The sequence below is a fragment of the Streptomyces sp. NPDC003011 genome (genome assembly GCF_053591515.1).
Window position 1 is genome coordinate 1 of the sequence record NZ_JBSFTY010000056.1, and the last position, 55,479, is coordinate 55,479.

At 69.2% G+C, this 55,479-nt stretch carries 53 protein-coding genes and 1 tRNA gene (1 of these 54 only partly in view); 22 read left to right on the forward strand and 32 right to left on the reverse strand.

All coding sequences use genetic code 11. The features are described 5' to 3' along the window. Window positions 1–229: 229 nt before the first annotated feature. Window positions 230–1,354 (reverse strand): ROK family transcriptional regulator, encoded by a 1,125-nt coding sequence (locus ACWD0J_RS26640; protein ID WP_451498422.1) that lies wholly within the window; start codon window positions 1,352–1,354, stop codon window positions 230–232. A 158-nt stretch (window positions 1,355–1,512) separates the two neighbouring features. Between ACWD0J_RS26640 and ACWD0J_RS26645 the strand changes: the two genes are divergently transcribed. From ACWD0J_RS26645 to ACWD0J_RS26655, 3 genes are all read left to right on the forward strand, one after another. Beyond that, entirely contained in the window at window positions 1,513–2,604 is a 1,092-nt protein-coding gene (locus tag ACWD0J_RS26645) for a Gfo/Idh/MocA family oxidoreductase (RefSeq protein WP_451498368.1), read from the forward strand. Continuing rightward, entirely contained in the window at window positions 2,601–3,104 is a 504-nt protein-coding gene (locus ACWD0J_RS26650; RefSeq protein ID WP_451498369.1) for a heme-degrading domain-containing protein, read from the forward strand. The genes ACWD0J_RS26645 and ACWD0J_RS26650 overlap by 4 nt, the downstream gene beginning before the upstream one ends. 67 nt (window positions 3,105–3,171) lie before the next feature. Beyond that, window positions 3,172–4,038, forward strand: a complete 867-nt coding sequence (locus ACWD0J_RS26655) for a TIGR03620 family F420-dependent LLM class oxidoreductase (protein ID WP_451498370.1) — start codon at window positions 3,172–3,174, stop codon at window positions 4,036–4,038. Window positions 4,039–4,117: 79 nt separating this feature from the next. Here ACWD0J_RS26655 and ACWD0J_RS26660 read toward each other — a convergent pair whose 3' ends face one another. From ACWD0J_RS26660 to ACWD0J_RS26670, 3 genes are all read right to left on the reverse strand, one after another. Continuing rightward, on the reverse strand, window positions 4,118–4,975 hold the full coding sequence (locus ACWD0J_RS26660; protein ID WP_451498371.1) for a fumarylacetoacetate hydrolase family protein: 858 nt from the start codon (window positions 4,973–4,975) through the stop codon (window positions 4,118–4,120). A gap of 197 nt (window positions 4,976–5,172) precedes the next feature. Continuing rightward, window positions 5,173–5,886 (reverse strand): YidC/Oxa1 family membrane protein insertase, encoded by a 714-nt coding sequence (locus tag ACWD0J_RS26665; protein ID WP_451498372.1) that lies wholly within the window; start codon window positions 5,884–5,886, stop codon window positions 5,173–5,175. A gap of 104 nt (window positions 5,887–5,990) precedes the next feature. Next, entirely contained in the window at window positions 5,991–6,302 is a 312-nt protein-coding gene (locus ACWD0J_RS26670; protein ID WP_451498373.1) for a DUF6412 domain-containing protein, read from the reverse strand. Between the two features lie 538 nt (window positions 6,303–6,840). Here ACWD0J_RS26670 and ACWD0J_RS26675 point away from each other — a divergent pair. From ACWD0J_RS26675 to ACWD0J_RS26695, 5 genes are all read left to right on the forward strand, one after another. Beyond that, window positions 6,841–8,313, forward strand: coding sequence for a glycoside hydrolase (locus ACWD0J_RS26675; RefSeq protein ID WP_451498374.1), 1,473 nt, complete (start codon window positions 6,841–6,843; stop codon window positions 8,311–8,313). A gap of 326 nt (window positions 8,314–8,639) precedes the next feature. After that, the gene (locus tag ACWD0J_RS26680; protein ID WP_451498375.1) at window positions 8,640–9,650 is read left to right on the forward strand and encodes an SEC-C domain-containing protein; all 1,011 of its coding nucleotides are present in this window, start codon (window positions 8,640–8,642) and stop codon (window positions 9,648–9,650) included. Between the two features lie 538 nt (window positions 9,651–10,188). Beyond that, a complete protein-coding gene (locus tag ACWD0J_RS26685) occupies window positions 10,189–11,742 on the forward strand; it encodes an ATP-binding protein (protein ID WP_451498376.1) in 1,554 nt (517 codons plus the stop codon). A 48-nt stretch (window positions 11,743–11,790) separates the two neighbouring features. Beyond that, window positions 11,791–14,784 carry a Z1 domain-containing protein gene (locus ACWD0J_RS26690; RefSeq protein WP_451498377.1) on the forward strand — a complete coding sequence of 998 codons (2,994 nt, stop codon included), beginning with the start codon at window positions 11,791–11,793 and terminating at the stop codon, window positions 14,782–14,784. A 143-nt stretch (window positions 14,785–14,927) separates the two neighbouring features. Beyond that, window positions 14,928–15,377 carry a very short patch repair endonuclease gene (locus ACWD0J_RS26695; protein ID WP_451498423.1) on the forward strand — a complete coding sequence of 150 codons (450 nt, stop codon included), beginning with the start codon at window positions 14,928–14,930 and terminating at the stop codon, window positions 15,375–15,377. On the opposite strand, the gene ACWD0J_RS26700 is transcribed toward ACWD0J_RS26695, so the two are convergent. The 4 genes from ACWD0J_RS26700 to ACWD0J_RS26715 all read right to left on the reverse strand — a co-directional run bounded on the left by ACWD0J_RS26700 (window position 15,309) and on the right by ACWD0J_RS26715 (window position 20,770). Beyond that, on the reverse strand, window positions 15,309–16,658 hold the full coding sequence (locus ACWD0J_RS26700) for a DNA cytosine methyltransferase (RefSeq protein ID WP_451498378.1): 1,350 nt from the start codon (window positions 16,656–16,658) through the stop codon (window positions 15,309–15,311). The two genes, ACWD0J_RS26695 and ACWD0J_RS26700, sit on opposite strands and share 69 nt — an antisense overlap. Window positions 16,659–16,804: 146 nt before the next feature. Next, window positions 16,805–18,610, reverse strand: coding sequence for a DEAD/DEAH box helicase (locus ACWD0J_RS26705; protein WP_451498424.1), 1,806 nt, complete (start codon window positions 18,608–18,610; stop codon window positions 16,805–16,807). A gap of 8 nt (window positions 18,611–18,618) precedes the next feature. Beyond that, window positions 18,619–20,055, reverse strand: coding sequence for a hypothetical protein (locus ACWD0J_RS26710; RefSeq protein WP_451498379.1), 1,437 nt, complete (start codon window positions 20,053–20,055; stop codon window positions 18,619–18,621). Window positions 20,056–20,080: 25 nt separating this feature from the next. Further along, the gene (locus ACWD0J_RS26715) at window positions 20,081–20,770 is read right to left on the reverse strand and encodes a hypothetical protein (protein ID WP_451498380.1); all 690 of its coding nucleotides are present in this window, start codon (window positions 20,768–20,770) and stop codon (window positions 20,081–20,083) included. Between the two features lie 247 nt (window positions 20,771–21,017). Here ACWD0J_RS26715 and ACWD0J_RS26720 point away from each other — a divergent pair, with 247 nt between their 5' ends. Further along, on the forward strand, window positions 21,018–21,920 hold the full coding sequence (locus ACWD0J_RS26720; protein ID WP_451498381.1) for a hypothetical protein: 903 nt from the start codon (window positions 21,018–21,020) through the stop codon (window positions 21,918–21,920). Window positions 21,921–21,986: 66 nt separating this feature from the next. On the opposite strand, the gene ACWD0J_RS26725 is transcribed toward ACWD0J_RS26720, so the two are convergent. After that, entirely contained in the window at window positions 21,987–22,607 is a 621-nt protein-coding gene (locus ACWD0J_RS26725; protein WP_451498382.1) for an ATP-binding protein, read from the reverse strand. Between the two features lie 218 nt (window positions 22,608–22,825). On the opposite strand from ACWD0J_RS26725, the gene ACWD0J_RS26730 reads away from it, so the two are divergent. Both ACWD0J_RS26730 and ACWD0J_RS26735 read left to right on the forward strand, forming a co-directional pair. After that, complete coding sequence (locus ACWD0J_RS26730) at window positions 22,826–23,671, forward strand: helix-turn-helix domain-containing protein (protein ID WP_451498383.1); 846 nt, start codon at window positions 22,826–22,828, stop codon at window positions 23,669–23,671. Continuing rightward, the gene (locus tag ACWD0J_RS26735) at window positions 23,672–23,887 is read left to right on the forward strand and encodes a DUF397 domain-containing protein (protein WP_451498384.1); all 216 of its coding nucleotides are present in this window, start codon (window positions 23,672–23,674) and stop codon (window positions 23,885–23,887) included. A 198-nt stretch (window positions 23,888–24,085) separates the two neighbouring features. Here the strand turns inward: ACWD0J_RS26735 and ACWD0J_RS26740 are convergent, their stop codons facing one another. The 4 genes from ACWD0J_RS26740 to ACWD0J_RS26755 form a co-directional block, all read right to left on the reverse strand. Further along, a complete protein-coding gene (locus ACWD0J_RS26740; protein ID WP_451498385.1) occupies window positions 24,086–24,433 on the reverse strand; it encodes an ankyrin repeat domain-containing protein in 348 nt (115 codons plus the stop codon). Window positions 24,434–24,750: 317 nt separating this feature from the next. Further along, complete coding sequence (locus tag ACWD0J_RS26745; protein ID WP_451498386.1) at window positions 24,751–26,421, reverse strand: glycosyltransferase; 1,671 nt, start codon at window positions 26,419–26,421, stop codon at window positions 24,751–24,753. 391 nt (window positions 26,422–26,812) lie between these two features. Further along, window positions 26,813–27,259 (reverse strand): DUF2267 domain-containing protein, encoded by a 447-nt coding sequence (locus ACWD0J_RS26750; RefSeq protein ID WP_451498425.1) that lies wholly within the window; start codon window positions 27,257–27,259, stop codon window positions 26,813–26,815. 235 nt (window positions 27,260–27,494) lie between these two features. Then, a complete protein-coding gene (locus tag ACWD0J_RS26755; protein ID WP_451498387.1) occupies window positions 27,495–27,920 on the reverse strand; it encodes an Hsp20/alpha crystallin family protein in 426 nt (141 codons plus the stop codon). Window positions 27,921–28,110: 190 nt separating this feature from the next. On the opposite strand from ACWD0J_RS26755, the gene ACWD0J_RS26760 reads away from it, so the two are divergent. Together ACWD0J_RS26760 and ACWD0J_RS26765 are read left to right on the forward strand one after the other, a co-directional pair. Continuing rightward, on the forward strand, window positions 28,111–28,419 hold the full coding sequence (locus ACWD0J_RS26760; protein ID WP_451498388.1) for a hypothetical protein: 309 nt from the start codon (window positions 28,111–28,113) through the stop codon (window positions 28,417–28,419). A gap of 257 nt (window positions 28,420–28,676) precedes the next feature. After that, complete coding sequence (locus tag ACWD0J_RS26765) at window positions 28,677–30,227, forward strand: alginate lyase family protein (protein WP_451498389.1); 1,551 nt, start codon at window positions 28,677–28,679, stop codon at window positions 30,225–30,227. 515 nt (window positions 30,228–30,742) lie between these two features. Here ACWD0J_RS26765 and ACWD0J_RS26770 read toward each other — a convergent pair. Both ACWD0J_RS26770 and ACWD0J_RS26775 read right to left on the reverse strand, forming a co-directional pair. Continuing rightward, the gene (locus ACWD0J_RS26770; RefSeq protein ID WP_451498390.1) at window positions 30,743–32,260 is read right to left on the reverse strand and encodes an MFS transporter; all 1,518 of its coding nucleotides are present in this window, start codon (window positions 32,258–32,260) and stop codon (window positions 30,743–30,745) included. Between the two features lie 239 nt (window positions 32,261–32,499). After that, the gene (locus ACWD0J_RS26775; protein WP_451498391.1) at window positions 32,500–33,837 is read right to left on the reverse strand and encodes a DUF445 domain-containing protein; all 1,338 of its coding nucleotides are present in this window, start codon (window positions 33,835–33,837) and stop codon (window positions 32,500–32,502) included. A 195-nt stretch (window positions 33,838–34,032) separates the two neighbouring features. Between ACWD0J_RS26775 and ACWD0J_RS26780 the strand changes: the two genes are divergently transcribed. Continuing rightward, on the forward strand, window positions 34,033–35,367 hold the full coding sequence (locus ACWD0J_RS26780) for an SGNH/GDSL hydrolase family protein (RefSeq protein ID WP_451498392.1): 1,335 nt from the start codon (window positions 34,033–34,035) through the stop codon (window positions 35,365–35,367). Between the two features lie 112 nt (window positions 35,368–35,479). On the opposite strand, the gene ACWD0J_RS26785 is transcribed toward ACWD0J_RS26780, so the two are convergent. The 4 genes from ACWD0J_RS26785 to ACWD0J_RS26800 form a co-directional block, all read right to left on the reverse strand. After that, window positions 35,480–36,298, reverse strand: coding sequence for a DUF1707 SHOCT-like domain-containing protein (locus ACWD0J_RS26785; protein ID WP_451498393.1), 819 nt, complete (start codon window positions 36,296–36,298; stop codon window positions 35,480–35,482). A gap of 155 nt (window positions 36,299–36,453) precedes the next feature. Continuing rightward, window positions 36,454–37,422 (reverse strand): ABC transporter ATP-binding protein, encoded by a 969-nt coding sequence (locus ACWD0J_RS26790; protein WP_451498394.1) that lies wholly within the window; start codon window positions 37,420–37,422, stop codon window positions 36,454–36,456. Window positions 37,423–37,428: 6 nt separating this feature from the next. Continuing rightward, on the reverse strand, window positions 37,429–38,286 hold the full coding sequence (locus ACWD0J_RS26795) for an ABC transporter permease (protein ID WP_451498426.1): 858 nt from the start codon (window positions 38,284–38,286) through the stop codon (window positions 37,429–37,431). Between the two features lie 46 nt (window positions 38,287–38,332). Then, on the reverse strand, window positions 38,333–39,133 hold the full coding sequence (locus tag ACWD0J_RS26800) for an ABC transporter permease (RefSeq protein WP_451498395.1): 801 nt from the start codon (window positions 39,131–39,133) through the stop codon (window positions 38,333–38,335). A gap of 201 nt (window positions 39,134–39,334) precedes the next feature. Between ACWD0J_RS26800 and ACWD0J_RS26805 the strand changes: the two genes are divergently transcribed. Next, window positions 39,335–41,824 carry a transglycosylase domain-containing protein gene (locus tag ACWD0J_RS26805; protein ID WP_451498396.1) on the forward strand — a complete coding sequence of 830 codons (2,490 nt, stop codon included), beginning with the start codon at window positions 39,335–39,337 and terminating at the stop codon, window positions 41,822–41,824. Window positions 41,825–41,893: 69 nt separating this feature from the next. Here the strand turns inward: ACWD0J_RS26805 and ACWD0J_RS26810 are convergent, their stop codons facing one another. Next, window positions 41,894–42,250, reverse strand: coding sequence for a GroES family chaperonin (locus ACWD0J_RS26810; RefSeq protein WP_451498397.1), 357 nt, complete (start codon window positions 42,248–42,250; stop codon window positions 41,894–41,896). 44 nt (window positions 42,251–42,294) lie between these two features. Continuing rightward, window positions 42,295–42,624, reverse strand: a complete 330-nt coding sequence (locus tag ACWD0J_RS26815; protein WP_451498398.1) for a DUF3618 domain-containing protein — start codon at window positions 42,622–42,624, stop codon at window positions 42,295–42,297. A 133-nt stretch (window positions 42,625–42,757) separates the two neighbouring features. Between ACWD0J_RS26815 and bcp the strand changes: the two genes are divergently transcribed. From bcp to ACWD0J_RS26835, 4 genes are all read left to right on the forward strand, one after another. Continuing rightward, the gene (gene bcp, locus ACWD0J_RS26820) at window positions 42,758–43,225 is read left to right on the forward strand and encodes a thioredoxin-dependent thiol peroxidase (RefSeq protein ID WP_451498399.1); all 468 of its coding nucleotides are present in this window, start codon (window positions 42,758–42,760) and stop codon (window positions 43,223–43,225) included. Window positions 43,226–43,364: 139 nt separating this feature from the next. After that, window positions 43,365–44,006, forward strand: coding sequence for an HNH endonuclease signature motif containing protein (locus tag ACWD0J_RS26825; protein WP_451498400.1), 642 nt, complete (start codon window positions 43,365–43,367; stop codon window positions 44,004–44,006). Next, window positions 44,003–44,554 carry an HNH endonuclease signature motif containing protein gene (locus tag ACWD0J_RS26830; protein WP_451498401.1) on the forward strand — a complete coding sequence of 184 codons (552 nt, stop codon included), beginning with the start codon at window positions 44,003–44,005 and terminating at the stop codon, window positions 44,552–44,554. The genes ACWD0J_RS26825 and ACWD0J_RS26830 overlap by 4 nt, the downstream gene beginning before the upstream one ends. Window positions 44,555–44,569: 15 nt before the next feature. Then, window positions 44,570–44,645: transfer RNA gene (locus ACWD0J_RS26835), tRNA-Leu, on the forward strand. 56 nt (window positions 44,646–44,701) lie between these two features. On the opposite strand, the gene rdgB is transcribed toward ACWD0J_RS26835, so the two are convergent. From rdgB to ACWD0J_RS26855, 4 genes are all read right to left on the reverse strand, one after another. Beyond that, the gene (gene rdgB, locus ACWD0J_RS26840; RefSeq protein ID WP_451498402.1) at window positions 44,702–45,304 is read right to left on the reverse strand and encodes an RdgB/HAM1 family non-canonical purine NTP pyrophosphatase; all 603 of its coding nucleotides are present in this window, start codon (window positions 45,302–45,304) and stop codon (window positions 44,702–44,704) included. A 34-nt stretch (window positions 45,305–45,338) separates the two neighbouring features. After that, the gene (locus ACWD0J_RS26845) at window positions 45,339–45,743 is read right to left on the reverse strand and encodes a hypothetical protein (protein WP_451498403.1); all 405 of its coding nucleotides are present in this window, start codon (window positions 45,741–45,743) and stop codon (window positions 45,339–45,341) included. Window positions 45,744–45,891: 148 nt separating this feature from the next. Continuing rightward, window positions 45,892–46,629, reverse strand: a complete 738-nt coding sequence (gene rph, locus ACWD0J_RS26850) for a ribonuclease PH (RefSeq protein ID WP_451498404.1) — start codon at window positions 46,627–46,629, stop codon at window positions 45,892–45,894. Between the two features lie 100 nt (window positions 46,630–46,729). Then, window positions 46,730–46,963 carry a PTS glucose/sucrose transporter subunit IIB gene (locus ACWD0J_RS26855; RefSeq protein WP_286062649.1) on the reverse strand — a complete coding sequence of 78 codons (234 nt, stop codon included), beginning with the start codon at window positions 46,961–46,963 and terminating at the stop codon, window positions 46,730–46,732. A 152-nt stretch (window positions 46,964–47,115) separates the two neighbouring features. Here ACWD0J_RS26855 and ACWD0J_RS26860 point away from each other — a divergent pair, with 152 nt between their 5' ends. Next, window positions 47,116–48,417, forward strand: coding sequence for a PTS transporter subunit EIIC (locus tag ACWD0J_RS26860; RefSeq protein ID WP_451498427.1), 1,302 nt, complete (start codon window positions 47,116–47,118; stop codon window positions 48,415–48,417). Between the two features lie 112 nt (window positions 48,418–48,529). Next, window positions 48,530–49,780, forward strand: a complete 1,251-nt coding sequence (locus ACWD0J_RS26865) for a PTS transporter subunit EIIC (RefSeq protein ID WP_451498405.1) — start codon at window positions 48,530–48,532, stop codon at window positions 49,778–49,780. 71 nt (window positions 49,781–49,851) lie between these two features. Here the strand turns inward: ACWD0J_RS26865 and ACWD0J_RS26870 are convergent, their stop codons facing one another. Next, a complete protein-coding gene (locus ACWD0J_RS26870; protein ID WP_451498406.1) occupies window positions 49,852–50,604 on the reverse strand; it encodes an MBL fold metallo-hydrolase in 753 nt (250 codons plus the stop codon). A gap of 222 nt (window positions 50,605–50,826) precedes the next feature. On the opposite strand from ACWD0J_RS26870, the gene ACWD0J_RS26875 reads away from it, so the two are divergent. Next, window positions 50,827–51,276, forward strand: a complete 450-nt coding sequence (locus ACWD0J_RS26875) for a type II toxin-antitoxin system PemK/MazF family toxin (protein ID WP_451498407.1) — start codon at window positions 50,827–50,829, stop codon at window positions 51,274–51,276. Window positions 51,277–51,284: 8 nt separating this feature from the next. Here ACWD0J_RS26875 and ACWD0J_RS26880 read toward each other — a convergent pair whose 3' ends face one another. The 6 genes from ACWD0J_RS26880 to ACWD0J_RS26905 form a co-directional block, all read right to left on the reverse strand. Beyond that, on the reverse strand, window positions 51,285–52,235 hold the full coding sequence (locus ACWD0J_RS26880; RefSeq protein WP_451498408.1) for a PLP-dependent cysteine synthase family protein: 951 nt from the start codon (window positions 52,233–52,235) through the stop codon (window positions 51,285–51,287). A 15-nt stretch (window positions 52,236–52,250) separates the two neighbouring features. Further along, window positions 52,251–52,529: a MoaD/ThiS family protein gene (locus ACWD0J_RS26885; RefSeq protein ID WP_451498409.1), complete on the reverse strand. Its 279-nt coding sequence runs from the start codon at window positions 52,527–52,529 to the stop codon at window positions 52,251–52,253. A 154-nt stretch (window positions 52,530–52,683) separates the two neighbouring features. Then, window positions 52,684–52,779, reverse strand: coding sequence for a putative leader peptide (locus ACWD0J_RS26890; RefSeq protein WP_353479674.1), 96 nt, complete (start codon window positions 52,777–52,779; stop codon window positions 52,684–52,686). Between the two features lie 88 nt (window positions 52,780–52,867). Next, window positions 52,868–53,911, reverse strand: a complete 1,044-nt coding sequence (locus tag ACWD0J_RS26895; protein WP_451498410.1) for a LacI family DNA-binding transcriptional regulator — start codon at window positions 53,909–53,911, stop codon at window positions 52,868–52,870. A gap of 36 nt (window positions 53,912–53,947) precedes the next feature. After that, complete coding sequence (locus tag ACWD0J_RS26900; protein WP_451498411.1) at window positions 53,948–54,370, reverse strand: Mov34/MPN/PAD-1 family protein; 423 nt, start codon at window positions 54,368–54,370, stop codon at window positions 53,948–53,950. Window positions 54,371–54,443: 73 nt separating this feature from the next. Then, a protein-coding gene (locus ACWD0J_RS26905; RefSeq protein ID WP_451498412.1) for an amino acid permease crosses the window boundary here: on the reverse strand, window positions 54,444–55,479 show its 3' portion. It continues 401 nt past the right edge of the window; 1,036 of the gene's 1,437 nt are visible here — the last part of the coding sequence; the start codon falls outside the window, past its right edge; its stop codon occupies window positions 54,444–54,446.

Here is a 55,479-nt window from a genome sequence, read left to right on the forward strand (position 1 = left end):
CCGTGACGGCCGCCGTGCCGGTCCCCCGCGTGCTGACCCGGGCCGCGTGGCCCGAACGGGACCCGGTGGTCGCGCTGTGCCTCGGCCGTCCGCGAGAGCTCCGGCCACGGCGGGTACTACGGCGACGCGGTGACAGCGGGCCGGACCTGCCGGTCCACGGGGGTCCGGCGGTACGGCTTGTGCGGGGACGCGGCGGCGGGGCGACGTGGCGGCGTGGCGTCAGCCATCGTCAGCCGTCCCCCCGCCCGAACAGCGGCGCCAGCAGCAACTGGGCCGCCCCCTCCGCGACCCCCCGCACCCCGCCGGAGGCGACCCGTACCGGTACCGCCCCGCTGGGGCCGCCGGCCCGTGCCTTCAGGACCGCGGCCACCCCGCGGACGAAGACCTCCGGGTCGCGGGCCACCGTCCGGCCGCCCAGCAGCACGAGGTCGATGTCGAGCAGCCCCACCAGGTTGGCTGCCCCCTCCCCCAGCACCCGGGCCGCCTCCGCCGGCTCCCCCCGGGCCACCGCCCCGAGGCACAACGCCTCCACGCACCCGCGGTTCCCGCACCCGCACACCGGCCCGTCCAGCTGGATGACCTGGTGGCCGAACTCGCCCGCCCCGGTCCGCGCGCCCCTGTGGACGTTCCCGCCGATCACCAGGCCCGCGCCGAGCCCCGTACCGAGATGGAGGTAGGCGAAGGACCCGTCCTCACCGCCGACCGCCAGCCTCAGCGCGGCGGCGTTCGTGTCCTTGTCGACGACCACCGGTACGCCCAGCCGCCGCGCCAGCGCGTCCCGCAGCGGGAACCCGTCCCACTCGGGGAAGCCGGTGACCCGGTGCAGCACTCCCCGGGTGTGGTCGAGCGGGCCGGGCAGTGCGACACCGAGTCCGAGGAGGGAGCCGGCCGCGGCGAGGGACGCGTCGGCGGCCGGTCCGAGCGCGTCGGTGACCAGCCGCTCCGTCTCCCGCGCGACGGCGGTGACCACAGCGTCCGCGCCCGCCCCCAGGTCCAGCGCGGCCCGCCGCTCCCCCACCACGTCCCCGGTGAGGTCGACGAGCACCGTCCGCAGCTCGTCCCGGTCCAGGTGCGCCCCCGCCGCGTGCCCGGCCTCCGGCACCAGCCGCAGGACCGTGCGCGGCTTGCCGCCGGTGGACGCGCGGTGTCCCGCCTCCGCGGCCAGACCGTCGTCCCGCAGCCGCGCCGTGATCTTGCTGACCGCCTGCGGGGTGAGCCCGGTGCGTTCGGCGAGTTCGAGGCGGCTGATGCCCCGCGTGCCCGCCGCGCGCAGCAGGTCGAGGACGAGGGCCGTGTTGTGGCTGCGCAGGGCGAACAGGTTCACGCCGGCCGTCGGCCCGCGCCTCCCGCCCACCGCACCCGCACCCGCACCCGCACCCGCGGCGCCACCCCTCGTGCCCCGGCTCGCACCGCCGCTCGCACCGCCGCTCGCACCGCCGTTCTTCGCCCTGTCCACGCCACCATTGTCCCCGGCGCTTGCACTTTGGCAACAGCGTTGCGAAAGTGGGACGCATGACAGGTACGACTGGTACGGCTGGTACCCCCCTCCGCGTGGGCCTCGTCGGCTACGGCCTCGCGGGCTCCGTCTTCCACGCCCCGCTGATCGCCGCCACCGAGGGCCTCGCCCTCGACACGGTGGTCACCTCGAACCCCGAGCGGCAGGAACAGGCCCGCGCCGCGTTCCCGGACGTGCGCGCGGTCGCCACCGCGGACGAGCTGTTCGAGCGCGCCGGCGACCTGGACCTGGTCGTCATCGCGTCCCCGAACAAGACGCACGTCCCGCTCGCCACCGCCGCCCTGGAGGCCGGCCTGCCGGTGGTCGTGGACAAGCCCGTCGCCGGCACGGCCGCCGGGGCACGCGAGCTCGCCGCCCTGGCCGAGGAGCGCGGACTGCTCCTCTCCGTCTTCCAGAACCGCCGCTGGGACAACGACTTCCTGACGCTCCGCAAACTGCTGGCGGACGGCGAGCTGGGGGACGTATGGCGCTTCGAGTCCCGCTTCGAACGCTGGCGCCCGCAGCCGAAGGGCGGCTGGCGGGAGTCCGGCGACCCCGCAGAGATCGGAGGTCTGCTGTACGACCTCGGCAGCCACGTCGTCGACCAGGCGCTGGTCCTCTTCGGCCCGGCCGCCTCCGTGTACGCCGAGTCGGACATCCGCCGTCCCGGTGCGGAGACCGACGACGACACGTTCATCGCGATCACGCACACCAACGGCGTCCGTTCCCACCTGTACGTCTCCGCGACGACCGCTCAACTCGGCCCCCGTTTCCGGGTGCTGGGCTCGAAGGCCGGCTATGTGAAGTACGGCCTCGACCCGCAGGAGGCGGCGCTGCGGGAGGGCCGGCGTCCCGGCACCACGGCCGACTGGGGCCGTGAGCCCGAGTCCCTGTGGGGCCGCGTCGGCGCCGGGGAGTCCCCACTGACCGGCGGCGGACGCCCCGAGCCGACCCTGCCCGGCGACTACCCCGCCTACTATGCGGCCGTGGCCAGGGCCCTCACCGACGGCGGTCCCCACCCGGTGACCGCCCTGGAGGCGGCGGCCGCCCTCGACGTACTGGAGGCGGCACGCCGTTCGGCCCGCGACGGAATGACGGTGACGCTGTGACGCACAACCAGGAGATCGGCCCGAAGTTCCACCCGGAGCTCACCCCGCCCCTGGAGGAACTGGAGGCACAGGAACGCCGTCTGGTCTTCCGGCAGTTCACGTACGACGACGCATGGGCGCTGGGCTCCCTCCTCGTCGAACTGGCCCGGGAACGGCAGGCACCCGTGGCCATCGACATCCACCGCGCCGGCCAGCAGCTCTTCCACGCGGCCCTGCCCGGCTCGGCCCCCGACAACGACGCCTGGATCGCCCGCAAGCGCCGGGTGGTGGAGCGCTACGGCTCCGCCTCCTACCTGGTCGGCGCCCGGTTTCGCGCCAAGGGCACGACGTTCGAGGAGTCCTCGCGCTTGGACCCGGACGTGTACGCGGCCCACGGCGGCTCGTTCCCGATCACGGTCGAGGGCGTGGGCGTGGTCGGCGCGGTGACCGTCTCCGGGCTGCCGCAGTTGCAGGACCACCGGTTCGTCGTGGAGGCGTTGGAGCAGTTCCTGGGCCACTGAGGGAAGATCCCGGCGCACCCTCCGGTTGGTACCGCTGTACAGCCCACCGACCGGAGGAACCGCATCCATGAGTGACGCCTTGAAGGAATCCATCGGCCGGTACGGCGTCTGGAGCGTCGGCCTGCGTTCCGACGACCCGGCCCGGCGTACCGAACTGGCCGAGGCAGCCGCCGAGTTGGAGCAGCTCGGGTACGGCGCGATCTGGCTGGGCGGCAACAGCGCCGTCGGCAACGCCGTACCGCTCGTCGAGGCGACCTCGCGGATCACCGTCGGCACCAGCATCCAGAGCATCTGGCAGCACGAGGCCGCCGACACCGCGGCCGGCATCGCCAAGCTGGAGGCCGCGCACCCCGGCCGCTTCGTCCTCGGCCTCGGGGTCAGCCACGCCAAGGTCGCGGAGCAGTACCGCCGTCCCTACTCCGCCCTGGTCGCCCACCTCGACGCCCTGGACGCGGCGGGGCTCGCGGCGGACCGTCGGCTGCTCGCGGCCCTCGGCCCGAAGAGCCTGGAGCTGGCCCGCGACCGCGCCGCCGGCTCGATCCCGTACCTGGTCACCCCCGAACACACCGCACAGGCCCGCGAGATCCTCGGCGAGGCCCCGCTGCTGGCCCCCGAGCTGGCGGTGGTCCTGGAGACGGACCCGGCCCGCGCCCGCGCCCTGGCCCGCGAGTTCCTCGCCCTCTATCTCACGCTGCCCAACTACACCAACAACTTCCTGCGCCACGGCTTCACGGAGGCCGACCTGGCGGACGGCGGCAGCGACCGCCTGGTGGACGCCCTGTTCGCGTGGGGCGAGGAGAGCCGCGTCCGGGAGCGGATCGACGCGTTCATCGCGGCGGGCGCGGACCACGTGGCCCTTCAGGTGGTGGACGGCGGCGCCCGGGAGGCGCTGCCGCGGGAGGCGTGGCAGCGGCTGGCCTCGCTGCTGGCGTGAGGTGATGCCCTGAGACGGGGAGCCGCGTGACACGCCGCGAACGGCCTGTGGCCGCCGGACCACCGCGGCTCCCCGCCCCTCAGGCGTCCTTGAGTTCCTGCCGCTGCCTGCCGAGGCCCTCGATCTCCAGCTCCACCACGTCCCCCGCACGCAGGAACGGCTTGGGGTCGGGTGCTCCGAGCGCCACCCCGGCCGGCGTCCCGGTGTTGATCACGTCACCGGGGTACAGGGTCATGAACTGGCTGACGTACCGCACCACTTCGGCCACCGGGAAGATCTGCTCCGCGGTCGTCCCGTCCTGCTTCAGCTCGCCGTTGACCCACAGCCGCAGCGACAGGTTCTGCGGGTCGGGCACCTCGTCCGCCGTCACCAGCCACGGTCCCAGGGGGTTGAAGGTCTCGCAGTTCTTCCCCTTGTCCCAGGTTCCGCCCCGCTCGATCTGGAACTCCCGCTCCGACACGTCGTGCGCCACCGCGTATCCGGCGACGCAGGCCAGCGCCTCCTCGGCGGACCCCAGATACCGGGCCGTACGTCCGATGACGACCGCCAGCTCGACCTCCCAGTCGGTCTTCACGGACCCGCGAGGGACCAGCACCGTGTCGTAGGGGCCGACCACCGTGTCCGCGGCCTTGAAGAAGATCACCGGCTCGGCGGGCGGCTCGGATCCCGTCTCCCGGGCGTGGTCGTGGTAGTTCAGCCCGATGCACACGATCTTGCCGATCCGGGCGAGCGGCGGCCCGGTCCGCAGCCCGTCCGCGTCCAGCGCGGGCAGTGAACCCGCGTCGACGGCGGCGCGGACCCGGCCGAGCGCGGCGTCGTCGGCGAGCAGCGGTCCGTCGATGTCCGGGACGACGCCGGACAGGTCCCGCAGGGTTCCCCCGGCGTCGAGCAGCGCGGGCCGCTCCGCCCCCGCCGTACCGACTCGCAGCAACTTCATGAGCACAATCTCCCTCGATCGCGGGCACGTCGACCGACGGGTGCAGCCATCGGATGACTGGTCGATCGTCCAAGGTCGGCGTCCCGTCCGCAATACCCGGTTCACGGACTGGACCTCCGGTCCACTGACTGGACCTCCGATTTACGGACTCCGATCCACGGACTCCGATCCACGGACCGGACCTCACCGACGGAGGCTCACCGGTAGAGAGCGGCCCGCTCCAGCGCGCTCCACGTCGTGCTGGTCACCACGTACAGCGCGGCGGCCAGCGGCACGACCGCCACGGTGAAGAGCGTGAAGAAGGACATGAACGGCATGACCTTGGTCATCGCACCCATCCCGGGCACCTGCCCGCCGTCCCCCACCGACGCCGCCGGATTCGCGGCCGTCATCCGCTTCGTACGGCGGTAGTTGAAGGCGGCGACCGCGGTGACGAACGCGAACAGGCCGACGTAGACGAGCCCCGCGGCCCCGAACAGCCCGCCGTCGCCGAGCGCGTCCGTGAAGCGGTCACCGAGGGGCGCGGCGAACAGCCGGTGCGAGAGGAGCTCGTTGGCCTGTCCGCCGATCTCCCCGCTGGAGAAGAGGTGGTAGAGGAGGAAGAACGCGGGCGCCTGGCACAGGCTGGGCAGGCAGCCCGCCAGCGGCGACACCTTCTCCTCGGTGTGCAGGGCCAGGACGGCCTTCTGGAGCTTCTCGGGGTTCTTCGCGTGCTGGGCGCGCAGCTCGGCGATCTTCGGCTGGAGCCGGGTCCGCGCCTGCTGTCCGCGGGCCGCCGCCCGGGACAGGGGGTGCACGAGGAGTCGTACGAGTGCGGTGAACAGGACGATCGCGGCGGCGGCCGCGGTCGCGCCGAACAGCGGCTGGAGCAGGTCGGCCAGGTGCTGGACCAGGTCGGCGAAAACGGACATGGGTGAGCCCTCCGGGGGTCTCGTCGTGCCGGGAGTGGTGAGGGACGGCATGACGACCCGCGCAAAGGCACGGTCCCGTGAGAGGGAAGAGGAGGCTGCGTGCCCTACGCGACGGTCGTCGGGAGGGCGTGTCCGGGTGCTCGGGGGCGGGTGCGCCCCTTGGCGTCGGGATCTCGCTGGGGCAGGAACGCCGTTCGGCGGGCGCGGTCGCGGATGGCCGTGCGCACCCGGGTGGGCGCGACGGCGGGCGCGGCGCGCGCCGCGAGGAGGGAGCAGACGGCGAGGGCGGAACCGGCCGCGGCGGTCGCGGCGAGCGCGACGGTGGCGGAGAGGCTGCCGACATCGAGCAGTACGACGTCGAGGAAGAGGATCAGCAGGGCGGCGGCGGGGCGCGAGTGGGTCCAGTTGCGGATCACGAGCGGCCTCCTTCCTCCCTGACGTCTCGAACGCCTACGCCTCGTACGGCTCGTACGCTTCGTACGAAGTTCGCACGACCTTCGCACGGCGTTCGTACGTCTGCTTGTCCTGCCTCAGTCATGCCTCGGTCATGCCTCGGCTATGCCTCGATCATGGCTCTGTTGTGGCTTGTTATACCTGATCGTTCGCGATCGGCTGTAGCAGCCGCCGTTTCGGACTCGACCGCACCGCGGTCCGTCCGCGGCGCGTTCACCATCGACCGGGCTGTTCACCCTGGCCCGCGCCGCCAAGGTCGCGGCCGGCGCGACGCTCCTCGCCGGTGGCGGACCCCCACAGAGATTGCGGTGACCGGAGCCGCCGAAATCCCCGGATGTTCGGGATACCGGACTTCCTCCACCGGTTTGAGAAAGGGCTGCAGAAAGCGCTGTCAGACCTCTCGACAACCTCACGCGCCGCACCCGATGCTTCGTCCTGGCATCAGCGGGACAGGCCACGGCACCGGTTCAGGAACCGGTCGTCGATCGAATCGGAGAAGCCATGATCCGACGCAGAACACTGCTGGCGGCCGCCGGCGGTACCGTCCTCGGCAGCGCCCTGGCGACGGGCACCGCGCACGCGGACGCCACCGTCGCCGTCAACCCCGGTACGTCGTACGGCACCTGGGAGGGCTGGGGCACGTCCCTGGCCTGGTGGGCCAACGTCTTCGGCGCCCGGGACGACTTCGCCGACCTCTTCTTCACCACCAAGTCGGTGTCGTACGGCGGTGCGACGCTCCCCGGTCTCGGCCTGAACATCGCCCGCTACAACCTGGGCGCGTGCAGCTGGAACAGCGTGGGCGGCACGACGATGGCCGAGTCGCCCAACATCCCCGCCTTCAAGCAGATCGAGGGCTTCTGGCAGGACTGGAACAACGAGGACCCGGCGTCCTCGGCGTGGAACTGGTCGGCGGACGCGAACCAGCGGGCGATGCTGACGAAGGCGACCCAACGCGGCGCCGTGTCCGAGCTCTTCGCGAACTCCCCGATGTGGTGGATGTGCGCCAACCACAACCCGTCGGGCGCGGCGGGCGGCGGCAACAACCTCCAGACCTGGAACTACCGCCAGCACGCCTCCCACCTGGCGGCCGTGGCCCTGCGCGCGAAGTCGAACTGGGGCGTGAACTTCGCGACGGTCGACCCCTTCAACGAGCCGGCCTCCACCTGGTGGACCGCCACCGGCACCCAGGAGGGCTGCCACATGGACCCCGCCGTCCAGGCGGCCGTCCTCCCCTACATGCGCAGTGAACTGGACAAGCGCGGCCTCACCGGCCTGCGCATCGCCGCGTCCGACGAGACGAACTACGACACGGCCCGCTCGACCTGGGCTTCCTTCGGCTCCTCGACCAAGGCCCTGGTCAGCCAGGTCAACGTGCACGGCTACCAGGGCTCGGGCGGGCGCAGGGACCTGCTGTACACGGACGTGGTGACCACCTCCGGCAAGAAGCTGTGGAACTCGGAGACGGGTGACAGCGACGGCACCGGCCTGACCATGGCGTCGAACCTCTGCCTCGACTTCCGCTGGCTGCACCCCACAGCGTGGGTCTACTGGCAGGTCATGGACCCGTCGGCGGGCTGGGCGATGATCGCGTACGACGCGGGCACTTTGCAGCCGACGACCGTGCAGCCGAAGTACTACGTCATGGCCCAGTTCAGCCGTCACATCCGCCCGGGCATGCGGATCCTCGACACGGGCGTGGGCTACGCGGCGGCGGCCTACGACGCGACGGCGAGGCGCCTGGTGATCGTGGCCGTGAACACGGCGGCCTCGGCCCAGACCCTGACCTTCGACCTGTCCCGCTTCACGACGGTCACGGGCGGTTCGGGCGGCCTGGTCCCGCGCTGGAACACGGTCACGACGGGCGGCGACAAGTACGCGGCCTACTCGGACACACGGCTGAGCGGCAAGAGCGTGAGCGTCCCGTTCGCGGCGAAGGCGGTGCAGACGCTGCAGATCGACGGCGTGACGATCTAGGGAACGACCGGACCGGACGGCCTCGGACCGCGACCGGCCGGGAGGGCTGGGACGAGGGCCGGTGCCGGTGCGGGGAGGGCCGGGACCAGGGCCGGTGCCGGTGCCGGTGCCGCGAGGGCCGGGACCAGGGCCGGTGCCGGTGCCGGTGCCGGTGCCGGTGCCGCGAGGGCCGGGACCAGGGTCGGTGCCGGGAGGGCTCCGGCCCGGGACCGCCCACCGGCCCTGGCCTGCACCTCCCTCTCCTTGGCCTGCACCTCCCTCTCCCTGACCTGCACCTCCCTCCCCTTTTCTCTCCTTTGTCACCGCTCGGCGATACCGTGTCCCCCATGCGCCCCGACACTCCTGCCGAGAACGTCGACCACACCGCCGAAGCGGCACGCCTGGAGCGGACCGCCGGCCTGTATCCGGAGGACGCCGAGGCCCTGCTCCTGCAGGCCGCGGCCCACCTGGAACTGTCCGGCGACCGCCCCGCCGCGACCGCGCTCTACGACCGCCTGCTGTCGTCCGGGGACGCCCTGGACAACCCCTTCCTGGTACGGGCCCTCAAGGCCTCGAACCTCTGGGAGTACGGCCATGAGGCGGAGGCCAGAGCCATCATCGACGGCATCCGGTCGGCGTCCCCGCGCGACGCGGCACCGTGGGTGATCGTGGCGGAGTCCCTGGAGGCCCACGACGAGCTGGAAGCGGCCCAGGAGACGTTCACGGAGGGCGTACGTCTCCTCCTCGCGGACGTCCAGGAGCCCCCGTACGCCACACATCCGCTGCTCTTCGGCCGCCACAGGGTCCGCCGCATGCTGGGCCTCACCCACGACGACTGGGACGTCCTGGCCGACACCCTGCACACCTCCCCCGTCTCCCTGGACGAGCTCCACGACCCCAAGCGCGTCTGGTCCCTGGGCTCGGACAACCCGGCGGAGCTGGCGGCGGAGATCTCCCGGCTGCGCGCGGAACTCGGCACCTTCCGGGAGGCGTTGTCCCGCCCGTTCCCGGTGGCGGTACTGCACTGGCCGGCGGGCGAACTGGCGGAACTGGTGGGCGCGTACCCGTCCCTGTCCTCGGAGTACCCCTCCCACGAGGCCCACCTGGCGACGATAGAGGCGTCCCTGCGCGAACTGGCCTCCTCCGGAACCCCCAACCTGGGCATCGTCACAGGCACGGTCCCGTCCTACGAGGCGTTCGCGGCGTCGGAGGGAGCGTCCCCGGAGGACACGTCCCTGCTGCCGCAGTACGCGACGACGCTGGCGGCACGGGGGCGGGCGGTGCGGTGGCCTCCGCAGCGGGGGGCGGTTTGCTGGTGTGGGTCGGGGCGGGCTTACCAGGGTTGCCACGGCGCGTAGCACCCTGCCCCTCCCCCACACACCGCACGCCGCTTGACCCGGCGTGCTGGCGAGGCGCGTCCGCACCCCCACCTCCGGCCCACCCCTCAACGACCGGTGGGTGGCCCCCGCCTGGCCCCTCGCCCTCTCCGAGCCGCCCGCTCGCTACTCCCCCGTGCCGGAGCGGCCCGAGTCAAGGGTGGCCCGAAGGGCCATCACCGAAGGCGACGCGCAGCGCCCTTGAGTCGGGGGCGCGGAGGCGCGACGCTGGCCAGGAAGCGGGCAGTCCGACCCGCCCTTACATTCAAGGGCGCAACCCGGACCTCCTGGAACCATGCCCACAGTCCATACAGGGCATTCAGATAATTGATGCACATAAAGCGGTACATGTAATGAATATTCCTGGCCAAAGCCGTGGATGAATAAGGGACTTATCGCCCTTGTTCGGCATCTGCCTCCCCCTGTGTCCAACGTTTGCAGTACGGTCACATCCTCCATCTGCTGTGTGTAGGGGGCTGCTAACTCGTGGAGCAGGCCCTGACCTGTGCCTTGAGGAAACATGCCCTACGAGCCCGGTACCGAATGGCAGTACGACGTCCCCACAACCGGCAGCACACACTTGCCGCCAGATGCGGGCTACGGGAGGGCCCTGACCAACCAGGGTTACGGCTTCGAGGTCGCCGTCGCTGACCTCATCGACAACTCCATCGACGCCGAAGCCGACAAGATCGTCGTGCACTTCCTGCGTGATGCCGACCGGATCCTCACCCTGTTGATCATCGACAACGGCAAGGGCATGGACGAAGGGGATCTGGATGCCGCGATGACGGTGGGCCACCGCCGCGACTACGGCGAAGGCGCTCTCGGCATGTACGGCACGGGGCTGAAGGCGGCTTCCCTGTCCCACGCTTCCTCACTCACCGTAGTCAGCCGCACTCGGCGGAGCCGCGCCGCGGGTCGTCTTCTTACCGCGGAGGGCATCGAAGACAGCTTCCGCTGCGACACTGTCGACCCGCGGTACGCGCAGGAACTCGTAGACCGGTACGACGGAGTCATCGAGTGGCAGGGAACCATCGTGCGCTGGGATGGGGTGCGAGCCTTCGAGACAGTCGCGCGGGGCCAGAGCGATCAGTTCCTGTCCAAGGCGATCTCCCGCCTCGAGACCCACCTCGGCCTGTATCTCCACAGGTATCTGCAGCGCGGCCTCAACCTCGACATCGCGGTGTGGGATGTCGGCATCGGAGGGCAGGGTCTCGGCGAGGAAGTGGACCATATCGCCGTAGAGGCACTGGACCCCTTCGGGTACAAAGTGCCGGGCAAGGCGGGTTACCCCCGGGAGTTCACCGCTCCGGTGGAAGGCCTGGGAGACATGCGGCTGAAGGCCCACATCTGGCAGGCCAAGTCCAAGCAGGCAGGCTTCCGCCAGATCGGTTCGCTGACAGACAGACAAGGCTTCTACTTCTACCGGAACGACCGCCTCGTACAAGCTGGTGGGTGGAACGGCTGGCGGAACCCCGAAGGTCACCTGGTTCTCGCCCGCGTCGCGATCGACCTTCCATCTCATGAGAACAACGTCCTGAGTCTCGACGTGAAGAAGGAGAACGTCACCGTCACGCCGGCCTTCACTGACGGCCTGGACAAGGCGGTGGATTCTAAGGGACTTACCTTCCGGAGTTACATGCTTGACGCCGAGACCGCCTACAGGGACGGTTCGAGGCGCAACGAGATCGTCCGTAAGGCGGTAACTCCTCCAGGCAAGGGCCTGGATCCAAAGGTCAAGCGGGTCATCAAGGAAGAACTGCCAGAGAAGCCAGGCGAGGAACCGATCACCTTCACCTGGGGCTCGCTCCCCCTCGACCAGTTCTTCGACCTGGACCGTGAGCGCAACGTCGTCATCCTCAACAAGGCATACCGGGAGGACTTCAACGACGGCAGGCGCGGTGGAGCAAACGATGTCCCCGTGGCGAAGACCCTGCTGTACCTGCTTCTTGAGGACTGCTTCGGACTGGGGCGCTGGGAGCGTAGTCGTCAGGACCGTCTGGACTACTGGAACACCATCCTCATGGCTTCGGTGGACGCACAGCGCGCGAGGCGTGCGCAGTCACCTTCCTGACGCCAGCGACGCAACAACTTCGCCTTTGATCCGCACCGAGGACTTCACATGAGTGATACCCCAGCCACCCTGCTCCTTGAGATTCACACCGACGCACTGGCAGGCATGCGAAGCGCGCCCAAGCATTTCGCGAAATGGGCCGCTCTCGCCGCCGATGAGGACTACCCGGACGCCGACCTGAGCGAGGAGCTGTTTCACACCTACCTGGTCAGCGGCGATGAGGCACTCAGAGCTCTGTGGAGCCGCCACCTCACCACCTGGGACTTCGCCGAAGCTCCTCACTGGGCGCTGGCCACCCCCGCTCGCACAGATGAGCGCCGCGTGGCCGTGTACGACCGGCTCCGGTTCGGAGAGGACGTGCGGAAGGCGCTGGATGACGCCATACCCGTGGCCAAGATCCCAAGACCCACAGTGATCACGCGCAAGTTCACTCCTTGGTACACCGCTGAGCGAGCGGCAGCCCGGTCCTTCTACTGGACGTCGTACGAGGGGAAACTCCGCGCCAAGGGCTGGTCCGACGCCGCGATCGCGAGCCTCGATGAAGCGAGCCGGGCAGTCGTGGAACGCCTCACTGATCCAGAACAGCCGACGGCTCGACAGGCGAAGGGCCTGGTCGTCGGATACGTGCAGTCAGGCAAGACCGCCAACTTCACGGGCGTCGCCGCCAAGGCGATCGACGCTGGCTACCGCCTCGTCATCGTGCTCGGCGGCACACTCAACCTGCTGCGTGCTCAGACCCAGCGCCGCCTCGACATGGAGCTGATCGGGCAGGAGAACATCCTGCGGGGTGCGGACATCACGGACCTCGACTCCCTCGTAGGCGTGGACTACGTAGGGGACGACGACGCGGACTGGCACGAGTTCGTTCGGCATGGCGCACGGCCGTCCGTCCTTGGTGCGTTCGACATCGAGCGCCTGACGACCCGTGACAAGGACTACAAGAGCCTGGCGCAGGGCATCCGGGCCCTTGAGTTCGAAAAGCGTGAACCAACCCGTCCGCTGCACGACCCTGCGAACCTCCACCACGCCGCCGCCCGCATCCTGGTGGTGAAGAAGAACAAGTCCGTTCTGACCAAGCTCGTCAAGGACCTCAAGCAAATCCATGGGCTGCTCGGCGAGCTGCCCGCCCTGATCATCGATGACGAGTCCGACCAGGCCTCCGTCAACACCCTGGATCCCAAGAAGTGGGAGCAGGGCAGACCTGAGCGCACGGCCATCAATGGGCTGCTCTCCCAGCTCCTGGAGCTGCTTCCGCGTGCGCAGTACATCGGCTACACGGCGACCCCCTTCGCCAATGTCTTCATCGATCCAGGTGACGATGAGGACATCTTCCCCAGCGACTTCCTGATTTCGCTTCCTCGCCCCTCCGGGTACATGGGTGCCCAGGACTTCCACGACCTGGATTCGGCGATCCCCATGGAGGAGCGCACGCATGCCAACTCCCAGGAGAAAGCGCATATACGGGACGTTAACGAGTCCACCGGCGACCGTCTCCAGGAAGCCATGGACGCCTTCGTTCTGTCGGGCGCGCTAAAGCTGTACCGGGCCGATCATGGTGTGGATGACGGCCCGTTCCGGCACCACACGATGCTCGCGCACCAGTCGGTGCGGAAGGACGACCACGCGGATCTCGCACTGCGGATCAATTCCATGTGGCACCAGGCCGGTTACAGCTCGACCGCCGGACATGAGCGCCTGGCCGCGCTGTGGGCTTCGGACTTCGCTTTGGTCAGCGAGGCACGCGCCTCCGGTCTCCCTGCTCCCGCCACCTATGAGGCGCTGCGTCCTTACGTGAATGGCGCACGTCAGCGCATCGGCTCAGGTGGTCAGCCGGTCATCGTCGTGAACGGCGACTCGGACCGCTACTTCGACCAGCTCAACCTGGACTTCGACCGGACGCCGCACGTCTGGAAGATTCTCGTCGGTGGAACGAAGCTCTCTCGCGGCTTCACCGTGGAAGGCCTGACGATCACCTACTACCGGCGCACCACCCAGCAGGCGGACACCCTGATGCAGATGGGCCGCTGGTTCGGCTTCCGGCCTGGGTACCGGGATCTGGTCCGGCTCTACATCGGCCGGGAGGAGCCTTTCGGCCGCAACGGGTACGCCGATCTGTACGAGGCCTACGAAGCGATCTGCCGCGACGAGGAGATGTTCCGGGAGCAGCTGGCCCAGTACGCCACGGTGGTCGACGGCCAGCCGCAGATTACCCCTATGCAGGTACCTCCCCTCGTGGCGCAGCATCTGCCCTGGATCAAGCCTTCCGCCCGCAACAAGATGTTCAATGCGGAGCTGGTGGAGATCCAGTCACCCGGCCGCCCCATTGAGCCGGCCGCTTATCCGCTGAGCAATATGGTGCTCAAGCGCAACACCGAGAGGTGGCGCCCCTTGTTGGACGAGCTCAGCTCCGCCCCGGTCGCCTTCACCAATCCGCCAGACGGCTCCAGCTCGCTCGCGCGCACCTTCGAGGCACTGACCGGCACCGTCTCTCACAGGAACCTCGTCAGCGCACTGTCGCAGCTTGAATGGGAACGTCCAGGCCACTTCGATCCCCATCTGACTTATCTCAGCCAGCTCGACGGCACGCTCGCCAAGGTGGACGACTGGTTGCTCATATCCCCGCGTCTGGCCACAGGCACGCGCATTGAGGCCCGTGTGCTCGGTTCTCTGCCGCTTTCCCTGGTCCGCCGTAGTCGGCAGGCCGGCAAGACGTCCTTCGGCCGCATCGCCAGCGTCGAGCACCGCACCGCGGCACAGCGCCTGATAGGTGAGGCTGGCTCCCCCGACGCGCATTCTGGCCAGGGGTCCGGAATCGGATCCACGACAGGAGTAGTGCTCCTGTACCCCGTGGTGGAGGGGGACAGCCACAGCGACGTGCAGGCCGTCGTGCGGAACGGCTCGGCCGACCCGTCGAAGATCGTTATGGCCTTTACCTTGATCCCGCCCACCTCAGCGGTAAGCGCTGACCGTCGACTGGTGCGTTTCCGTGCCAAGAGTTCTCGCTACGCCTCTGAGGCGACAGTTCCAGCCGACGCGCCTTGATCCCTTCCGCGAGGGTCGGGGCCGTCCCGCACCGGGTCGGCCCCGTCTCGGGCACCAGGTGCCCCTCTGTCCCCATCGGCAGACAGCCCCACGCGCCCCGCTGCGACCCGCCGCGGTCTACGCTCTGAGGCGTGTCTGATGATCTGCAATGGGAAGCGCCGCCAGGCTCCTGGGCATCGTCCGCTGCCCGCCGCCGCAACATGCAGGCGATCCGGAGCCGCGACACAAAGCCCGAGCAGCTAATCCGCCGCCTCGTGCATGCCCAAGGTCTGCGATACCGCGTAGCCGCCCGTCCGCTGCCGGATCTTCGCCGGACAGCTGACTTGGTCTTCCGCCCCGCAAAAGTGGCTGTATTCATTGACGGATGCTATTGGCACGGCTGCCCGCAGCATTACGTGGCGCCAAAGACAAACCAAGGGTATTGGTCGGAAAAGATTCTGCGTAACATGGAACGGGACCGTGATACTGACCAAAAACTCACAGAAGCGGGGTGGCTTGTACTCCGCTTCTGGGAGCATGAAGCTTCAGACGCCTGCGCGGACATAATTGCCGCGACGGTCCTCACGCGCAGAGCGAACTCGCAAGAGTCCTGACACCGGAAGAGACATCTGCTCAGGGCCCTCTTCGCCGGATTCGTCGCCCTGGCCATCCATTTGGTAATCCCGAAGCAGTTCGCCTCGCCGGTCGGGCCGCAGTACGGCGGCAATAGCGCGTCCAACGGCCTCCGCAACCGGGGGAGGGAAAGCGTTTCCAACCTGGCGATACTGCGCTGTCTTTCGCCCTGCAAACTTCCACCCGGTGGGGAAGCCTTGGATAATCGCCGCCTGCTCGACGGTCAGCATGGGCCCAGCTGCCCGGAAAAGATCACGCTCGGGGTCGCATTCCTTCGGGTCGTTGGCGACACCCATGGCATTGATTCCAAGGTCAGCCCAAGCCCGCTTGGCCCTGGTCGGCCCCAGGTCAGCGCCACCGTGCTTCCTTGAGCCTCCCACCAGCGTCGGCGCAACACCCTTTCCGGCACTCGCCGCTTCTCCTGCTTTTCTGAGCCAATTATGGAAAACCTTCTCGCCGGTAAGATCACCGGGCTGAGGCTCCTCGCCTCGCCAGTTCTTGTCCCAATACTGCTCACAACGCAATTTCATGCTGTCGTGCAGTTCCCCGAGAACCGTTGCCTGCTCACCTTTAAGGCGTCGAGGCCACACAAACTCGACGCCATTTTTTTCGAGAATATCCTGCCGGATGGCAACGAGGATTGCGCGCGGACGCAGTTGCGGTACACCGAAGTGTCTTGCGTCTACCCTCCGCCAGACACTCCGCATCGCCAGATCCTGCTTCTCGGGAAGCCAGTGATCCTCAATGACCGGAACCGCATAACCGTAGTCTCGCAGTTCACTCAAGATGTGGTTTCGGTAATCAATAAAAACCTCAGGCGGCTCAAGAATACCCCTCACGTTCTCGATCATCACCGCCTTGGGCCGGAGAGCGTTGACAATGCGCAGAGCATCCGGAAAGAGGTCTCGCTCATCGTCTTTGCCGAGCCTCTTGCCAGCCAGAGAGAAGGGAGGGCACGGAACTCCGCCCGCGAGGAGATCAAGATCGCCTACATCAAGCCCAAGGCCACTATGAACCTTTGACCCAAGAAACTCCTTGACATCCATCGGTTCAAGGGAAGCTGCCCGCTCCGGAGTCCATCCTGGCCATCCTCCGACGTTCGCCGCGAGGGTGCGCACGGCGTGCCGGTCCCACTCCACGAGCGCCCTGTGATCGAAGCCAGCGTTATGCAAACCAACGGCTTGCCCGCCTGCCCCGGCACAGATCTCTACCGAGGTCAGTGGCGGGGTGAACTGCGGATGAGGTCGGCCGCTGGGGCGCATGGCGCTCCTTCCGGGATGGCTGAAAAACGGTGCCAGGTCTTGCAGAGGCGGCGATTGCTCGCCGCCTCTGACACAAGAGTCTCCCACCACCACAGCTCCACAGCCCCGCCAGGGGCTCCTGCACGGCGTCCGAACTCGCCGTCAGGCTAGCTGTTACCCATGTGCCGCAGCAGGGCCTCAATGTCACCTGGTGCCAGACCTGCCGCAACCGACGGCTCTTCCTGCAAGTCCGCCAGCTGCTGCACTGTGGGGTCATCGAGGATCTTCCCCATGAACTCCAGCTTTCTCTCGAGACGCATCGCGACCACCTCGTCAATGGTCTTCCGGACTCCCAGCACGGTGACCCGGGTGTCCGTCCCCGGGGCGAGGCCGAGGCGATGGATCCGGTCAAGGCTCTGAAGGAACCGGCCGGCCATGAAGTCCCTGTCCACGTAGACGGCGTCGTGGCACACGTGGTGCAGGCTGATGCCCTCTCCCAGGGTCGCCGGGTTCGAAATCAGCACCATGCAGCTCGGGTCTTCGCGGAAGCGCCTGAGCTGTTCGTCCCGGTCGGGTGTACCCCCGTAAACGACAGCCGGGCTGTACTTCCCGAGCATCTGTTCCAGGGTCGTCAGACTCCTGACGAAGGTCGTCCACACGAGCGTTTTACGGCCCTGCGCCGCGTTCTCCGCGACTATCGTCACCGTCTCCTTGTACTTGGGGGACAGTTCGTAGTCCGGCAGATTCTGCATCAGCGAGTAGAGGGAGCTGCCCTGCGGGATGTCCAACGGCGGCAGCTGATACGCCAGCGGCTCGTACCGGCTCCCCCCTTCGAGAAGCAGTGCGGGGCTCGTCGCTGCCATGAGCAGCCGCAGTGCTGTCTTGCCCAGAGAACTGAGATCGTCCCGGGTGGTCCCCTTGTTCATGCCTCCCACCAGCGAGCTGTAGATCTCGTCGTGCAGTGGCGGCATGTCGACGTAGCGCATCCTGAGGTGCACAGGCGGCAGACCCAGCTCCTGCTTCGTCGTCCGGGTGAACAGCGGTCGCAGGACAGAACTGGCATAGGCCAGGTCCCCACCCGCCACGGCCTGCACCACGCTCCGCTGTCCGTGTCCTGGCCAGACGAAACCCAGCAGATTCTCCAGGTCCTTTGAACCGTTCGGCGCCGGCGTACCGGTGAGAATCATGCGCCGCTCGGCCAGAGGGCCCAGCGCCATGCACGCGGCACCGTAGGTCCCGCGCGCACCAAGCTTCATCCTGTGGGCTTCGTCAAGGACGATCATCGATGGCGCCGCCTTCAGCCAGCTGGCCAGAGTGGCCAGTGAGCGATCCAGGCGCTCGTAGTTGACGATCAGCACCTCGGCCCACTGATCCATCGAACCGTCGAGGACGTGCGTCCGCAGCGGATAGCGGAAGCACACGGCCGTCTCGTAACGCCAGGACTCGTAAGCCGACTTGGGGCACACGACCAGGACCCGCCTCACACGCTCCTGAGTCTTCTGCGCCGCGTACACCGCCAGGGCAACCCGGGTCTTCCCCGCGCCCGGGACACTGAAGTTCGCTCCATGCTGAAGCGAGAGCAGCTTCGCGATGTCACGGAGCTGGAACTCGCTGAGCGAGGCATCCCACATGTCTCCCAGCAAGCTGGGAACGTCGTCGGGCGACAGTTCACCGCGCGGCTGGGCGCCGGCGAGGCGCTCCTTGACCGTGTTGGCATCCCTGACGACGCCCGACACCAGGTTCCGCAGCTCAGGAGCCCACTCCACGCCCTCACGGTGTGGCCAGCCACCGAGCACCGCCAGATCGGCGAGGAGTTCATCCAGGGCGACTGAGGCAGTGAGCGGGCCAAGCTGGCCGCCCGTGCGGAAACGGGCGGCCAGCTGGACGAGGTCCTGCTGGTACTGGTCAGTCGTCCTCAGAACGACGCGTGTACGCGTCTCGTCGAATCCCAGGTGCAGGGACGTCCCCGTCATGCCGCCGCTCAACGAGAGCCCTCCGCGGCCACGGCCTCCAGCAACCAGGCCACACCGTCGCCGGGAGTAGGCAGCCCCCGCCCAGCCTGCTGGGCGAGCCTCCGGAGGCTGCCACGCAGCTTCAGGACTGCCTCGTCGAAGACCTCCTCGTCGAGACTCTGCGACGTGCGGGCCTGCACCAGGTCCATCACACACTGATCGATGCTCGCGCACGCCTCCGCGAGTCGTGCGGGAGCCATCTGCTTCCGCTTCCTCAGACGGGCGTTACGTCCAGCGGACTCGATCGCCTCGTCGAAGGCCTTCCTGGCCCCATCGAGCACTGCCTGGTCCTGCGCCTTGTCGCTGTCAGGCAGGTCCGGTGCCGCGCTGCGGACTGCCGCACTGGCACGGAGGATCTGGTCGTTCAAGGCCCTCGCCTCGGACACCACCGAGGAAGTCGCCGGCACCGTGAGGTCGAGACCCGGGATGGAGACCTCTTCCGGCTGGGTCGCGTCAGAACCGCCCACGGCCAAAGCCGCCGGCAGCGACCTCGTCAGGTAACCCTCCTTGAGGAACTCCTCGTCGATGTGCCGGACATCAGTCTTGGAGAAGTCGAGGAGAATCGCGGCCAAGCGAAATTCCTTGAGGACCTCAGCCTGGTCACGGTCCACGGATTCCAGCTTGAGGTACAGGCGGTGCAGTTCCTTCAGCCGTTCCTGAGCGCCCTCCCAGTCAACGAGCCTGAGCGCGACACCACCGCCGCTCTTGCTGCGGTCGATCAGCTCCCGGATGGTGCTCAGGATCCACCTCTCCTGGTGGTAGGTCTTCACCTGGATGCGGAAGTCCTTCGCGATCTGTTCCGGCGTCCGTCCCAGGGATGCCTGCTCCTCCATAGCCAGGAGCCTGTTGATGTACGAGTAGTCGCGGCGGTGATCCTTGCGCAGCTGGAGCGACAACTCGACGGCGTTGACATCCGCCCAGGTGAACGACTCCGGCAGGACACCCACGCGCATCGACTGCACGCCCAGGTCACGGAGGGCTGCGGCACGCGTGTTGCCGTTCACCAGTACGCCGTGGTGCGTCACCAGGCCGGGATCGTTCTGGCCGAACTGGTTCAGGCTGTCCTGGAGCTTGTCGAACTCCGGGTCACGCAGGTTCGGATCCGTCGGCGATGCCTTGAGGAGGAACATCAGGTAGTCCTGGCTCTCGGCACTCCACGGGTCCTTCTCCAGAACCTCATCCCGGGCAGCGTCGTGGCTTCGCTGAGCACGGATACGATGTGTTCCGGGGTTGAAGTAAAGCCCGCTGAGCGGAAGGTCGATGACCTCGACATGGGCCTGCTGCTCGTTCCAGTCGACCGTGACCGTCTCCCTCGTGCCGCCGGCCGCCTTGACCTCCTCAACCCTCTTCTTGATCAGTTCGCTGAACTCGGCCGCCCGCGGCGGCGGCGGGAACTCCCGCAGCATCGCTTTTCTCCGTCCCGTACTTCGCCTAGTCGTCCATGTCGTCGAGAGCGTCAGCGACCGTCGTCCGGGACTCTTCCGGAAGGGTCCGCAGGAGGCCCCAGAGCTTGTCCAGCGGACTCAGAGTGCGCTGATCCGCAGCCATCCAGCCGGCCAGAGTCAGGCGCTCGACGGGAGACAGAGCCTCCACCATCTCCAGTACGGCACCCAGGTCGACCTCGCGTCCGGAACTCCCCAGCCCACACCGCTTGCATTCCGTGACGAACTGGTACTCGACCTCACCATCGGAGAGGAGTACCTTGCGGCGGGCCACGTTCAGCTGCGCCTGCTCGACGCCGTCTCCGTACTCTTCACCGACCCCGATCCCGCAGGTGCGGCACAGGTAGTTGTCCGCCTGGAGGATCTTCGTACGCTGCGCCGGAGTGAGGCTGTTCTCGTGCTTCGGAGCCTTCGCCTGACCGGGGATCCACACGTCGGCTCCCCGCTTCACGAGCCGCTGCTCCTGCTGCTTCAGCTCAGCGTCTTCGCGACTCGTATCAATGCGCCAGCCGTACTTGCGCAGATCACGGAGCCGCCTGTCGATCTGGGCCACCTCGGGGAACGCCTCACGCAGTGCGGCCTTCGTAAAAATGTTCCCTTCCCCTACGACGGTCACCAGCCACAACGCGGCCCGAGCCATGCTTCCCAGCTTCTTGTCCTGCCAAGACGGCAGCGTCATCCATCGCCTCCGGTCACAAGTCGTGCGGCACTCAGGCCGCGTCAGACCGCACAAAGCGCGTGATCGCCTCGTGCGTGGTCGTGCGCCCCCGTTTCCCGGGCGGTTCCTCTAGTCGACACCAGGCACCGAATAGAAGTCCAGCGCCAGAACACTTGCTCCAGAACTCGCAAGAACACCAACTGCGGTCAGCTGATGCACAATTACTGGATCTGATGAAGACAGTTCTCAACTGGCGGGGTATGGCGGCATGTCCATGACGTATACGGATGGTTCCACGGTGCCGAGATGGATCGACAAGGAATTCCGCAGCAACGTTCCGCCTGGCAGGCAAGCTCTCGCCAAGGCCCTGCAAGAGGTGTGCCGCCATCTGACCCCGGTCAAATCCACCAGGAACCGAATAACTCAGGCCAAAGCCGCTGAACACCTCAGGTGTAGCGAAAGTGCCTTATCCAGGGCTCTGAGCGGGCAGTCACTCCCCGGGCTTGACCTGGTCGAAAGCTTCTTCAAGCAGGCATGCGCTGACGCTGGCGGCGAAGACGCCGTCGGCGTCAGCCTTGAGCAACTCAGGGGACTCCACGGCGCAGCACGGACTGAGAAGTGTCAGGACTGCGTTGCCCTGGAGGAAGAGATCGACGATCTCGCCCGGCGGCTGCAGGAACGGGAGGACGAGTGCTCTGCTCTCAGGCAAGCGGTCGCAGAAATGGACGTCCTCAGGCGCGAAGCGGCCGAACAGAAGGCTGTCGTAGCAAAACTGAAGGCGACCAGAGCCGGCTTGCAAGCGCGTTTGGCTACTCAGACGTCGTCAGCTCCGCTGCCGGTCCCCCGCCGGAAGGGGGACCGGCAGCGGAGCTGGAACGACATGGCCGCCGCACGGCTCATCGCACATCAGGCCGGAGAGCTGGAAAGGGAACGGGGGCCTGAAACCGCACTGACCCTTCTGCGTCAGACCACTGAGGCACTCAGCCCTCCTGAGATGGCGACACTCCTCATACTGCTTCGTCAGCAACAGGACGACCGGCTCGCCGACAACGTGATCCATATCTACGGTCGGGACCAGAGTTACCAAGACGTTCTGCACGCGACCCTGGCGCTCCACGAGCATGGCGCCATCAAGGACGCCGGCGCCATGCTGCGTGCGGCACTGGCCTGACCGCCGGCGTCACACGCGGCCCTTCTCTCCGAGCGGCGGGAGGTCTGCGCGGCGAGTCACTGACTCCTAGGCGGCGCTCGCCTCTGCCTCGTAGTACATCTGAGCGCGGTCCAGGAAGTCATCAGGGTCATGGCCGCGGGCAGCGGTCCAGTGGAGGAGATCCGCGATCAACTCGATCGCGGACTCCTCAAGACCCCTCATTCGGAGGACCGGCCCGCCGTGACTCCCCTCGTAGTTCTCCAGGACTTCCGCCGCCCGTTCCACGCGTCGGCACCCGCGCTGGGCACTGAGCGCGACCTCACACCAGACGGCCTTGCCGGCCGCTGTCAGCACGGTGCCCCAGTCCATGGCCAGCGAGGTGAGCAGGTGCAGGCCGCGCCCGCACTCCTGCTCACAGTTCACCGCCCTGAGCGACGGGCACACCGGACTCTTGTCGTGGACTTCGAGTCGCAGCCGCTCGCCCCTCCATTCGAGGATCAAGGTTGCGGAGGTGCCCTCGCCTACATGCTTGACCACGTTGGTGGCCAGTTCCGTGACGAGCAGCTCCGCCTCGTCAACAGCGACAGGTGTGCCCCAGCGCCTCAACTGCCTGACTGCGGCTCTGCGCACGAGACACACTTCCGCCGGCACAGCCTCAAAAGGCAGGACGCAGCGGAGTCTCGGTTCAGTGCCTTCGTAGCCGGGCATGGCCGACTCCTCCCTCCCGGGCCACGCACATGCTGCGCCTGCCGTGTCCGCACGGCTGCACTGCGTAGCGATCTGCGAGTGAGCATGGCACAGAGAATTCTCTCTATGTAACTTCTCACAAGAATCCATCGGGTGAATCTGATAGTGAGGCCGCCTCTGTGCTGCCTAGCCTGATGGGCATCTCCGGGCCGCAGCCCGGCCCATGGCGAAGGAGCCGAATGTCCGAACGGACCACAACCCGACGTCGGCAGCTAGGCGTGATGATGCGCAAGTTGCGTGCTCGCAAGGGAATGACTCTTGAGGAGGCCGGTCGGCTCGTCGGCGTCTCCAAGGCCACGGTCAGCCGGTACGAAACCCAAGCCGGGCCCGTGAAGTGGCTTGTCATTGACGCGTTGTGCCGGGAGTACGGGGCAACTGATGCCGAGCGTGCAGCCGTTGTCGGACTGGCGAGGGATGCCAAGCAGCAAGGCTGGTGGAGCTCCTTCGCCGACTCCATCCCGGAGAGCATGAACCTGCTGCTCACGCTTGAGGACGAGGCCGTACGCGAGAGCCACTTCTCGTGCGTCTATGTTCCTGGCCTTCTGCAGACACGCGCCTACAGCACAGTTCTGCAGAAGGCCAATGAAGTGCCGCTGGAGCGTGAGGAGGTCGAGCGGCTGGTTGACATCCGCATGAAGCGTCAGGACATCCTCACTCGCCCGAAACCACTGCGTCTGTGGGCAATCCTCGACGAATCCGTGATCCGCCGCGTCGTCGGGTCACCTCAGATCATGAAGGAGCAACTCGACCGCCTGCTCGAAGCTAACGAGTCACACCACATCACGCTTCAAGTGCTGCCCTTCTCCAAGGGAGCCCACGCCGCCGCGCTCGGCAGTTTCGTCATCATCGGCGGCACCGAACAGGCCTTCGACGTGGTGTACGTCGACTTCCACGCCGGCTCCCTCTTCCTGGAGAAGGACGAGGAACTGGACCGATACAGACTTGCGTTCGAGTATCTCCAGGCACAAGCGTTGGACATGGAGGCTTCCTCCGCCATGATCCAACGCGCCCGCAAGGAGCTGTGAATGTCCGACCGCTCGCAGACCAGCGCCGAACCAGCCTGGTTCAAGTCGTCGTACAGCGGCGGCAACGCCACTGAATGCGTAGAAGCCGCCTTCGTCTCATCATGTGTCCTCATACGGGACTCCAAGAGGCCAGCGCACTCACACATGTGCGTCCCGGCCGACGCCTGGGCGACGTTCGTGGCGCACACTGGACGTATATACGAGTCTGGTAGATGAGCCACGAATGGCGCTGCACCCTTCGCAGCTAACCCAGAACCCACTCACATCGCCTGCGTCATTGATTCGGCCCACGTTGTGTAGGCGAGGGCCAGGAGGATGGCGGCTGCTCGTCGGTCGACGTGGCGGACGATGGCTGACTGGGCCTGCCGTGATGAGGCGGCGGGTCTCTTCGGCGGCCCGCGCGTTCCCCCACCGTCAGGCCGGTTCGCTCTCGGGTGGTGTGAACAGGTCCGGGGTCGGGCCCGCCAGGCTCAGGCGGCCCACGGACCAGCCGCCGAGCTGGGGGCGCCAGGGGTCCGCTCCGGCGGCGGCGAGGAGGCGAGCGTTGTCCGGACGGTCGGCGAAAAGCGCTTCCCAGAGGGCTGTCGTGCCGTATTCGAGGGCATCGACGTCCGCGACGCGTCGGGCCAGTTCCGTGACGGCCTCCGGTGAGCCGAAACAAGCCGCCCGATGCAGGGCGCGGCTTCCGATCCAGGACTCCGGGTCGGCGCCCTGATCCAGGCGGCGGACGGCCTCGTAGTCGTGCCATTCCTCCCAGCACATCCCCGACCAGGCATTGTCACAGTCATCTTCAGCTGGTCCGTCCGCTGTCCCGCCTGTCACCGTGCCGCCCTTTCCAGCGCGTACCGGACGGCCCTCGTACCGACCCCGTGGGCACACCCCCGCAGACGGCACTGACAACGGCGGCGGACCGGACCTCCGTCCTAGGTCGGGCTGCGGAGGGGGACTGGTCCCGCGGCCCAATTTGCTCGCGGGTGGGCGCCTTCCCCTGTGGCTTCCCGGCCCCGGTGGCTTCCCGTCCCTCCCCGACGGCTTCCCTTCAGTCCCCGCTTCTCCTCAGGCTCCGCTTCCCCGGGTCCTCAGCCCTTCTTGCTCCAAGGGTCTGCTCTTCGGGCGAGCGTTCGTGCACGGTGGCGTACGTCTGTCGGGAGGTGGTGGAGGACTGTGCGGGCCGCGCGGCGGACGCGGGGGACTCCTGTGGTGCGGAGGAGGAGATGGCGGGGGACCGTGGCCTCGCCCGGCTGGCTGACGGACAGGCTGAGCTGGGCGTGCTGGCCGAACCAGGCGGGGATGACCAGCCGGGGCGGGGTGCCGATCCTCGCCGCGCCGAGGACGGAACGGTTTTCGGGGCGGCTGACGCGGGCCCGGCGGCCGACGCCGAGGAGCTGGGCGCTCGCCCACACCACGTGCGTTCCGGGTTCCATCGCGTCGCCGCCGACCAGGGTGAGCGGGTCGATGACCGTCTCGCCGGTGACGACGACGCGGTGGCGGCCGCCGCCGAGCGGTTCGGTGCGCGGGGTCAGGTCGGCGTCCGGGAACCACCACAGGTCGCGGGCGCTGTCGTGGACGAGGAGTTCACCGTAGGCGTGTCCGAGGGGGTGCGGGGCCTCCCAGCCCTCGGCGCCCTTGATGCCCGCCAGCAGGTCGGGGTCCAGGAGCATCCGGCCGTACCGTTCGACGAGGGTGAGGGGTTCGCCGTCGGGTCGGCGCATGCCGATCGTGGTGGTGACGTGGAGTCTGCCGGCGCGCCAGCGGATGTCGTCGACGGTGAGGGCGGGCTTGATGCCCCGGGTGCGGCGGGCGAGTTCGACGAGGGAGTCCAGGTGGCCCTCTTCCAGGAGGTGCGCCCTGAGCCGCGTGAGTGCCGGCAGGCCGTCGCGTACGCCCGGCGGGTACGCGTCGAGGGCCATGCGGCGTACGACGTCGAAGTAGCGTTCGAGGGCCTTGCCGGTGCGTTGGAGGGCCCGGGGTTCGCCGACCGGGCGGAGGAGTTCGACGCGGTAGGAACGGCGGAGTAAGTGGTCCTGGAGGGGACCCGGCTGGGTCTCTTCCTTGATGGCCTCGACGACCGAGCGCAGGTGGCCGTAGTAGTCCTCCGGGGCGGTCGCCCGGCTGCTGGTGTTGCCGCCGTCCTCGCGACGCTTCCATATGTAGCAGGGGCGGTCGGCGAGGATGGAGACCGTCTTGGCGCGCAGGTAGGCGCGGACCATGAACAGCTGGTCCTCCAGGCGCACCGGGCCCTCGGGGAACGTGATGTCGTGGGCGAGGAGGAACTCGCGGCGGAACATCTTGTGCGGGGTGAGGCTCTCGATGAGGGGCGCGTCCTCCACCGTGCAGCGCTCGACGGTGCGTTTGAAGACGTTGCTGGGGCCCGCCATGGTGCCGACGACCTTGCCCAGCACGATGTCTGAGCCGTTGCGGGCGGCGAGGCGGTACAGGTGTTCGAGGGCGTCGGGGGCGAGTTCGTCGTCCTGGTCGACGAACTGGACGTACTCGCCGCGGGCCTGCCGGATGCCGACGTTGCGGGGCTTTCCGGGCCAGCCGGAGTTCTCCTGGTGGACCACGCGTACGTGCGGGTGACGGGCCGCCAGCTGGTCGAGGCGCTGGGCGGAGTCGTCGGTGGAGCCGTCATCGACGTAGATGATCTCGTAGGCGTCCTCGCCCAGGCTCTGGTCGAGGAGCGAGGGCGAGCAGAGATCGATGTACCGGCCCGCGTTGTACACGGGCACGACAATGCTGACCTTGAGCATGAACTTCCCCCAAAACAGTCCGCTTTGTTCTACGGACGTTCACACTCTGGCAAAGGTTGTGCTTGAGGGAACGAGTTCAGGGAAGCGGTTGCAGGAATGGCGCGATCGCTTCATAGCGGGCCTGGGGCAGGTGATCCGCGCCTACTGCGCCTACTGCGCCTACTGCGCCTACTGCCCACTGCGCCCACTGAACCCAGTACAAGTGCGTGGCCAGTCCTGGAGACGTTTCCTGGCGCGTCAACGCCGCCATGCCGGGCTTCGCCCTGCCGGTGCCGGGGGCGCCGCCTCCTCGGGCTACGCGTCGGAGGGGGCGGCCGGGACCGCAGGGGCTGTCGGGGCCCACGGGGCCACAGGGGCCGCCGGGGTGAGGCAGGGCGAAGCCCCGTAGGGCTTACGGCGTCGGGATCAGCTCCGCGCGGCCGAACAGCAGGGCGTAACCCGACGGGAGGTGGGTCAGGACGCGGTCGACCAGGTCGTCGCCGACCAGACGGGGGAGGACGCTCAGGACCGAGCTGACGTCCCAGCGGGCCGTGGCCGAGGTGGCTCCCTCGATGCGGGCGGCGATGGCGTCGACGAACTCCGCGGCCGTCAGCGGGCGGGTCGCCGGCACCTGGGACGCCACCACCCGGGCCGCCTCCTCGGGCAGGGCGCGGGCCAGGTCGACCCGCTCGTCGCCGACCACATGGCCGCCGAGAGCCGACAGGACGACGCGGATGACACGTTCCGCCTCGGCCGTGGTCGAGTACTGGCCGGCCTCCCGGACCGCCTCGACCAGGTCGGTCCATCTGGGCCTGTCCGGTCCGCTGCCGCTCTGCCGTGGCGTGGGCTGGACGCTCAGTACGGTCACGTAGGGGCTCCTTCTCTGGATCGCTCCGGCTGGATGCGCCGCGCGTCCCGCGGGAGGGGGAGGCCCGCGGGACGCGTCCTGCTGGGGGTACCTGTCTTGCTTGCTTGTCTTGCTGGTTTGTCTCTGTCGGTCAGTCGTCGAGCTGCTCACTGTTTCCCGGTCAGCTGTCACGCTGATGCTTGTGCGCGGTCAGTGCTGAGCCGGCTGTGGAGGTGCCTTCCTTTCGTCAGCTGTTGAGCTGCTTACGGTCGCTGCCGCCGCCCGAGATCTGGATGCGGCGCGGCTTGGCCTGCTCGGCCACCGGGATGCGCAGGGTCAGGACGCCGGCCTCGTACGAGGCGTCGATGCGTTCCGTGTCGAGGGTGTCGCCGAGGAAGAGCTGGCGGGTGAAGGTACCCGTGGGGCGTTCGGCGACCAGCAGTTCCGCGCCCTCGGGGGCGGGGGAACGGCGTTCGGCGCGGACGTTCAGGACGTTGCGTTCGACGTCCAGCTCGATCGTCTCGGGGTCGATGCCGGGAAGGTCGAAGTGGACGACGAAGTCGTCCCCGGACCGATAGGCGTCCATGGCCATCGCGGAGGGCCGGGTCGTGGAGCCGAGCACCTGCTGGGCGAGCCGGTCGAGTTCACGGAAGGGGTCCGTGCGCATGAGCATCACAGTTCACTCCTCTCTTCAGGCGCTGTCCGTGCGATGCCCTACGCCTTCTTATATAGCTCGCGAGAGGAAACTTGACAAGCCTCGGCTCAGGTATGAGGGGGAGCGCGTCGAGGAGCCGGTGCGTCTGCGCGTTAGCCTCGGGTTACCGGATTCGGCTAGGTGTGCGGGTGAGCAGGAGGAGGCAGGCATGGCGAAGGTTCCCAGCGCGGTGGTCGCGGCGGGCGGGATCGTCGGCGGGTACGGCGTGGCCCGGTGGACCAAGAAGCGGCAGCTGGGCGGGGTCGTGCTGGCCGCCGCCGGAGCGGCCGCAGCGCGGCAGTGGCGGCAGCGGGCGGGCGGGAAGGCCGCGGGTGCGCTGACGGCGGCGTACGTCGCCGCCTTCGCCGGGTCCCACCCCCTGGCCAAGAAGGTGGGCGCCTGGCCGTCCGTGTTCGGGGTCGCGGGCGCGGTGGCCCTGGCGTCGTGGGCGGTGGCTGACCGGAAGGGGAAGGGGTGAGGGGTGAGGGGTGAGGGGTGAGGGGTGAGGGGGAAGGGCTGATCGGAGAGGGTGAGGGTGAGAGGAGGGGTGATCGGCGAGAAGCCGACACGGCCCGGCATTCCGGGCCGCGGGTCGTCCGACACCGACGCTTCGGCCCCGCCGGCGTGACTGTCCCGGCCCCAACCCCCCTCTCCCCCACCGTAGTTCCCCACTTTTTGTTATCCCCCGTCAGTTTCTGACGTCTCCTCAGCGTCTCAGCCACCGGCACGCGAGGAATGACGTACGTGACCCCACAGATCAGCCGCCGCGGCATGCTCAAGGCCGCCGGAGCCGTCGGCATCGCCGCGACCGCGACGACCACCACGGCCGTTCTCGGCACCGCTCCCGCCGCCGCGGCCGGCGCAGCCACCGCGCACCCCGGTCTGCTGCACACCCGCGCGGACCTGGACCGTATGGCGGCCAAGGTGAAGGCGGGCGCCGCCCCCTACACCGCCGGCTTCGCCAAGCTGGCCGCCAACCGGCACTCGGCCGCCGGCTGGACGGCCAACCCGCAGGCCACCGTGTACCGGGGAGCCGGCACCCCGCAGAACTACTCGCTCCTCTACAACGACATCCACGCCGCCTATCAGAACGCCCTGCGCGGACACGTCAGCGGCGACAGCGCCCACCTCGACACCGCCGTCGCGATCCTGAACGCCTGGTCGGCCAGGCTGACCAAGCTGGACGGCACCGCCGACCGGTTCCTCGCCGCCGGGCTCTACGGCTACCAGTTCGCGAACGCCGCCGAACTGGTCCGTGACCACGACGACTTCGACCTCGGCCGGTTCCAGTCCATGCTGAGCACTGTCTTCGCGCCGCTCAGCGAGAGCTTCCTGGTCAACCACAATGACGCCGTGGTCACCAACTACTGGCCCAACTGGGACCTCACGGCCATGGCCTGCGTCCTGGCGACCGGCATCCTCTGCGACGACAGGGCCCAAGTCGCCCGCGCTGTCGACTACTTCAAGAACGGCGAGGGGATGGGCTCCGTCAAGCACGCCATCCCGGTGGTGCGGGACGACGGCCTCGCCGAGTGGGTCGAGGCCGGCCGCGACCAGGGACACGCGCTGCTCGGCGTCGGCCTGATGGGCACGGTCTGCGAGATGGCCTGGAACCAGGGCATCGACCTGTACGGCTACGACGACAGCCGTTTCCTCAAGGGCGCCCAGTACGTGGCCAGATGGAGCATGGGCGGTGACGTGGCCTACACCGCCAACACCCGTGCGAAGGGCGCGGTCGGCGGCTGGTCCGGGACCGAGACCGCCACCGATGCCGCCGCCGTCGATCCGGCCATGACCCGCCCCGTCTGGGCCATGATCGCCAGCCACTACACCAAGCGCCGCGGCCTGTCCGCCTCCTACCTCACCCGGATCGCCGCCAAGGCCGCGCCCGAGGGCGGCGGCGGGGACTACGGCCCCAACAGCGGTGGTTACGACCAACTGGGCTTCGGGACGCTGGCGTTCACACGGGACCGGGCGGCCGACACATCGGCTCCGCCGAGCCCGGCGGGCGGCGCCTCGGCGCCCTCCGGCACGGATGCCGGTACGGGCACGGGCACGGGCACGGGCCCGGGATCCGACTCGCGGTCCGGCGCCCGGCCGCAGACCGGCGGTACGGCTGCCCCCTCGCCCGCCGCGTCCGCCTCCCCCGGCACCGGCGGTGACCTCGCCGCCACCGGTTCCGACGACATCGTCGGCTGGACGGCCGCCGCGGGGATCACCGCGGTCGCCGGCGGCCTGCTGTTCCTGCGCCGCCGCGACCAGGTACGGCGCGACACTGCTCAGTAGAGGCTGTCGCCACGGCGAACGGGGCCGAGCCGCTCGGCCTCGGTGAACCGCTCAGCCTCGGTGAACCGGGCGGAGTCGCACGGCCGGGGTCAAGCGGGCGGACTCGCTCGCCTCGGCGAATCGGACGGAGCGGCACGGCCGGGGTGAACCGGGCGGAGTCGCGCTCGCCTCGGTGAACCGGACGGGTGTCACTCACCCGCGTCGGCGGGTGCCGCCTGCGCCCATCGTGCGGGCCCACCGTGCCGCCCCAGCGGTACGACTGCCCGCAGGCTGGGTGGGTTTCCCACGCGTCGTTCCCGGCGCCGGGCCGACCGACCGACCGACCGACCGCACAGGTTTTCCACCGCCCGTGCGGCCGACACCACGGGGGTGTCGGCACCCCAGGCCGCCGACACCCCCGTGCGGCCGGCACCCCGGGCCGCCGACACCCCCGTGCGGCCGGCACCCCGGGCCGCCGGCACCCCAGGGCCGCCGGCACCCCCTTGCCGCCGCACGCCCTCCGGACCCGCCGTCCGCTACGGCGTCGTGGCCGTCGGCGTGCCCTTCGTCGTCGATGCCGGGGAGGGCGTCGCCGTCAGTGGCTGGGCGATGTCCTCCAGGGAGCGGCGTTCCGCGCGGACGGCGAGGACCGCCGCGACCAGGCCGGCCAGGCACATCAGCGCCGCGCCGATCTGGAAGGCGAGGACCGTGTCGCCGACCTTGCCCGTGCCGGTGAGGTCGGCGAACAGCAGCGGGCCGCTGATGCCGCCGGCCGCCGTACCGAGGGCGTAGAAGAAGGCGATGGACATCGCGCGGGTCTCCATCGGGAAGATCTCGGAGACCGTCAGATACGCGCTGGAGGCGCCCGCGGAGGCGAAGAACAGCACCGCGCACCAGCAGGCCGTCAGCGTGCTCGCGCTCAGCGAACCCCGGTCGAACAGCCAGGCCGTGCCGAACAGGAACAGGCCGGAGAGCAGGTACGTCCCCGAGATCATCACCCTGCGGCCGACCGTGTCGAACAGCTTGCCGAGCAGCAGCGGGCCGCAGAAGTTGCCCAGCGCGATGACGGCGAAGTAGTAGCCGGTCTCGCCGGTCGGGACGTCGTAGAACGTCGTCAGGATCGCGCCGAAGCCGAAGGTGATCGCGTTGTAGAGGAAGGCCTGGCCGATGAAGAGGGAGAAGCCGAGGATCGCCCGCCTGCGGTAGTCGGAGAAGACGGTACGGGCGATCTCCCCGAAGGTGACGCTGCGGCGCTGGTGGATGGTGATCTCACCTTCGGGCCGCGGCAGCGGTTCGCCGCGCTCGGCCTCGATCTTCCGCTCGATCGAGGAGACGATCCGTTCCGCCTCCTCGTGCCGGCCGTGGATCAGCAGCCAGCGGGGGCTCTCCGGGACGTGGCGTCGTACGAGGAGGATCACCAGGGCGAGGACGGCGCCCAGGGCGAAGGTCAGCCGCCAGCCGACGTTCGCCGGGAAGATGTCGGTGTTCAGCGCGACGATCGACAGCAGCGAGCCGCCGACCGCGCCGAGCCAGAAGCTGCCGTTGATCATCAGGTCGACGCGCCCCCGGTACTCCTTGGGGATCAGCTCGTCGATCGCGGAGTTGATGGCCGCGTACTCGCCGCCGATACCGAAGCCGGTCAGGAAGCGGAAGGCGAAGAACCACCAGGTGTCGAAGGCGATCGAGGTGAGCGCGGTGGCCGCGAGATACACCGCGAGGGTGATCATGAACAGCTTCTTGCGGCCCCACTTGTCGGTCAGGCGGCCCCAGAAGAGGGCACCCGCGCAGGCGCCGGCGACATAGAGGGCGGCGGCGATACCGGTGACCTCGCCCGACGTGATCGGCAGGCCGCTGCCGGGCTCGGAGAGCCGGCCGGCGATGTTGCCGACGACCGTGACTTCCAGGCCGTCGAGGATCCACACGGTGCCGAGACCGATGACGATCGTCCAGTGCCAGCGGGACCACGGGAGGCGGTCCAGGCGGGCGGGGATGCTGGTGGTGATGGTGGGACCGGTCTCGGCGGGGACGCTGCCGCTGGCCTTGGCGGTGGTCATGGGCTCCCTCCTCAGTGAGCGGAATCCCGATCGGATGCCCGGCGCCTGCCTCTTTACGCCCCGGCGGGGCGGGGTGGGGGGCCGGGCGGGGCGCCGGGTGCCGATGCCGCACCGGGCGCTGACGCGGGCCTCCCGGGGCCTCCCGAGGGCTCCGCCCCCGGATTCCCGGTTCACGCCCACCCACCACCCGACTCGCCCCGCCGACAAGCGGCCCCGGCCCCTCCCCGACACCCCCTCCCCTACGCCCCCAACCCCCGGGAGACCGTATAGATCAACAGCCCCACCAGCGACCCCACCACCGTGCCGTTGATCCGGATGAACTGCAGGTCACGGCCGATGTTCGCCTCGATCTTGCGGGTGGTGTGCTCGGCGTCCCAGCCCGCCACCGTGTCCGTGATCAGGGAGGTGATCTCGCGACGGTAGGTGGTCACGACGTACACCGCCGCGCCCTCCACCCAGCCGTCGACCTTGCCCTGGATCCTGGATTCGGCGGCCATCCGGGTGCCGAGGGACAGGAGGGAGGCGCGGACGCGCAGGCGCAGCTCGCTGCGCTCGTCCTCGGCGGCCGCGACGATCATGGAGCGTACGGCGGTCCACGCGGAGGCGATCAGGTCCTGGACCTCGCCGCGGCCCAGCACCTCGCCCTTGAGCCGCTCGACGCGCGCGCGGGTGTCCGTGTCGGACTGGAGGTCGGAGGCGAAGTCGCCGAGGAAGCGGTCGAGGGCGCCGCGGGCGGGGTGGGAGGGCATGTCCCGCATCTCCGAGCAGAAGCGCAGCAGTTCCTTGTAGACCCGCTCGCCGACCTTCTTGTCGACGAATTTCGGGGTCCAGCCGGGCGCCCCGCCCTGCACGGCGTCCATCACGGAGTCGCTGTGCAGCACCAGCCAGTCGTGCGCGCGGGTGACGATGAGGTCGACGGCCCTGCGGTGGCCGCCGTCGGCGACGACCTTCTCCAGCATCTTGCCGATGCCGGGCGCGATCTCCTGCGCGTCGGCCCGGCGGGTGATCGCCTCGCCGACCACGGCCTGCACGTCCGAGTCCCGCAGGACCGTCAGGGCGCCCCGCAGCGCGGCCGACAGCTCCGCCGTGACCCGGTCCGCGTGCTCGGGGTCGGCGAGCCAGGCACCGAGCCGGCTGCCTATGCCCACCGCCCGCAGCCGCTGTCGTACGACGTCCTCGGAGAGGAAGTTCTCGCCGACGAACTCACCCAGCGAGACGCCGAGCTGGTCCTTCTTCGTGGGGATGATCGCGGTGTGCGGGATGGGCAGGCCCAGCGGGCGGCGGAAGAGGGCGGTGACCGCGAACCAGTCGGCCATCGCGCCGACCATGCCCGCCTCGGCGGCCGCGGCCACATAGCCCGCCCAGGCACCCGCGCCCTGGTGGGAGGCCCACTCGGCGAGGACGTACACCAGCGCGACGAACAGCAGCAGGCCGGTTGCGGTGAGCTTCATCCGGCGCACCCCGCGCTGTTTCACCTCGTCGGCCGCGCTGAACGTGTTCATGGTGCGGTTCGTGAAGGTGCCGGGGCGGGCAGGCTGCCCTGTCGCACCGGTTGATCCCGTTTCCGTACGTTCCATCCGCTCCACCCGTTCGGTGATCCCTCACACATTGTCCCTTCCTGACCGACTCCCGGAACGGAACAGGAGTTCCCGGCGTCTGTCCGGTCGGGGGAACGCGGCGGGGTCCTGTCAGTCTTCCCCAGACCCATGACTCATCATGGGTTCATCAGATCGGAGCCCGGGGCTCCCATCGCCCGAGGAGAACAACACAGCATGACCCGGCGTCACGGTTACGCCCTGCTCGCCACGATCGTCGCCGTGATCGTGGCCCTGTCCACCGCCATCTACGTCGGAGTGGCGGCCGACGCCGGCACGAGGGACCGGGCCGCGCTGTCCGGCGGAGGCCCCTCGCACAACTCCGCCGCCCCCGCCTCCACCGGCACCTGGGTCGGCACCTGGTCCGCCTCCCCCGTCGGCGGCGAACCCGGCACCGAGACCGAGGGCCTCGCGGGCCGCTCCGTGCGCAACGTCGTCCACACCAGCGTCGGCGGTACGAGTGCCCGCGTCACGCTGTCCAATCTCTACGGCCAGTCCCCGCTGACCCTCACGCACGCCTCGATCGCCGTCGCGGCCGGGGCCGGCACCGCCGAAGCGGCCGCCCGGACCATGCGGCGCCTCACCTTCGGCGGCAGCACCAGCGTGGTCGTGCCGGCCGGACAGCAGGTGCTGAGCGACGCCGTCGCCCTCCCCGTCCCGGCGGACAGCGACATCCTGGTCACCACCTACTCCCCCACGCCGTCCGGCCCGGTCACCTACCACCCGAGGGCCCGGCAGATCTCGTACGCCGCCCAGGGCGACCGCACCGAGGACCTCACCGCGACCGCGTACACCGAGCGGACCGAGTACTGGCGTTACCTGACCGCGCTGGACGTGCTGAGCGACGAGGCCGAGGGCACCGTCGTCGCCTTCGGCGACTCGCTCACCGACGGCGTCGGCTCCACCGAGAACGCCAACCAGCGCTGGCCGGACCTGCTGTCCGACCGGCTGCGGGCGGCGCTCGCGGCGGGCCGGGACCTGCCCCGCTACAGCGTCGTCAACCAGGGCATCGGCGGCAACCAGGTCCTCGCCAACGGTCTGGGCCGGCCCGCCGAGAACCAGGCCGGCGTGAGCCGCTTCGGCCGGGACGTCCTCGGCCGGGCGAACGTCAAGGTCGTCGTCGTCGACCTCGGCATCAACGACATCCTGCGCAACCCGGACCTGGCCGACCCCGACCAGATCCTCGCCGGCCTGCGCACGCTGGTCCGCCAGGCCCACGCCCGCGGCATCAAGGTCGTCGGCGCGACCCTGATGCCCTTCCGCGGCCACCGCGGCTACTCCGACGCCCGGGAGAACGTCCGCCGGACCATCAACGCCGAGATCCGCGCCGGCCGGGTCTACGACGCCGTGGTCGACTTCGACAAGGCCGTCCGGGACCCCTACGACCCGCGCCGGTTCCGCTCCGACCACGACTCGGGCGACCACCTCCACCCGAGCGACAAGGGGTACGGGCGGATGGCCGCAGCGTTCGACCTGGACGACCTGAAGGGGACGGCACCGGCGGAGCTGTAGTCACCCGGCTGACGCCCGTACCCGACCGGCGTCGGCATCCAGCCGTCGTCTGCGGGCCCCGTGGTCAGTGGTCCCCCTGGTCAGTGGTCCCCCTGGTCAGTGGTCCCCCTGGTCAGTGATCGCCGTTGCGCCGGCGGTCCCGCTCCTGCCGGCGCTCCCGCTTCCGCTCCCGCATCAGGTCGTGGTGTCCGTCGAGCATCCCGCGGTGCGCCCCGTGGCCGCCGCCGCGCGACGACTCCCCGAGCTCCCGCAGGGACGCCTTGCGTTCCAGCTTCCCCTGGCGCCGCTCCTCCTTCAGGGCCTCCCGCTCCGCCCGGGTGAGCTTGCGCTCGACGCCGACCCCGCCCCAGAAGGCGAAACCCGTCACGATCACGCGCGGGGCGCCCGGATCGCCCGGCACGCCCTCCTCGCGGTGGTCGAAGCCGCCCATGATCCCGATGCCGCGCACGACGACCTCGACGCCGGGCGGCACGATCACCTGCATCCCGCCCATGATCGCGACGCAGTTGATCTCGACCTCGCCGGCCGCGAAGTCCGCCTCGCGCAGATCGATCTCACCGCCGCCCCAGAAGGCGAAGCTGTTGAACCGCCGGGGCACCGTCCAGCGCCCCTTGCGCTGAAACCCCGACATGACGGCGACGGCCCAGGTCGAGGACCCCTCGCCGCCGGTGATCCGTCCCGCCCAACTCCCGCTCTGTGCGGGGCTCTTGGTCATCGACACCCGGGACGCGGGAGCGGCGTGCGCTCCGGACGGCAGGTCCCGGGTGATCGGCGCGAGTTCGCCGTACGTCCGGGCCTTGTAGGTCGCGTCCAGCCGTTCCTCGAACTCCTCCATGTCGAGGCGCCCCTCCGCGAGGGCGTCCCGCAGGACCTCGGCGACTCGTTCACGATCGGCGTCGGAGGCGCGCAGCTCCGGGGCATCCTCGGTCATACCCAGCAGCCTACGAGTTGTCGGCGCCGGGCACTACGCGGTCGCGCCCGCCACTCCGCGATCGGGGCGGGCGTCACACGGTCGTCCGCTCCACGGAGGCCACCGGCGCTGGCGTCACACCGTCGTCCGCTCCACGGACGTCACCGGGGCGGGCGTCACACAGTCGTCCGCTCCGCGTACATCTTCGCGATCACCGCCTCGATGTCCGGCTCCCGCACCGACAGATCCACCAGCGGGTACTCCGCCGCGACCCGCGCCACCAGCGGCGCCGCCGACTGCGACGCCGGGAACGCCAGCCACTGCCGGGCCCCGTCCACCCTCACCACCCGTGCGGGCGGCGGCGCCTCGATGGGCGGCAGCTCACGCTCCAGGTCCACCACGAGGATCCGTTCGCTCGCCCCCGCCTCGTGCAGCCCGGTGAGCGGCCCGTCGTACATCATCCGCCCCTGGTCGATGACCATCACGCGGGAGCACAACTGCTCGATGTCCTGGAGGTCGTGGGTGGTCAGCAGCACCGTGGTGCCCCGTTCGGCGTTCAACTCCCGCAGGAAGCCCCGCACCTTGGCCTTGGAGACGACGTCCAGCCCGATGGTCGGCTCGTCGAGGTAGAGCACCTCCGGGTCGTGCAGCAGGGCCGCCGCGATGTCGCCGCGCATCCGCTGGCCGAGCGACAGCTGCCGGACCGGGACCTCCAACAGGTCCGCGAGGCCGAGGAGTTCGACGAGGGCGTCGAGGTTCTCGCGGTACCGGCCGTCGGGGATGCGGTACATGCGGTGCATCAGCCGGTACGAGTCGATCAGCGGAAGGTCCCACCACAGCGTCGTACGCTGCCCGAACACCACCCCCATCCGGTGCGCCAGCCGTGTCCGCTCCCGCGACGGGTCGATGCCCGCGACCCGCAGCCGGCCCCCGCTCGGCGTCAGAATGCCGGTGAGCATCTTGATCGTCGTCGACTTCCCGGCACCGTTCGGGCCGATGTAGCCGACCATCTCGCCGCGGGCCACCCGGAAGGAGATCGAGTCGACCGCGCGCACCTGCCGCCGCTCCCGCCTCAGGAAGCCGGTCTTCCTGCGCACGTCGAAGACCTTCTCCAGCCGGTCCACCTCGATGAAACCCGTGTCCATCCGTCCTCAGCTTCCCGTACTCCGATACGACCGCAGCCCCGCCCGCCAGGCCAGCCCGGCCAGCCCGCAGCAGACCACCGCCACCAGCGGAGGCGTGAACGCCGCCCACTGCGGCACCGCCAGCGGATACGGCCGCCCCAGCACATAGGACGCCGGAACCCAGTTGACGAAGGCCACCGGGAACACGAACGTCACCCCGCGCACCAGTCCCCTGCCGAACACGGTCGGCGGATACTGCAACAGCGTCTGACCGCCGTACGTGAACGCGCTCTGCACCTCGGACGCGTCCTGCGCCACGAACTGGAAGGCCGCGCCCGCCACGAACACCGCAGAGAAGATCGCCCCGCCGCAGACCAGCATCACGGGCACCATCAGCACCTTGACCGGCGTCCAGCCGATGTCCAGCGCCACCAGCGCGTAGCCCAGCACCAGTGCCCCCTGGGTGATCCGGCCGAGCCGGCGCAGCGCGAAACGGTCCGCCGCGACCTGGGCCAGCACCGGCGCGGGCCGCACCAGCAGCGTGTCGAGCGTGCCGTCACGCACCCGCGAGCCCAGCCGGCCCGCCGAGCCGATCACCAGGTCCGCGATCCCGAAGGCCGTCGCCGACAGCCCGTACAGGAAGGCCACCTCGGGCAGCGTGTACCCGCCGAGCACGTCCACCTGCGAGAACATCAGCAAGATCGCGACGAAGTCCAGCCCGGTCACCAGCAGGGTGCCGAACACGGTCATCACGAAGGACACCCGGTAGGCCAGCGTGGAGCGGATCCACATCGCGGAGATCAGCCGGTAGGCACGCAGACCCTCCAGCAGACGGCTGCGCTCCGGCATCCGGTCGCCTGCCAGCAGACGGCTGCTCCCCGGCATCCGGTCGCCCTCCGGCACCCGGCCGCTCCCCGGCACACGGTCACTCTCACCCACCCTGGACCACCACCCGCCGGGTCGCCGCCCCCTGCACCAGCCGCCCGGCCGCCAGCAGCGCGACCGCCCACACCGCCTGGAACGCGAAGGCGGGCAGCGGATCGGTCTTCCCCATCAGCAGGTCGGCGGGCATCTGGAGCTGCGCCGCCCACGGCAGGGCCCGTACGACGTCGCCCAGCGCCCCCGGGAAGGCGTTCAGCGGCAGCGTCATCCCGGAGCAGAAGATGCCGGTGACCATCATCGCCTGCAGCGCGCCCGTGCCGTCCAGCAGCCAAAACCCGCTCAGCGCGACCAGGAAACGGATGCCGAAGCTGACGATCATCGCGAGCAGGACGGCGACCAGGAAGGCCAGCCAGGTCACCGCATCGTCCGCGAGCGCCGTGGGAAAGACGAGCGCCCCGAACACGAAGGGGATCACACCGCGCCCCAGCAGCTGGAACAGCGCGCGCCCCAGGTCGTGGGCCAGCCACCACAGTTGGAGGTCGACCGGCCGGTACAGGTCGATGGCCACGTCACCCGTGCGGATACGTTCCATGAGCTCGGCCTCGAAACCGCCGCCCTGGATCGCCAGCGTCGCGTACAGCGCCTGCCCCAGCCACACGTAGGTGACGGCCTGCGCCTGGTCGTACCCGCCCAGGTGCGGTCTCTCGTCCCACAGCGCCAGATACGTGTAGACGAGGATCAGCCCGAAGACGGTGTTCGTGAACACCCCCGCCGCCGTGGCCGCCCGATACGTCGCGTACCGTCGGAAGCCCCCCGACGCGACGGCCGCGTACAAGCGCGCCGAACCCACCGCAGTCGTCCTCCTCGCCGCACGACACCGAAGCGGAGGAGCCTAGTACTGCGGCGGCCCGGCAGGCCAGGCGTTTTCCGACCGCAACGCGTGCCGACTGTCGGGAACGGAACGCGTGGTGCGAGAGTCTTCAAGTGGGGGCGCAGAAGGCGTACGAGGCGTACGGGAACGTACGACGCGAAACAGGAGTCCGTGCACGACATGAGTGACGAGCCGCAGCCGCAGCAGCCGAAGCAGGGCTGGGCACCGAGAGAGCCCGAAGCGGCCGAAGAGCCCAGGTTCGGCGGGTCCGGGTCCGGCGAGTACGAGTCCGGGGGCCCCGAGTCCGCGGGGCCGGCGGGCAAGAAGGCCAAGCGGCCCCGGCGGACGGGCTGGCGGCGCGCCGTCCCCACCTGGCGGATGCTGCTCGCGGCGTTCGTCATGGGCGTCCTGCTGCTGACCGGCCTGTTCTTCCTCGGCTACTCGCTGGTCCAGATCCCGCCGGCCAACGCGCTCGCCACCAAGCAGAGCAACGTCTACCTGTACGCGGACGGCACCCAGCTCGCCCGCGACGGCGAGGTCAACCGGGAGAACGTGTCCCTCGGGCAGATCTCCAAGGACGCCCAGCACTCCGTCCTGGCCGCCGAGGACCGCGACTTCTACACCGAGTCCGCCATCGACCCCAAGGCGATGCTCCGCGCCGGCTGGAACACCGCCACCGGCAAGGGCAAGCAGTCCGGCTCGACGATCACCCAGCAGTACGTGAAGAACTACTACCTGGCCCAGGAGCAGACCGTCACCCGCAAGGTGAAGGAGTTCTTCATCTCGATCAAGCTGGACCGCACGGAGACCAAGGACCAGATCCTCGAGGGCTACCTCAACACCAGCTACTTCGGCCGCAACGCCTACGGTATCCAGGCCGCCGCCCAGGCCTACTACGGCGTCGACGCGATCGAGCTGGACGCCGCCAGGGGCGCCTACCTCGCCGCGCTGCTGAACGCGCCGAGCGAGTACGACGTCGTCGCCCACCCGGAGAACAAGGGCGCGGCGCAGGCCCGTTGGAACTACGTCCTGGACGGCATGGTCACCAAGGGCTGGCTGACCGCGTCCGAGCGGGCCGGCATGAAGTTCCCGATGCCGAAGGAGGCCACGGTCTCCACCGGCATGTCCGGGCAGCGCGGCTACATCGTCGACGCGATCAAGGACTACCTCACCGAGAACAAGATCCTCGACAAGGACCAGCTCGCCGTCGGCGGCTACCGCATCACCACCACGCTGGAGAAGGGCAAGCAGGACGCCTTCGTCGACGCGGTCAACGACCAGCTGATGGACAAACTCGACAAGAAGAACCGCAAGGTCGACACGTACGTCCGCGCGGGCGGCGCCGCCATCGACCCCAGGACCGGCAAGGTGCTCGCCATGTACGGCGGCATCGACTACGTGAAGCAGTACACGAACAACGCCACCCGCGGCGACTTCCAGGTCGGCTCCACCTTCAAGCCGTTCGTGTTCACCTCCGCCGTCCAGAACCACTCCGAGACGCAGGACGGCCGCGTCATCACCCCGAACACGATCTACGACGGCACCAACAAACGCCCCATCGTGGGCTGGGACGGCGGCACGTACGCGCCCGAGAACGAGGACCAGGTCTCCTACGGCGACATCACCGTCCGCGAGGCCACCGACAAGTCCGTCAACTCGGTGTACGCGCAGCTGGCCGTCGACGTCGGCTCCGACAAGGTCAAGGAGACCGCGATCGACCTGGGCATCCCGGCGGACACCCCCGACCTGACCGCGTCCCCGTCCATCGCGCTCGGCCCGTCCACCGCGAGCGTCCTGGACATGGCCCAGGCGTACGCCACCCTCGCCAACCACGGCCGGCACGGCACGTACACGATGATCGAGAAGATCACCAGGGGCGGCGCCGGCGACATCGAGCTGCCCCGGCAGAAGACCAGCCAGGCCGTCAGCCGCGAGGCCGCCGACACCACGACGTCGGTCCTGCGGAGCGTCGTCGAGAACGGCACGGCCACCGCCGCGCAGGCCGCCGGCCGTCCCGCCGCGGGCAAGACCGGCACGGCCGAGGAGGACACGGCCGCCTGGTTCGCCGGCTACACGCCCGACCTCGCCACCGTCGTCTCCGTCATGGGCCAGGACCCGGTGACCGCCGCCCACAAGCCGCTGTACGGGGCGATGGGACTGGCCCGGGTCAACGGCGGCGGCGCCCCGGCCGAGATCTGGGCGCAGTTCACCAAGGACGCCCTCAAGGGCGAGCCGGTCGCCGACTTCGACCTCCAGCTCCAGCCGGGCTCCACGGAGTCCGAGGCCCCCGGCACCGACGTCCCCGTGGACCCGACCGACGGCTCCACCACCACCGACGGGGGCACCACGGACGGCACCACCGGCGGCGCCACCACGGACGGGACGACCGGGGGCACCACCGACGGCACCACCACCACCGGCGGGGGCACCACGGACGGCACCACCGGCGGCGCCACCACGGACGGGACGACCGGGGGCACCACCGACGGCTCCACCACCACCGGCGGCGGTACGACGGCCGGGACCACGGGAGACCCCACCGGCGATCCCACGGACGGCTCCACCACGGACGGCGGCGCCACCGGGGACACCACCGGCTCCACCACGGACGGCACGCAGCAAGGGGCGACGAGCGGCACCACCCCCCAGCTGTCGAGCCGCCGGGAGTGACGCCCGGCACGCCGCCGAGCGAGGAAAGGGCTGGTGACCGTGGTCACCAGCCCTTTCGTCACCGCTGATTCAGAGGTACAGCCCGGTCGAGTCCTCGGACCCCTCGAAGCGGTCCGCGGCCACCGCGTGCAGATCACGCTCACGCATGAGGACGTACCCGACGCCCCGCACCTCCACCTCGGCCCGGTCCTCCGGGTCGAACAGGACCCGGTCGCCCGGCTCCACGGTCCGTACGTTCTGCCCCACGGCGACGACCACCGCCCACGCCAGCCGGCGCCCGACGGCCGCGGTGGCCGGAATCAGGATCCCGCCACCGGAACGCCGCTCGCCCTCACTGGTGTCCTGCCGCACGAGTACCCGGTCGTGCAGCATCCGGATGGGCAGCTTGTCGTGCTGGGTGCTGTGCTCGTTTCTGTTGGCGCTCACGGCACTGAACCTACCTGGCCTCGACGCGTCCGTATGCCGGTGGGTCAGCCCTTCCGCCGCCGGGTTCCCAGGGCGAGCAGCCCCACGAGCCCGACCACGACGAGCGCCACGGGCACGACCCGCTCCAGCCGGGGCGCGCCGTCCTCGTCGACGAACTGGGCCTTCGCCTCGCTCACCGCCCGGTTGACCCCGACGTAGGCCCGCCCGAGTGTGTGATCGATGTTCGACGCGACCTTGGCCTTGGCATCGCCCACGATCGTCCTGGGGTGCACCCGCACCCCGATCTCGTCGAGCGTCTCGGCCAGCATCGCGCGGCGGCGCTTGATGTCCGCCTCGATCTGCGCCGGGGTTCGCGTGTCCGACGTCTCCGCCACCGTAAGGCCTCCGAAGTCAGCTGATGCCTGTTGCTGTCGCCTGTCACTGCTGCCTGTCAGTGCTGCTTGTTGCGGACAGTCTGTCAGCTCCGCCCGCCGCCGCACTGTCAGGACCCCCGGTTACGCTAGCCCGATGAGCGAGCGACTCCAGCCCGGGGATGCAGCCCCCGCCTTCACCCTCCCCGACGCCGACGGCAAAGAGGTCTCCCTGTCGGACTACCGGGGACGCAAGGTCATCGTCTACTTCTACCCCGCGGCCCTGACCCCAGGCTGCACCAAGCAGGCCTGTGACTTCACCGACAACCTCGACGTGCTGGCCGGCGCGGGATACGACGTCATCGGGATCTCCCCGGACCAGCCCGAGAAACTGGCGAAGTTCCGCGACAAGGAGAACCTGAAGGTCACCCTCCTGGCAGACCCGGACAAGAAGGTCACCGAGGCCTACGCCGCCTTCGGCGAGAAGAAGAACTACGGCAAGACGTACCTGGGCGTGATCCGCTCCACGGTCGTCATCGACGAGGACGGCAAGGTCGAACGGGCCCTCTACAACGTCCGCGCGACAGGCCACGTAGCGAAGATCATCAAGGACCTGGGGATCTGATCCCGCGTTTCCCCCGACGGCGGCTCGCACCGGAACGACCCGGTACGAGCCGCTTCACGTTTCGAGCGTGACTGTCCGATAAGCGGTTCGTTACTCCGTACGAGACCACGAACACGTGGCCGGGGTACGGAGGGGATCGATGGGGACCAGTGCGTATCCGAAGGAGCGGCTGGAGGAGGCGGCTCGGGGGTCACGGACCTTGTCGGAGGCGTTGGCGAGGCTGGGGGTCGATCCGCGGAGTTCGACCCGCCGGTATGTCCTCGAGCGGATGAGGAAGCTGGGGGTGGACGTTTCGCACTTCGAGCGGGAGGGGGTGCGCTGGACCCGGGAGGTCCTTCAGGCAGCGGTCTCGGCGTCGACGAACATGTGCGAGGTGCTGCGCCATCTCGGACTCGAGGTGGTCGGCGGGCACCACACGCACATCAGCCGACGGGTCAAGGCGTACGGGATCGACACCTCCCACTTCCAGGTACCGACCCGGCGCGGCAGGGCTTGGCGACCCCGCACACCCGAAGGCCTGCTCGTCGAGCAGCCGACCGCTGAGGCCCGGCGCGTCCCGAGTGACCGGCTCCGATGGGCGATGACGGTCAGAGGTGTCCCCGAGCGGTGTGCCCTCTGCGGCACGGCAGCGGTATGGCGAGGTCGTCCGCTCCCCCTGGAGGTCGACCACATCGACGGCAACTGGCGGGACAACCGCATCGAGAACCTGCGACTGCTGTGCCCCAACTGCCATTCGACGACGGATAGTTATCGGGGCCGCGGCAAGAAGCGCGTCTCATGACCAACGGCACGCAGTGCGCCCGCGAGCGGCTGACCGAAATGGCCAAGCGCCCCTATATCAGACGGCCTCGCCCCGCAGTGGACGAGCTACGAGCCGCCGTTGCCGAGTCGCTCTCCCTCGCTGAGGTCCTACGCAGGCTCGATCGCCCCGGCAACGGCGGGCAGCGCGCACAGGTGCAGAGCTGGATCACCGAACACGGCATCCCGACCTCGCATTTCCTGGGACAGGCACACCAGCGGGGAAAGCCGAGCACGGCCGCCAAACACCCAGAGGATGTACTGGTACGCCACGACGGCGCGCGCCGCACGGCGACAAAGCGGTTGCGCCGTGCACTGCTCGCTGTGGGCGTGGTCGAGAAGTGCGCCAAGTGCGGAACCGGTCCCGAGTGGCTCGGCAAGCCCATGACCCTGGAAATTGATCACATCAACGGGGACTGGAGCGACGACAGGCGGGAAAACCTGCGGTTGTTGTGCCCCAACTGTCACGCGATCACCAGCACATGGTGCAGCGGGGGCCGGGGACAGCAGACAGTACGCAGCGCCCAGTAGAGTAGGCACCGCTGCGGGCCCGTACCCCAGCTGGTTAAGAGGGCAGCGGTTTAGATCCGTTGTGTCGTGGGTTCGAGTCCCACCGGGCCCACTGGAAAACTAGGCCCCGTACCTTCGATTGAAAGGTACGGGGCCGACCTCCACGTCTCAGCCCACCAACTCCCGCACCACCGCCACCAACCCCCGGAACGCCTGCCCCCGATGGCTGATCGCGTTCTTCTCCTCCGCGCTCAGTTCGGCGCACGTCCGCGTGTCCCCCTCCGGCTGGAGGATCGGGTCGTAGCCGAAGCCGTTCGTGCCGGCGGGCGTGTGCCGCAGCACTCCCCGGAGCCGGCCCTCGACCACCCGTTCCGTGCCGTCCGGCAATGCGAGGGCCGCCGCGCACGCGAAGTGGGCGCCGCGGTGTTCGTCGGCGATGTCGGACAGCTGGGCCAGCAGGAGGTCCAGGTTGGCCTGGTCGTCGCCGTGGCGGCCGGCCCAGCGGGCGGAGAAGATGCCGGGGGCGCCGTTGAGGACGTCGACACACAGGCCGGAGTCGTCGGCGACGGCGGGCAGGCCGGTGGCCTGGGCGAGGGCGTGGGCCTTGAGCAGGGCGTTCTCGGCGAACGTGACGCCCGTCTCCTTGACGTCGGGGATGTCGGGGTAGGCGTCCGCGCCGACGAGGTCGTGCGGGAGACCTGCGTCGGCGAGGATCGCCCTGAGTTCGGTGATCTTTCCGGCGTTGCGGGTGGCGAGGATCAGGCGGGTCATGGGGTCCAGTATTCCGGCCCCGCCCATCGCCGCTCTACGGGGTGCAGACCTTCGTCAGTTCGCCCGCCGCGTCCGTGACCGGGCTGAGGTCGGGCGTCTCGTCGCCCTGCTCGACCGCCGTGCGGACGTTGGTGACGGCCGCGGCGAGGTCGTCGACGGCCTTGTTGACGTCGGCGTTGTCGGTCTTGTCGCCGATCTCGTCGAGGTTCTGGTCGATGGAGTCGAGGGACTCCTGAAGCTGTGTCGGGTCGTTCGACGCGCTCTCCACGGCCTGCTGGAGATCCGTGACGCTGTCGGCGATGGCGTCGGCGGTCTGGACGCAGTCCAGTGCCTTGTTGACGGCATCGCAGCCGGTGGTGAGGCCGACCGTCAGCCCGACCGCCGCGACGGCGGCGGCGATGGCGGTACGGCGACTTCGGCGGCGTCGGCTCGCGGCCATGGATCTGTTCCCTCCCGTTGGGGATCGGCCCCCGGTGGGCCCCCCGTGCTGGCCGGGCGCACGGTGGTGTGCCGTGCGCCCGTACCCCTAGTGACGCAGGGGCGGTCGGCGCGGTTGCCCGCGGCTTCCGTCCTTCTTGGTGCGCTCTTTACTTTTCGAGGACCGTATCAAGTGCCGTGCGCTGCAGGGCGGCCAGGTCGGTGCAGCCGGCGACCGCGAGGTCCAGCAGGGAGTTGAGCTCCTCGCGGGCGAAGGGTTCGGCCTCGGCGGTGCCCTGGACCTCGACGAAGCGGCCGTCGCCGGTGCAGACGACGTTCATGTCGGTCTCGGCGCGTACGTCCTCCTCGTAGCGGAGGTCCAGCAGCGGGACTCCGCCGACGATGCCGACCGACACCGCGCTGACCGTGCCGGTCAGGGGCCGGCGGCCGGCCTTGATGAGTTTCTTGCCCTGGGCCCAGGAGACGGCGTCGGCGAGGGCCACGTACGCGCCGGTGATGGCCGCGGTGCGGGTGCCGCCGTCGGCCTGGAGGACGTCGCAGTCGAGGACGATGGTGTTCTCGCCGAGGGCCTTGTAGTCGATGACCGCGCGCAGGGAGCGGCCGATGAGGCGGCTGATCTCGTGGGTGCGGCCGCCGATCTTGCCGCGGACGGACTCGCGGTCGCCGCGGGTGTTGGTGGCGCGGGGCAGCATCGAGTACTCGGCGGTGACCCAGCCTTCGCCGCTGCCCTTGCGCCAGCGCGGGACGCCTTCGGTGACGGAGGCGGTGCAGAAGACCTTGGTGTCGCCGAAGGAGACGAGGACGGAGCCCTCGGCGTGCTTGCTCCAGCCGCGTTCGATGGTGACCGGGCGGAGTTGTTCGGGGGTGCGGCCGTCGATTCGAGACATGGCGCTGAGCCTATCCGTACATACGGAAGGGGCCCCTCCCCCGGTGGGAAAGGGCCCGTTCGAGCGAGCGCGCGCCGTCAGGGACGGTGGCTGGGGTGGTTCACATGAGGTCTTCGATCTCCGCGGCGATCGGGTCGGCGTCGGTGCCGATGACGACCTGGATGGCGGTGCCCATCTTCACGACTCCGTGGGCGCCGGCGGCCTTCAGGGCGGCCTCGTCGACCTTGCCGGCGTCGACGACCTCGGTGCGCAGGCGGGTGATGCAGCCCTCGACCTCTTCGATGTTGTCGATGCCGCCGAGCCCGGCGACGATCTTCTCAGCCTTGGTGGCCATGTTCCTTCTCCCTGATCCGAACCGCTTTTTGGCAGTAACCCACAGTTGGCCCATCTTCGCGAGCGATCGTGGCGCACGTACCGAAAGATGACGTCACAGCACCGAAATCGTCCGTAGCTGGTCTACACCACCTGACAGGCGGTCGCCAAACCATGAGTGCCGAGAGTGCCGACACCACGGTCAGCCCCGGGCGCGCCCGCTTGAACCGCCTGTTCCAGGGTCTGCAGAAGATGGGCCGCAGTCTGCAGCTCCCGATCGCCGTGCTGCCGGCGGCGGGCATTCTCAACCGGCTGGGCCAGCCTGATGTGTTCGGTGACGACGGGCTGGGCTGGACGAACGTCTCCAAGGTGATGGCGGGCGCGGGTGGCGCGCTGCTGGACGGCACGCTGGGGCTGCCTCTCCTCTTCTGTGTCGGTGTGGCGATCGGCATGGCGAAGAAGGCGGACGGTTCGACGGCGCTCGCGGCGGTGACGGGTTTCCTCGTCTATTTCTCCGTGCTGCGCCAGTTCCCGGAGGATTGTCCTGACGGGGCGAAGGCCGTTCCCGGCATCGGCTGCCAGGCGACGGCCGACGGCGCGGTGACGGCGTTCACCTTCCAGAATCCGGGCGTGTTCGGCGGGATCGTCATGGGTCTGCTGTCGGCCTACTTCTGGCAGCGCTTCCACCGCACGAGGCTGGTGGACTGGCTCGGTTTCTTCAACGGCCGCCGGCTGGTGCCGATCATCATGGCGTTCGTCGCGATCGCGTTCGCGGCGCTGTGTCTGTGGGTGTGGCCGCCGATCGGTGACGCGCTGGAGAGTTTCAGCGACTGGCTGGACGGCCTGGACGCGTGGGGTGCGGGCATCTTCGGTGTGGCGAACCGGGCGCTGCTGGTGATCGGGCTGCACCAGTTCCTGAACGTGCCCATCTGGTTCCAGTTCGGGACGTACACGAAGCCGGACGGCACAGTGGTGCACGGGGACATCAACATGTTCCTGGCGGGCGACCCGGACGCGGGTCAGTTCACGTCGGGCTTCTTCCCGATCATGATGTTCGCGCTGCCGGCCGCGGCGCTGGCGATCACGCACTGTGCGAAGCCGCATCGCCGCAAGGAGGTGGGCGGTCTGATGCTGTCGGTGGCGCTGACGTCGTTCGTCACGGGGATCACGGAACCGATCGAGTACTCGTTCTTGTTCATCGCGCCGCTGTTGTACGTGGTGCACGCGCTGCTGACGGGTGTGTCGATGGCGGTGACGTGGGCGTTCGGGGTGCGTGACGGTTTCAGCTTCTCGGCGGGCCTGATCGACTACGTGATCAACTGGAACCTCGCGACGCGGCCGTGGGCGATCATCCCGATCGGCCTGTGTTTCGCTGCCGTCTACTACGTGATCTTCCGGTTCGCGATCACGCGGTTCGATCTGAAGACTCCGGGGCGGGAGCCGGAGGAGGAGGTCGAGGACGTCACCAAGGGGTAGCTCGCCGTAGCTCCGTCGTCACGGTTTTCGCGGGTTCCTTATCTCTCCTTCATCGTGCTACAACATGGTCTACACCACTGAGTGGTGTAGACCACCACCCGATGGAGGAAGTATGAGCTCCGCCACCGCAACGGCGACCCCCGCCAAGAAGCGGGGATCCGGTCTGTTCCAGGGCCTGCAGAAGGTCGGCCGCAGCCTGCAGCTCCCGATCGCCGTGCTGCCGGCGGCGGGGCTGATAGTCCGGCTCGGCCAGCCGGACGTCTTCGGGGCCGACGGCCTCGGCTGGGACAAGGTCGCCTCGGTCTTCAACAACGCCGGCGGCGCGATCACCGGCAACCTCCCGATGCTCTTCTGCATCGGCGTCGCCATCGGTTTCGCCAAGAAGGCCGACGGCTCGACCGCGCTCGCCGCGCTGGTGGGCTTCCTGGTCTACAGCAAGGTCCTCGAGTCCTTCCCGGTGACCGAGGCCAAGGTCACCAAGGGTGCGGACATAGCCGCGACCTACAACAACCCCGGGGTCCTCGGCGGCATCGTCATGGGTCTGCTCGCCGCGGTGACCTGGCAGAGGTTCCACCGTACGAAGTTGGTCGACTGGCTCGGCTTCTTCAACGGGCGCCGGCTCGTTCCGATCATCATGGCCTTCGTCGGCATCGTCGTCGGTGTCTTCTTCGGGCTCATCTGGGAGCCCATCGGCGAGGGCATCGGGAACTTCGGCGAGTGGATGACCGGGCTGGGCTCCTTCGGTGCCGCCCTCTTCGGTCTGATCAACCGTGCGCTGATCCCCATCGGCATGCACCAGTTCGTCAACACGGTGGCCTGGTTCCAGCTCGGTGACTTCACCGACGCCGCCGGCCAGGTCGTCCACGGCGACTACAGCCGCTTCCTCGCCGGTGACCCGAGCGCCGGGATGTTCATGACCGGCTTCTTCCCGATCATGATGTTCGGTCTGCCTGCCGCCGCCCTCGCCATGGCCCACACGGCCCGACCCGAGCGGCGCAAGGCCGTGATGGGCATGATGGTCTCGCTGGCGCTGACGTCCTTCGTGACCGGCGTGACCGAGCCGATCGAGTTCTCGTTCATGTTCATCGCCCCGCTGCTCTACGTGATCCACGCGGTGCTGACGGCCGTGTCCATGGCCGTCACCTGGGGGCTGGGAGTGCACGCGGGCTTCAACTTCTCGGCCGGCTTCATCGACTACGCGCTGAACTGGAACCTCGCCACCAAACCCTGGCTGATCATCCCGATCGGCCTGGTCTTCGCGGCCGTCTACTACTTCGTCTTCCGCTTCGCCATCGTCAGGTTCAACCTTCCCACCCCGGGCCGTGAGCCCGAGGAGGAGGTCGAGGACCTCACCAAGGCGTGAGCCTCGCCGTACGCCAGGACGAAGGCCCCGGGACCGACCAGGTTCCGGGGCCTTCGCGCACGTACGGGGAGCTAGATCTCGTACGACATCCTCGGCACCGCCAGTTCCACCGGGCCGTCGAACACCGCACGCGCGTCGGTGAGGTTGACCTGGGGGTCGGTCCACGGGGGGATGTGGGTGAGGACCAGGCGGCGGGCACCTGCCCGGGCCGCCGTCTCACCCGCCTCGCGGCCGTTGAGGTGCAGGTCGGGGATGCTCTCCTTGCCGTGCGTGAAGGCTGCCTCGCACAGGAACAGGTCGGCGTCGCGGGCGAGTTCGTCCAGGGCGGGGGTGACGCCCGTGTCGCCGGAGTACGTCACGGCCTTCCCGCCGTGCTCGACGCGGATGCCGTAGGCCTCGACGGGGTGGGCCACCCGTTCGGTGTGGACCGTGAACGGGCCGAGGTCGAAGGTGGACGGCTTGACCGTGTGGAAGTCGAAGACCTCGCTCATGGAGGAGGCGGTGGGGGTGTCCGCGTAGGCCGTGGTGAGGCGGTGTTCCGTGCCCTCGGGTCCGTAGACGGGGATCGGGTCGCAGCGGCCGCCGTCGTGACGGTAGTAGCGCGCGACGAAGTACGCGCACATGTCGATGCAGTGGTCGGCGTGCAGGTGGCTGAGGAAGATCGCGTCGAGGTCGTAGAGACCGCAGTGGCGCTGCAACTCGCCCAGGGCACCGTTGCCCATGTCGAGGAGCAGCCGGTAGCCGTCGGCCTCTAGGAGGTAGCTCGAACAGGCCGATTCCGCGGACGGGAACGACCCCGAGCAGCCGACGACGGTGAGCTTCATAGAGCAGAAACCTCCGCTGGCGGAAATCCGGAAGATCGGGAACAGGGCGTCGGGGGGTCGTGCGGTCCGTCGAGCGTAAGGCGCGAAACCCATGGTCGCTCCTCCGCCAAGGGCTGTTGTGGGCGAACTCACCTGTGGTGTCACCGGTTCGGCTGGACCCGGGGCGCATGGGACCAGTGAGAGGGCGCGCGGCGGTCATCGCGCGCCGGTAACGTCGTGCGTATGGACACGTCCTGGTGGCTCGCGCTCGTCGCGGTGGTACTGCTCGCGCTGGTCGCCGTGCTCGTCGACGGCTGGGGGCGGGGGCATCGGCCCGCGGGCCGCAGAAGCCGGCCGCCGGGACGTCCGGGGGACGTCGGCGTGCGGCCCCGTCCGGCGGAGATCTGGTGGGCGAACGTGCCGTACGAGGACGGGTCGGACTCACAGGACCGGCCGTGTCTGGTGCTGGCGGTGCGCGGGCGCCGGGCGACCGTCGTGAAGATCACCAGCAAGTACCACGAGGAGCGGGCCGGGGTGATCCCGCTGCCGCCGGGGACGGTGGGCGACGCGCAGGGCCGCGCGAGTTTCCTGGAGACGGACGAGCTGCGTCAGGTGCCGGTGCGGGAGTTCCGGCGCCGGGCCGGGGTGGTGGACCCGGTCCTGTGGGACCAGGTCCGCCACCTGGCGAACTAGGGCGTGGGCTACGCCCAGAGCTGGCCCTGGAGCGTCTCGATGGCCTCTTCCGTCGTGGCCGCCGTGTAGACGCCGGTCGAGAGGTACTTCCAGCCGCCGTCGGCGACGACGAAGACGATGTCCGCGCTCTCGCCCGCCTTCAGCGCCCTGTTGCCGACGCCGATCGCGGCGTGCAGGGCGGCGCCGGTGGAGACGCCCGCGAAGATGCCCTCCTGCTGGAGGAGTTCCCGGGTGCGGGTGACCGCGTCGGCGGAGCCGACCGAGAAGCGGGTGGTGAGGACGGAGGCGTCGTACAGCTCCGGGACGAAGCCCTCGTCGAGGTTGCGCAGGCCGTACACCAGGTCGTCGTAGCGCGGCTCGGCGGCGACGATCTTCACGTCCGGCTTGTGCTCGCGCAGGTAGCGGCCGACGCCCATCAGGGTGCCGGTGGTGCCGAGTCCGGCGACGAAGTGGGTGACGGAGGGGAGGTCGGCGAGGATCTCCGGTCCGGTGCCGGCGTAGTGGGCGCCGGCGTTGTCCGGGTTGCCGTACTGGTAGAGCATCACCCAGTCGGGGTGCTCGGCGGACAGTTCCTTGGCGACCCGTACGGCGGTGTTGGAGCCGCCCGCGGCGGGCGACGGGATGATCTCGGCGCCCCACATGGCGAGCAGGTCACGGCGTTCCTGCGAGGTGTTCTCGGGCATCACGCACACCATGCGGTAGCCCTTGAGCTTGGCCGCCATGGCGAGGGAGATGCCGGTGTTGCCGGAGGTGGGCTCCAGGATGGTGCAGCCCGGGGTCAGCCGGCCGTCCTTCTCCGCCTGTTCGATCATGTGCAGGGCGGGGCGGTCCTTGACCGAGCCGGTGGGGTTGCGGTCCTCCAGCTTGGCCCAGATGCGGACGTCGGAGGACGGCGAGAGCCGCGGCAGGCGCACCAGCGGGGTGTTGCCCACCGCGGCCAGCGGGGAGTCGTAACGCATCGGTGGTCAGCGGCCTCAGACCATGCCGCCGGCCACGGCCGGCAGGATCGTCACGTTGTCGCCGTCGGTGACCTTGGTGTTGATGCCGTCCAGGAAGCGGACGTCCTCGTCGTTGAGGTAGACGTTGACGAAGCGGCGCAGCTGGTCACCGTCCACGATGCGGGCCTGGATGCCCGCATGCCGGTTCTCGAGGTCGGCGAAGAGCTCGGCGAGGGTGTCCCCGTTGCCTTCCACCGCCTTCTGGCCGTCGGTGTACGGGCGGAGGATGGTCGGGATGCGGACCTCGATGGCCATGGCTCAGGGCTCCTGTCGGAAGTGGTCAGGTCGGTGGACGCGCGGCGGCGCAGTACAGCTGGGGTGGTGCGGGTCAGGATCCCCCACGCTCGGCTGCGCTCACGCGGGAGGTGCCCCCCATCGGCTCACGGCCGTGCGGCGGTGGGGAGCGGCGTCAACAGATGGCGCTGGCGAGCCTGCACAGGTCGACGTGCAGCCGCGCCACGAGCAGCATGCCCGGCGTCTTCTCGCTCACGTCGTCACAAACCATGGGCTCATCGTATCGATTCCCGGTCCGGATCCCTGTATGTGATCCCACATGGCGGACGGATTCCGTTCAGAAGGTGAGACCGTCGAGCTCAGGCGGACTTTCTGAGCACCAGACGGGTGGGGACGACCGCGGAGGCCGCGGCCGGGGTGCCGGGCCGCCGGGCGCGGTCGAACAGCAGCCGGGCCATCAGGCGGCCCATCTCCTCGACGTCCTGGTGGACGGTGGTCAGCGGCGGGTCGGTCGCTTCGGTGATCTCCGCCAGGTCGTCGAAGCCGACCACGGCCACGTCCTCGGGCACCCGGCGCCCGCGCTCCCGCAGCGTCCGCAGGGCTCCGGACGCCATGAGGTCCGAGGCGACGAAGACGGCGTCCAGGCCGGGACACCGGTCGAGCAGGGCGGCCATGGCGTCGGCGCCGCCCCGCTGGGTGTAGTCGGCCCTCTCGATCAGGGGGGACGCGTCGTCCGCGAGGGCGTCCCGGTAGCCGGCGAGCCGGTCGGCGGCGGAGTTCTCCTGGTCGTAGGGCCCGGTGACGGTCGCTATGCGGGTACGGCCGAGGGCGATCAGGTGCCGGACGGCCTGCCGGGCTCCGCCGCGGTTGTCGCCGTCGACGAAGGCCTGGCCGTGCACGGTGTCGCCCTCGCGCAGCAGCGGACGGCCGCCGAAGACGGCGGGCAGGCCGAGGCGGTCGATCATCTCGGGCAGCCGGTCGCCGGGGCGCAGGGAGAACAGCAGGGCCCCGTCGACATGGCCGCCGCCGAGATAGTCGGCCACGCGCGGGTAGTCGTCCGGCTCGTCCAGGAACAGCAGGACGGCCTGCGCGCCGTACCGGGCGAGTTCCCGGCGGATGCCGCGCAGCAGGCGGTCGAAGAACGGGTCGAGGAAGAGCCGGTTCTCCGGCTGGGCCGCCACGACCGCGACGGCGCCGGTGCGGTGGGTGACCAGTTGCCGGGCCGCCTGGTTGGGGACGTAGCCGAGTTCGGCGATGACTTCCCGGACGCGTTCGACGACCTCGGCGCGCACCTTGGGCTCGGCGTTGATCACCCGCGACACGGTGGACCTCGAGACTCCCGACCGGCGGGCGACATCCTCCAGCGTGGGGCGACGTCCGTGCGTCCACTGCGTCAACACCATCTCCGATACGGCCGGTTGTCCGGGGGCGTACGACGATCAGTATGCCTCCACGACCTTGATCTCCTCCTCCGTCACCTCGCCCTCGACGATCCGGAAGGAGCGGAACTGGAACGGGCCGGCCTCGTCGCTGTCGGCGGTGGAGACGAGGACGTAGTGGGCGCCGGGCTCGTTGGCGTAGGAGATGTCGGTGCGGGAGGGGTAGGCCTCGGTCGCGGTGTGGGAGTGGTAGATGATCACCGGCTCCTCGTCGCGGTCGTCCATCTCCCGGTAGAGCTTGAGCAGGTCGCCGGAGTCGAACTCGTAGAACGTGGGCGAGCGGGCCGCGTTCAGCATCGGGATGAAGCGCTCGGGGCGGCCCGAGCCCGCCGGGCCCGCGACCACGCCGCACGCCTCGTCGGGGTGGTCCGCGCGCGCGTGGGCGACGATCTGGTCGAACAGGGCCTGGGTGATGGTGAGCATGCGGTCAGGATAAGCAAAGGGGCCGGCCCGTACCGAGGACGGTACGGGCCGGCCCGCATCCTGGGCGCGGAGGTCAGCCGGTCTTCTGGAGCTCCGGCTCGCCGCCCCGGTCGGTGAGCCGAGGGCCGCGGCTCTTCAGGATCAGCCATCCGGTCCCGAGGGCGGCGAACCAGACCGCCATCACGTACAGGCAGACGCGGGCGTCGGCGTCGTACGCGATCAGGCCGGTGACGAAGAGCAGGAAGGCGATGGCGACGTAGCTGCACTTCGAGCCGCCCGGCGCCGGGAAGGAGGAGGCGGGCAGGCGGCCCGCCTCGACCGCGCGGCGGTACCGAACGTGGCTGATCAGGATCATCAGCCAGGTCCAGATGCCGGCCGCGGTGGCCACCGAGGTGACGTAGCCGAAGGCCTTCTCGGGGACGACGTAGTTCAGGACCACGCCGATGCCCATGAAGAGCACCGAGACGGTGACGCCGACGGCGGGGGCCTTGGTCGAGGACAGCTTCTTGAAGACCGCGGGGGCCTCACCGCTGTGGGCCAGGTTGCGCAGCATCCGGCCCGTGGAGTACATGCCGGAGTTGCAGGAGGACAGGGCGGCGGTCAGGACGACGAAGTTGACGATGGCGGCGCCCGCCGGGATGCCGATCTTCGCGAATGCCTCGACGAACGGGCTCACGCCCGGCGCGAACTCGGTCCACTTCACCACGCACAGGATGACGGTGAGGGCGCCGACGTAGAACAGCGCGATGCGCCAGGGCAGGGTGTTGATCGCCTTGGGGAGGGTCTTCTCGGGGTCCTCGGACTCGCCGGCCGTGACGCCGACCAGTTCGACGGCGAGGTAGGCGAACATGACGCCCTGGAGGGTCATCAGGGACGAGCCGACGCCCTTGGGGAAGAAGCCGTCGAAGGCCCAGAGGTTGGAGACGGCGGCGGTGTCACCGGCGGAGCTGAAGCCGAAGGTGAGGACGCCGAGGCCGATCACGATCATGCCGATCAGGGCGGTGACCTTGACCATCGAGAACCAGAACTCCAGCTCGCCGAAGAGCTTGACGGAGATCAGGTTGACCCCGAACAGGATCACCAGGAAGACCAGCGCCGTCACCCACTGC

Bases quoted from the DNA above. Each gene is read 5' to 3' on its own strand.
- ACWD0J_RS26645 (WP_451498368.1), top strand. From the start codon at position 1,513: ATGACAGGTACGACTGGTACGGCTGGTACCCCCCTCCGCGTGGGCCTC.
- ACWD0J_RS26655 (WP_451498370.1), top strand. From the start codon at position 3,172: ATGAGTGACGCCTTGAAGGAATCCATCGGCCGGTACGGCGTCTGGAGC.
- ACWD0J_RS26660 (WP_451498371.1), bottom strand. From the start codon at position 4,975: ATGAAGTTGCTGCGAGTCGGTACGGCGGGGGCGGAGCGGCCCGCGCTG.
- ACWD0J_RS26665 (WP_451498372.1), bottom strand. From the start codon at position 5,886: ATGTCCGTTTTCGCCGACCTGGTCCAGCACCTGGCCGACCTGCTCCAG.
- ACWD0J_RS26675 (WP_451498374.1), top strand. From the start codon at position 6,841: ATGATCCGACGCAGAACACTGCTGGCGGCCGCCGGCGGTACCGTCCTC.
- ACWD0J_RS26680 (WP_451498375.1), top strand. From the start codon at position 8,640: ATGCGCCCCGACACTCCTGCCGAGAACGTCGACCACACCGCCGAAGCG.
- ACWD0J_RS26685 (WP_451498376.1), top strand. From the start codon at position 10,189: ATGCCCTACGAGCCCGGTACCGAATGGCAGTACGACGTCCCCACAACC.
- ACWD0J_RS26690 (WP_451498377.1), top strand. From the start codon at position 11,791: ATGAGTGATACCCCAGCCACCCTGCTCCTTGAGATTCACACCGACGCA.
- ACWD0J_RS26700 (WP_451498378.1), bottom strand. From the start codon at position 16,658: ATGCGCCCCAGCGGCCGACCTCATCCGCAGTTCACCCCGCCACTGACC.
- ACWD0J_RS26705 (WP_451498424.1), bottom strand. From the start codon at position 18,610: ATGACGGGGACGTCCCTGCACCTGGGATTCGACGAGACGCGTACACGC.
- ACWD0J_RS26710 (WP_451498379.1), bottom strand. From the start codon at position 20,055: ATGCTGCGGGAGTTCCCGCCGCCGCCGCGGGCGGCCGAGTTCAGCGAA.
- ACWD0J_RS26715 (WP_451498380.1), bottom strand. From the start codon at position 20,770: ATGACGCTGCCGTCTTGGCAGGACAAGAAGCTGGGAAGCATGGCTCGG.
- ACWD0J_RS26720 (WP_451498381.1), top strand. From the start codon at position 21,018: ATGTCCATGACGTATACGGATGGTTCCACGGTGCCGAGATGGATCGAC.
- ACWD0J_RS26725 (WP_451498382.1), bottom strand. From the start codon at position 22,607: ATGCCCGGCTACGAAGGCACTGAACCGAGACTCCGCTGCGTCCTGCCT.
- ACWD0J_RS26730 (WP_451498383.1), top strand. From the start codon at position 22,826: ATGTCCGAACGGACCACAACCCGACGTCGGCAGCTAGGCGTGATGATG.
- ACWD0J_RS26735 (WP_451498384.1), top strand. From the start codon at position 23,672: ATGTCCGACCGCTCGCAGACCAGCGCCGAACCAGCCTGGTTCAAGTCG.
- ACWD0J_RS26740 (WP_451498385.1), bottom strand. From the start codon at position 24,433: ATGTGCTGGGAGGAATGGCACGACTACGAGGCCGTCCGCCGCCTGGAT.
- ACWD0J_RS26745 (WP_451498386.1), bottom strand. From the start codon at position 26,421: ATGCTCAAGGTCAGCATTGTCGTGCCCGTGTACAACGCGGGCCGGTAC.
- ACWD0J_RS26755 (WP_451498387.1), bottom strand. From the start codon at position 27,920: ATGCTCATGCGCACGGACCCCTTCCGTGAACTCGACCGGCTCGCCCAG.
- ACWD0J_RS26760 (WP_451498388.1), top strand. From the start codon at position 28,111: ATGGCGAAGGTTCCCAGCGCGGTGGTCGCGGCGGGCGGGATCGTCGGC.
- ACWD0J_RS26765 (WP_451498389.1), top strand. From the start codon at position 28,677: ATGACGTACGTGACCCCACAGATCAGCCGCCGCGGCATGCTCAAGGCC.
- ACWD0J_RS26770 (WP_451498390.1), bottom strand. From the start codon at position 32,260: ATGACCACCGCCAAGGCCAGCGGCAGCGTCCCCGCCGAGACCGGTCCC.
- ACWD0J_RS26775 (WP_451498391.1), bottom strand. From the start codon at position 33,837: ATGGAACGTACGGAAACGGGATCAACCGGTGCGACAGGGCAGCCTGCC.
- ACWD0J_RS26780 (WP_451498392.1), top strand. From the start codon at position 34,033: ATGACCCGGCGTCACGGTTACGCCCTGCTCGCCACGATCGTCGCCGTG.
- ACWD0J_RS26785 (WP_451498393.1), bottom strand. From the start codon at position 36,298: ATGACCGAGGATGCCCCGGAGCTGCGCGCCTCCGACGCCGATCGTGAA.
- ACWD0J_RS26790 (WP_451498394.1), bottom strand. From the start codon at position 37,422: ATGGACACGGGTTTCATCGAGGTGGACCGGCTGGAGAAGGTCTTCGAC.
- ACWD0J_RS26795 (WP_451498426.1), bottom strand. From the start codon at position 38,286: ATGCCGGGGAGCAGCCGTCTGCTGGCAGGCGACCGGATGCCGGAGCGC.
- ACWD0J_RS26805 (WP_451498396.1), top strand. From the start codon at position 39,335: ATGAGTGACGAGCCGCAGCCGCAGCAGCCGAAGCAGGGCTGGGCACCG.
- bcp (WP_451498399.1), top strand. From the start codon at position 42,758: ATGAGCGAGCGACTCCAGCCCGGGGATGCAGCCCCCGCCTTCACCCTC.
- ACWD0J_RS26825 (WP_451498400.1), top strand. From the start codon at position 43,365: ATGGGGACCAGTGCGTATCCGAAGGAGCGGCTGGAGGAGGCGGCTCGG.
- ACWD0J_RS26830 (WP_451498401.1), top strand. From the start codon at position 44,003: ATGACCAACGGCACGCAGTGCGCCCGCGAGCGGCTGACCGAAATGGCC.
- rdgB (WP_451498402.1), bottom strand. From the start codon at position 45,304: ATGACCCGCCTGATCCTCGCCACCCGCAACGCCGGAAAGATCACCGAA.
- ACWD0J_RS26845 (WP_451498403.1), bottom strand. From the start codon at position 45,743: ATGGCCGCGAGCCGACGCCGCCGAAGTCGCCGTACCGCCATCGCCGCC.
- rph (WP_451498404.1), bottom strand. From the start codon at position 46,629: ATGTCTCGAATCGACGGCCGCACCCCCGAACAACTCCGCCCGGTCACC.
- ACWD0J_RS26855 (WP_286062649.1), bottom strand. From the start codon at position 46,963: ATGGCCACCAAGGCTGAGAAGATCGTCGCCGGGCTCGGCGGCATCGAC.
- ACWD0J_RS26860 (WP_451498427.1), top strand. From the start codon at position 47,116: ATGAGTGCCGAGAGTGCCGACACCACGGTCAGCCCCGGGCGCGCCCGC.
- ACWD0J_RS26865 (WP_451498405.1), top strand. From the start codon at position 48,530: ATGAGCTCCGCCACCGCAACGGCGACCCCCGCCAAGAAGCGGGGATCC.
- ACWD0J_RS26870 (WP_451498406.1), bottom strand. From the start codon at position 50,604: ATGAAGCTCACCGTCGTCGGCTGCTCGGGGTCGTTCCCGTCCGCGGAA.
- ACWD0J_RS26875 (WP_451498407.1), top strand. From the start codon at position 50,827: ATGGACACGTCCTGGTGGCTCGCGCTCGTCGCGGTGGTACTGCTCGCG.
- ACWD0J_RS26880 (WP_451498408.1), bottom strand. From the start codon at position 52,235: ATGCGTTACGACTCCCCGCTGGCCGCGGTGGGCAACACCCCGCTGGTG.
- ACWD0J_RS26885 (WP_451498409.1), bottom strand. From the start codon at position 52,529: ATGGCCATCGAGGTCCGCATCCCGACCATCCTCCGCCCGTACACCGAC.
- ACWD0J_RS26890 (WP_353479674.1), bottom strand. From the start codon at position 52,779: ATGGTTTGTGACGACGTGAGCGAGAAGACGCCGGGCATGCTGCTCGTG.
- ACWD0J_RS26895 (WP_451498410.1), bottom strand. From the start codon at position 53,911: ATGGTGTTGACGCAGTGGACGCACGGACGTCGCCCCACGCTGGAGGAT.
- ACWD0J_RS26900 (WP_451498411.1), bottom strand. From the start codon at position 54,370: ATGCTCACCATCACCCAGGCCCTGTTCGACCAGATCGTCGCCCACGCG.